We start from the raw sequence: 51,034 nt of genomic DNA on the forward strand, positions 1-51,034 counted from the left end.
ATTGTTTTTCCATTCAAGAATTTCATTATATATTTTCCTTTTAAAGACTGTTGTCTCCATATACACCACCTCACCATAATGATTTTACCTCAAATCCCCGTTTATGCAAAGCGTAATATACCTTAAATCCCCGTTTGAATATTTTTAAATATTCCCCAAATCCCCATTCGTAAGTCATGTTTTTGTAACATCTGCCTTTCAAAAAAGACACCGGGATTTCTTAAGCTTTAGTTATTGGAATCCAAAGTTCCATTTTATAGTCTTTGTTACCTATATCACCTTCATAGTAATATTCAAAATCAGGGCTTCCCGAATGAACATAACCATATTCAGGGAAGAATACTTCCATAGCATATTTCCACCCATTATGAATACACTCCGGAACACTTCCTGTTAATTCCACAATGGCATATTCTGCTTCTTCAACTTCCAGAATATCTAAGCCCATATTTTCTACTTTATTAGCATCTTTAACGATATAACCTGCCATATAATTGATAGTGCCTGGACTTTCTATATCGTGACAAACACCTACACATTGTCCCTCTCCCAGACTTGCTAATTCATCATGACTATATTTTCCATATAGTTTATCCCAAACGCTCGGACATAATGATGAATTGATACTTTGTTCATTTATGCCTGCAACTATAAACGCTTTTTCTTTTGAATTGTAATTTTCATACTTCTTCCTCCTCTGACACTTAGTGCTAACTGCACCCGGGAAACTAGTTTGAAGGGTTTCCCGTTTCTAACTTCTGAAGGAGTATATCCATGAATGTTTTTAAAAGCAGTTGTAAAAGAATCAGGTGACTCATAACCATAATTCATAGCAATATCAATAATTTTTTTATCTGTCTCTCTAAGTAATATAGCCGCTTCGGATAATCTTCTATTTCTAATATATTCGCTTAGGGTCATATCGGTCAAAATTGAGAATAAACGACTAAACATTGCAAAAGAATAACCCGATAAATAAGCAATTTGTTTCTCATCTATTTCATCATTTAAAACCCTTTCAATATAATCGATTGTATCATTGAAAGGTTTAATGAGATTCATGCAGACGCTCCCTTCATTGAAATAATAGCATCTTCCGGAAGAACTAATGAACATACTCTGTAAAAGCTTATTTTTTTAATTCTACTCTTTGAACAGCCAATAGTCCCTAATTCAGTTCTTTAATATCGATCATAATTATATCCTTTCATAATTGATGGATAGTTCTCTAAATTCATTATCCCATCTTGCAATCTCTTCCAGTGTTTTAGCTAATTCTTTATAGTCTTCTCCAACAGAGTTTATATGAGCTTGTCCAAAAAGAATTGCTAATTTCTCTTTTATTTTTGATCGTCTCAAATCATATTTTTCTAAGAATTTACATAAATACAAGTTCCTAACCGATGCCAGTTTAAAACTAAAATATTGGTGCAACTTTTTCTGCTCATCATTCAGTCCATTTTCTGCTACTACTTTCGCATAATTTGAGATAACCCCTTCCTCACCAAATTCATATCGTTTTTTGATAACAAGAGAAGTCTCATGATAAATCTCTTCATCTGTTGGAAATCTTAGTTTTCTAAAGTTCCCCCACATAGAATATGAGCCTCTTTTATATGCTATACTTTCAGCTTTCCAAGCTTTCAGAAATTCTGCAAAATTTACCTTCAAACAAGTAAAGCCTGCCGGATCGTGAAGATAGATATCATTATCTGCCAAATCATAAACTGACACAAAATGATCTACCCCATGCAAGCCCTGGCAATTGGGGTTATAAGTTAAATATCCCATATCTAGCGGTCCGACAATGACAGAGCCAAAAGCTAATAATCTCTCTAGCTGCGCTTTAATAACATCAGAATTAATCCTACCTGAGTCTTCTAGGTAGTAGTCATCATATTCGAATCCAAGAATTCTCAAACAATTACTAATAGATCGGTCAGGTGATCCATTATCGAAAAAAACTAATGGATGCTTTTCATCCTCATGAGCAACATTTGCACCATTTCCCATAACCATTATTGCTTCTAAAAACTCTGGCCGATATTCAAATCCATAAGAATCAAGTGTCATAGCTAGAGAATTCGTATAACAAATTGATACTTCACCAAAATATTGATCCAATTTGTACCTCCTTTGCATTTATATCTACAGCATAGAGGCCAATTAAAATGTGTTCCCTATAGTTCTTGTACAAATATTATAGGGTTTATCTCTGCAAATTCTAATTTCTCTGTCTCTACAAACTGAAGCTGGTCTGTCTCATTTAGCTTTCTTGGGTTTCTTTTCGGGCAGTTCTGCATACATACCTTCCAGTAGTTCAGTAATCAAATCTGTATCCTCAAATCTGTCAAATACATGCATCAGTGTCTTTGAACCCTCATACGGATAACGCAATTCTGAGTCAGCAAGAAGTTTGTCAGATGTCGGCGTTCTCTTTAAAAACAGTTCATTATTGCAAATGTCACCTATCAGCTTACCGTTAAAATATATAAGGTATCCACCCATCATGGATTTTATGACAATATCACCTGCTGCGGAAAAAATCTCACGAACAAATGCATTAAATTCATTCACTATGATTACCTCCTTCAATTTTAAATATTCCTTACGTTATGGTAACTCTTTCCCTATTTATCCTCAAAATTTCAGCAATCCATTTTCATCAAATTGAAAATTGGGTCCCCATGAAACTTCCCAGTAGTATCCATCTAAATCCGAAAAATACGCATGATATCCACCCCAGAAAACTTCCTGTGGCTCTTTTACAATTTTCCCACCTGCTTTTCTTACCAATTCAATTACAGTATCTACATCTTCTTTATGTTCAACATTGTAGGCTAATGTAATTCCTGAAAATCCATTTCCTTTTGGTGGATTATTTTCATCAATATCTTTTGCTAATTGTTCCAAAGGAAATAGTTCGAACTTTGTTCCCGGAGTATCAAAAAAGCATACCGGCGGATTATTTTCTCTGCAATCAGTCTTATATCCTAAACCATCTCTATAAAACTTGATTGACCTTTCCATATCTTGAACACCTAAACAAATACAAGTAATCTTGTTCATCGTTACCTCCGCAAATTCTAATTTGTCACCCACTATTTCCACAAAAGCCTCCCACCAGAATGATGGAAGGCTTTCTATTATTTCCTACCTTATTGCCCTTTGGGCAATAAGTATCACTTGTAAAACTCGCTCAATTCGACAACTCCCTTTAGAACCTATTTTTTCTTGCTTTTCGTATCAAAACAGTATCACTCGAGAGTTTTTTGCTCTTACAAAACGCTGTATCACTGTATTTTCAACAGTTTTTTAGCAGAAGCATATTTGTTACTCTATTCGAACTCGGGTGTGGATAGCTTGAACTGATTGTTTTTCTATGATTTTTAATGAATTTATTATCCATATTTTTTAAAAATCGCTCTCGTTTTTATGCCACTCCAAATTTTCAGAGCCAAAATGGAGCCAAAGATACTCTGTAATATTGCACTCACATATCAAAAATACTAAGCTGTGCTTGTTTTAATGATTCAACTTTTCTAATCGATATTTTGTCATCTTCTTGAACTTGACTACATAGAATTGGTGACAACGGATCATATTTGGCAGCATTTGTTTCTACGCTTTTTGAACTATAATTAGCATAACAATATGCACATCCATTTTTACATGTATTATAAGTACCTATTTCAACACTTTCAACACATCCGCATTCTATCCGCTGATTTTTATCTTTGGAAACATTGATTTTACATCCAATAATTTTTTCAATCAATTCTCTATCTATGCAACAATTATGAACTATACGACAATCGTCCAAATTTATTTTTTCTGCACAACTTCCAATTTTAATATTATTATTCGCTGCTATTTTGCTTAATTCCTTAGCAAATTCTCTCAGTTCATTATCATTTAATTCATAACTTGACAAGCCTTCCATATTTTTTTTATTTTTAGGATATATATCAGCAAAACTAATCACACACTTTTCTGTATATCCATTTAAAGCCTCTGCAATACTTTTAAATGCCTTCAAATGATATTCTTTCGTATATCTATCAGAAAAAAATATAGGATCGTATCTCCAAATCACTTTTTGTTTACCAATTTTCTCAGATAACTCTTGAAATACCGGTATCATTTTTGTTTTTTTATTTGGCAAATTAGCCTCAACATCATTTCCGTATCCAGTTAATGTAAATTGAAAATAATAATTATAATCTTTTATCTCGTCTATTCTCTTTATCATTGGCAACGGATTCTTTGTCCAAAACACTATGCAATCTACAACATCTGGAGTGATTTTTATTTCACTTATCTGATGAACATTCATAGGATTACGAACATATAAAAATCCTTCTTTTATTCTATTATAGAACCATTCAGAATAATAATTAGGAATATCCGTTCTTCTACTTACACTTAATATCATCTAATCTACCCTTTCAAACATAATTACCTGATATCTAATATGCCCTACTTTTAAAATGGGCCATCTCCTTAAATATTTCTGACAATCAGATTGGCAATTCATTTTTTGAATCTTATAATTCGCACATTCTATATTTAGATTTTTCACAAATTCCAATGCATCTGGTGGATACTGAAACTCATTATCTAATGTGACAATGCCATTATCACAATCAAAATCTTTATATTGAGTATAAGGCCATTTTATTTTAAACCCATTCTTACCTATCGCTTCAATTAAGCATTTTGTTTTTTGTATATCTCTATCCATACTTCCCTGATCTTCCCTAAGTGATATACAAACAAAAAATCTATCTTTCTGTATCGTCTTTGATGAAAAGCTATTTACCATAACATTCAGTTCACTATCAGAGAACTCACTAATTGACTTCGGGAAAAAATACACATCGGAAATAAATTGACTATTATTTGTGAAAAAATCAGCCGCATTTCCAATTAAATAATGTAATTCATCATTTTTTCTTTGACGAATTTTGTATTTCCAGTCAATTTTATCTATTCCAACATATCTTATACTACAATCTATTTTACGCTTCATTTCTAATGCATGTACCAATGACCAATAATCTATCATCGAACCACATCCTACTGATGTTACCGAAATATTATTAACATCATCCATCTGAGCTAATACATCCAGATACATTCTGCTATATTCAAACGCATAAGCAAATGCATATCTTAATAAATATAACTGTTGAATATTTATATCTTTATAATCAGGAAGTGAGCCTGCCTCAAAATTTAATTTTTTAAACTTACATAAGCGTACATCATTATCAACATATTTTTGCAGATTATCATATACTTCTTGTAAATATTGTGTTATTCCAATCATAAAACTTCCTCCTCAACTCCATGCGATAACGTAAAATAAATTTTGCAAATTGTACAAGATATTATTATTCTTGATTGATCCTATTCATAATTACGTTTATCCCATCGGCTGTAACAGTCTCCTCTACCTCTTCCATTGCCTCTGCCTCAGCAACCTTCTCGTTTCCTTCCCTGTCCAACTGCTTGAGCTGGTAATTTCCCGCACCATAGCGCTCTGCCAGCTGCCATTTGATCTTCCCCTATGATTCCGGCATACACCAGACCCTCTTATGTCCTATCAATCACGCTTTCCTTTCCATCATAGCAGATTACCGCCAGTCCATCAGAGGGCACTCTGTATTTTCATTCCCAGTGATAATAAAGTTTCCATGTCGCTTGAACTGCTTGTTCCAAAGGGATTGAACGATGAAAATCCGGTAACTGCTCTATATTCTTTTGGTCTGGCTCGAAAGGATATTTGACCAGCATCAGAAGATATATCTATTCTGATCAACTTGTCATGGATGGCATTCATTCTGCAATGCAAAATTGGTCCGGATACAACGCGTCTTCCATTCTCCCAAATTTGAATATTGGAACCGACGAGTTCAACTACATAGTCTTTTACCAGGTGATTTCGAATTCTTTTCATAAGAAAACAAGTCACAAATAATCCCGGCAAAAACGCAATAAGCCCTGACAGTCTGTATTCCGAAAATACCTTCCCTCTTGTGTAAAACAATAAGAGATATGTTATCAAAGCCGGCATCCCAACGATTGCCGGAAGCCCTAATCCCATGATCAGGTCAGATTTTGATGTTCCTGATTTAAATTGATACGTTAACACGATCGACCTCTATCTCAACAAATCAAACTTTTCTTCACAGGACGAATGATGCCATTCCGCCCGTGACATCCATACTACCGTCTCCACATGCGTTGTCATCGGAAACTGGTCTACGGGACACACCCCCCGCAGGGCATAGCCCCCGTCTGCCAGAACCCTCAGATCTCTCGCCAGGGTGGCCGGATCACAGGAGACATAGACAATGCGATTCGGCCGCATCTTGAGCATGGTCTGAAGGCAGAGCTCATCGCAGCCCTTGCGGGGAGGATCGACCACAATCACATCGGGATGGCGGGCTTCCCGTTCGGCAGGGCCCCCGTCGAGCTTTATCTTTCCCTCATAGAAGTCCGGCAGGACCTCTTCGGCTCGGCCCACGAAGAAGTGCGCGTTCCCGATCCCATTCCGCCTGGCATTGGCCCTGGCATCCTCGATGGCCTCGGGAATAACCTCCACCCCGAAGACCTGTCCCGCCTTCCCGGCCAGGAAGAGGGAGATGGTCCCGATCCCGCAGTAGAGGTCCCAGACGCACTCGTCCCCCTTTAGGTCCGCATAGGAGAGCGCCTTCTCGTAGAGCCGCTTGGTCTGGTATGGATTGACCTGGTAGAAGGACCGGGGACTGATCGCAAAGGAGACCTCCCCGATATAATCAAGGATCCGGTCCTCTCCCCAGATACAGCAGGTCTCATCGCCCATGATGACATTGGTCTTCCTGCAATTGATATTCAAGGAAATCGAGGTCATCCCCTCGATTCTTCTGAGCTCGCGGATCAGGTCCTGCTGCCGGGGGAGGGTGCGTCCATTGATCACCAGGCAGACCATGATCTGCCCGGTCGCAAAGGCCTTGCGGATCAAGACATGGCGGATCAGTCCCAGACCGTCGGCTTCATGATAGGGCTTGACCCCGCAGCGCCTCATATAGTCCTTGATGATCGTCAGGATCTCCTGATTCTCGGCGGCTCCCAGCAGGCAGTCTGCGACAGGGACGATTCGGTGGCTCCTCGCCGCGTAGAAGCCGGAAATCATCCGCCCCTCCTTGTCCTCTCCCAGGGGGAACTGGGCCTTGTTGCGATAGCGGAAGGGATCTTCCATTCCCAGGATCGGCTCCGTAATGCCTTCGATATAATCCGGATCAAAGGCCCCGATGCGGACCAGATCTCCCTTCACCCGCTCCTCCTTCCATCGCTTCTGCCGGTCATAGGAGAGAGCCTGGAGCTGGCAGCCCCCGCACCGGCGTGCGATGGGGCAGGCCTCCGGAACACGGTAGTCAGACGGCGCAAGGATCTCCTCCAGCCGGGCATATCCATAGGACTTCTTGAGCTTGGTCGCCCTCGCCAGGACCTGATCTCCAAGGACCGCTCCGGAGACGAAGAAGGTCATCCCCCCCTCGTGGCCGATCCCCTGACCGCCCACTGCCATATCTTCAATTGTCAGAGGAAAGACATCATTCTTCTTCATAGCCGGCACACAATCTTATTCCTCCTCCGGACTGGTCTTTCGGATATTGGAATCAAGCAGGCGGTTGAAGCCCTGCCATTTCAAGTTGCCGGGAGCCAGATCTCCCAGGGCTTCCTTCATCGTCTCCAGCTTGGCATCCGCATTGTCCGCAAAAGACAGGGCCAGGGCCTCCGCAATGGCCGGCTTCTTGGGCGAACCGTAGGTCAGCTCTCCGTGATGGGCCAGGATGCAGTGGATCAGCTCCGCTGACTTGGTCGCCGGGAAGCCCGGAATCTTCATGATCCGGTTCTGCACGATCTGGGCTCCGATCATGATGTGGCCCAGGAGCTGCCCCGCATCCGTGTAATCGTTCTTCGGATAGGGAGAGAGCTCATAGAGCTTGCCGATATCGTGGAAGATCGCAGCGGTCAGAAGAAGACTCCGGTCCAGGAAGGGGTAGTGGGCCGCATAGAAGTCGCAAATCTGCGCGACGCTCAGGGTGTGCTCCAGGAGACCGCCCACGTAACCGTGGTGCACGCTCTTGGCTGCGGAGTGGAACTTGAACTTGTCCGCGAAGCCCTCCTGTTCGACGAAGAAGGAATCCAGGAGCCTGCGCATATAGGGCATCTTGACGGAGGCGATCAGGTCCAGAAGTTCCCTGTACATCTCATCCGGATCCCGCTCCGAGCAGGGGAGGTAGTCTGCCGGCTTATACTCATCCTCTCTGGCAACCCGCAGCCGCTTGATGTTGAGCTGGCGGTTGCCGTTGAAGAGGGTGACTTCACCCATCACCTGAATATAATCCTGCTCCTCGTATTCCTCGATTCCAAGAGAGCCCGGATCCCAGATCTTGCCGTCAAGGCTGCCTGTCTTGTCCTGGAGTGTGAGAGACTCATAGGGCTTGCCGTTCTTGGCCGTCGCCTGCGTCTTCTTGCGGCAGAGATAGATCTCGTTGACGCGATCCCCCTCGACCAACTCCTTGATGTACTTCATTCCCACTCCATTCTAAGCGCCCTTAGCGCAGACCATATTGATTACACTATTATAGCAGAGAATCCCCCATATATCGTATAATCCCCTTATGAATAAGAAAGTCTACAAAACACTGGAATACGATAAAATCCTGACTCTGCTGGAGGCCCGCGCCGGCTCTGACCGGGGCAAGGATCTCTGCCGCCGGCTCAGGCCCATGACCCAACTGTCTGAGATCCGTTTTGCCCAGCGGCAGACAGCAGATGCCCTGGGAAGGATTCTGGCAAATGGTTCCTTCTCCTTCGGCAACAGCTCAGATCCCACCCTACTCGGCAAGCGGCTTGCCATCGGCGGTCTTGCCAATGCCCATGAACTCCTGGGAATTGCCTCCCTTTTGACTGCCACCAAGAGAGCGGCCGTCTATGGGGAGAAGAAGAGGGACAGCCGGCCTGACGACAGCCTGACGACCGATTTTGCGGCCCTCGACCCCCTCCCGGACCTGACCCGGGAGATTCAGCGCTGCATCCTCTCCGAGGACAGCTTCTCTGACGACGCCTCCTCCGGCCTGCGACAGGTCCGCCGGTCCATGGCCTTAGTCAATGACCGGATCCGAAGCCAGCTCAACCGCATGCTCTCCTCTTCTTCCAGAGACTATCTCCAGGATGGGGTCATCACCATGCGGGATGGGCGCTACTGTCTGCCGGTCCGGGCAGAGTACAAGAACTACGTGCCCGGCATGGTCCACGACGCCTCTTCCTCCGGCGCCACCCTCTTCATAGAACCCATGTCGGTTGTCAACCTCAACAATGACCTCCGGGAATTGGAGCGGAAGGAGGAGGAGGAAATCACCCTGATCCTCCGCGCGCTCTCAGACCTGGTCCTGGAGAAGATCGAGACCATTGAAAGCAACTTCGACCACCTGACCCGACTGGACTTCATCTTCGCCAAGGGCCAGCTGGCCGTCGATATGGCCGCAAGTCAGCCGGGCTTCAATGAGGAGGGAATCATTCACTTAAAGGCGGCCCGTCACCCCCTCCTGGATCAAGACCGGGTTGTCCCCGTCGACATCGCACTGGGCCGGGATTACGACCTCTTGATCGTAACCGGCCCCAACACGGGAGGGAAGACCGTCTCCCTCAAGACCTGCGGCCTGCTGACTCTGATGGGGCAGGCAGGCCTCCACATCCCCGCAAGGGACCACAGCTGCCTGGCCGTCTTCGACAATGTCTACGCCGACATCGGGGATGAGCAGAGCATTGAGCAGTCCCTGTCCACCTTCTCCTCCCATATGACCAATATCGTCCGCATTTTGGATGGTGTGGACGCAGTCCTTGCCAATGGACGCGATGCCCTGGTCCTCTTTGATGAACTCTGCGCCGGCACAGATCCGGCTGAAGGGGCGGCTCTGGCCACGGCCATCCTGGAACGCCTGCACCGCAGGCGGGTCCGGGTCATGGCGACCACCCATTACTCCGAGCTCAAGGTCTACGCCCTGTCGACCGAAGGCGTGGAGAACGCCTCCTGTGAATTCTCCCTGGAGACCCTCTCCCCCACCTATCGCCTCTTAATCGGCGTCCCAGGCAAGTCCAATGCCTTCGCCATTTCCTCCAAGCTGGGCCTGTCCGAAGAGATCATCCAAGACGCCCGGGGCCGGGTCGACGCGGAGAGCGTCTCCTTCGAGGACCTGCTGGCGGATCTTGAGCGCCGCCGCCTGTCGATTGAGCGCGCCCAGTTGGAAGCTGAGACCGCAAGAGCCTCCATCGACAAGACCCGGGCCCAGCTCGACCAGCGCCTGGCCCGGCTCAACGCTTCCAGGGACAAGATCCTTCAGTCCGCCAATCAGGAAGCCGCCCGAATCCTCAAGGAGGCCAAGGATACAGCGGACCGGACCATCCGCGACTTCCGCAAGTACGGCAAGGACAGCGGCGCGGATATGGCACAAATGGAAGCCAAGCGGAGGGCTCTGGGCGAGAAGCTCAAGGACCGGCGAAATCAGTCCGGAGCGCCTTCTGATCCTGACCAAAACCCCGCCGGGACCCGGCCGCTAAAGCCCGGAGACCTTCATATCGGAGACAAGGTCAAGGTCCTCTCCATGGGCGTTCTCGCCACGGTCCACTCCCTCCCCGACAAGACGGGCCGGCTGCAGGTCCAGATGGGAATCATCCGAAGCCGGGTCAATCTGAGTGATCTCGCCCTGGTCCGGGACCAGGAATCCACCAGCTTCAACGGCCGGCAAATTCCCGGAACCGGAAGACGGGGGACTCCCCCCTCCGATCCCTCCCACTCCGCCTCCTTCAATAAGTCCGCCTATATCTCTCCCGAGATCAAGCTCCTCGGCATGAGCGGAGATGAGGCCATTGCCGCCCTGGATAAATACATGGATGACGCCGCCCTCTCCCACCTGAAGGAGATCCGCATCGTCCACGGCAAGGGAACGGGGGTTCTTAGGAGGCGTGTCCACGACTATCTGAACGCCAATCCCCATGTCAAGTCCTACGATCTGGCCGGCTTCGGACAGGGCGATGCGGGAGTCACCTTAGTCAAGCTCTATGACTAGGACTCCCATGAGGCAGATCCCTCCGGCGCCAATCACCGCAAAAGCAATCACAAAAATCCCCCTCGGCATTTCAAACCGAGGGGGGATTTTATTCACGATCTTGCTTTGGAAAGAATAGGCTTAAACCAACTCCAGAACAACTTCCATTGCGCCGTCGCCCTTGCGCTGACCGATCTTGATGATTCTGGTGAAGCCGCCGTTGCGACCTGCATACTTGGGGCCGATCTCATCGAAGAGCTTGGCCACAAGGTCTACCTTCTTGGTCTCGCGCTTCTTGGCGCCCACCTCCGTGATGGGGTAGAGCACCTTGAGCATCTGGCGTCTTGCGTGAAGACGGCTGGCCTGGTCCTTCTTGATGGTCTTCTCGACGGTCTCATAGACCGTAACCTTCTTGCCGTCTACCACTTCCTTCTTGCGCTTGCCGTTCACGTCCTTGACGGGCACCTTAGCCTGGACAGTGACCTCGTCAAAGTTGTCCTTCTCCTTAACTGCCAGAGCGATCAGGCCCTCGGCAATCTTGGCGGCCTCCTTAGCCTTGGCCTCGGTGGTCACGATACGGCCCTTGTAGAGCAGGTTGGTGACCTGGTTGCGAAGGAGGGCCTTGCGCTGTGATGAAGTTCTGCTTAATTTACGATACTTAGCCATGAAATATACCTCCTGACCGGTGGGGGCGGCAGGCCTGCTTCTTTGGACTTATGGCCCATCGCCCATCTGCTGATCGGTGCACGACATACCGTATCGAACACCTTATGCCACTTCGGGATTCTGAGAATCGGGCGCCCTTTGGACTTATCCCCATTCTCACGAGGCGAACAATCCGTCCGCCTCCTGCGATCTTACAACTCCTCAGTCTGTCTGAGAGAGAGACCCATCTCCTGCAGCTTCTGGAGAACCTCCTCCAGAGACTTGCGTCCCAGATTGCGGACCTTCATCATATCCTCGGGAGTCTTGTTGACAAGCTCCTCGACGGTGTTGATCCCGGCCCTCTTCAGGCAGTTGTAAGAGCGGACAGATAATTCGAGCTCATCAATGTTCATCATCTTCATGCTCGCCGTATCTGCGGACGGCTTCTCTACCATAACCTCTGTATTCTTCGTGCTCTCGGAGAGATCGATAAAGAGGTTCAAGTGCTCGGAGAGCACCTTGGCGGCAAGGCTTGCCGCCTCATCCGGGCCTATGGTTCCGTTGGTCCAGACTTCCAGGGTCAGCTTGTCATAATCTGTCACCTGGCCGACACGCGTATTCTCGACCTTCATGTTGACGCGCTCTACAGGGGTGTAGATAGAATCGACAGCGATCACGCCGATGGGGGTATCCTCTGTCTTGTTCTTGTCAGAAGAGACATAGCCCCTTCCCTTGTTGATGGTCAGTTCCATGTAGAGCTTGCAGTCAGAGCCGCCGTTCAAATGTGCGATCACCAGATCCGGATTCACGATTTCAATATCGGAATCCACCTGAATATCCGCCGCGGTGACGGTTCCCTCGCCCTCATACTCGATGTATGCGACCTTGGCCTCATCCGTCTGGCTGTTGCTTCTGATGGCCAGCTGCTTGATGTTCAGGATAATCTCAGTGACATCTTCCTTCACTCCAGGGATCGAGCTAAATTCGTGCAGAACGCCCTCAATCTTGATCTGCGTTACCGCAACGCCGGGCATAGAACTGAGCATAATTCTGCGCAGAGAATTGCCAAGGGTGATTCCGTAACCTCTCTCCAGGGGTTCTACGACGAACTTGCCATACTTCTTATCATCAGAAATCTCGGCGATCTCAATGTTTGGTTTTTTGAAATCCAGCATTTACATGCCCTCCCTATCGATTGTGCAAGGTCTTGCTACAGCATCTAATTACTTAGAATACAACTCGACGATCTGCATCTCATCGACTGGAACATCGATCTGATCTCTGGTCGGAAGCTCCTTGATGCTAGCCTTGAAGTTCTCCTTGTCATCCTCGATCCAATCGGGAACAAGGCGGCCGCCGGTAACCTCGACGATATCCTTCATGCGCTGGATGGTCTTCTTCTTCTCTACGATCTCGACAATATCGCCGGCCTTGACCAGGTAAGAGGGAATGTTGACCTTCTTGCCGTTGACGGCAACAAACTTGTGATCGACGATCTGTCTTGCCTCGCGGCGGGTGCGGGCCCATCCGAGGCGGAATACGACATTATCCAGGCGGGACTCGAGAATGATCATCAGGTTCTCACCGGTCTGCCCCTTCTTGACATCGGCCAGCTTATAATAATTGCGGAAGGGCTTCTCCAGAACGCCGTAGATGAACTTGGCCTTCTGCTTCTCCTTCAGCTGCTTCCCGTACTCAGAGACCTTGCGGCGAGAGTTGCGGGGCTGCCTCTTGGACTTCTTGTCTACGCCTAAGAATACCGGGTCCAAACCAAGGGACCTGCATCTCTTAAGGACTGGTGTTTTATCAATAGCCATCTTCGATGAACCTCCTAATTAAACTCTTCTACGCTTGGGGGGACGGCAGCCGTTATGGGGAACGGGAGTCACATCCTTGATGCTCTGTACGGTCAATCCGGCGGCAGCAAGTGCGCGGATTGCAGCCTCGCGGCCTGATCCGGGTCCCTTGACAAAGACATCCACTGTCTTTAAGCCATGGGGGAGAGCCGCCTTGGTGGCAGTCTCAGCCGCCATCTGTGCAGCATAGGGAGTAGATTTCCTTGAACCTCTGAATCCGAGACCGCCGGCACTGGCCCATGAGAGAGCATTCCCTTGCGCATCCGTCAGAGTAACAATGGTGTTATTGAAAGATGCCTGGATATGTGCCTGTCCGTGTTCAACGTTTTTCTTTACGCGCTTCTTCGTAACTTTTCTTGTCACTTTAGCCATAATGTCTAACTAACCTACTTTCTCGTTATGCGATTACTTCTTCTTGTTAGCAACGGTCTTCTTGGGGCCCTTGCGGGTTCTGGCGTTGGTCTTGGTCTTCTGACCGCGGACGGGCAGGCCCTGACGATGGCGCTTGCCCCGATAGCAGCCGATCTCCTGCAGTCTCTTGATATCAAGAGCGGTCTGCCTTCTGAGATCACCCTCGACTGTGAGAGTCTCCTCAATCGCGTTGCTGATTCTCTTAACTTCCTCATCGGTCAGATCCTTGACGCGAGTATCCGGATCCACATTTGCGGACGCAAGCACTGCGCCTGAGCTAGCTCTGCCGATTCCGTAAATGTAAGTTAAACCAGCTTCAATTCGCTTTTCTCTTGGTAAATCTACACCTGCGATACGAGCCATGTGTATTGAACCTCCATAAAAAACTGGATACATCCGTATCCGTTATCAGTATAAGCAGTCTCTGCTCCATACAGCTCCGGTCGCCCGGCCTGAAATGTGTGTATGTCACAGGTCCTGCATTTCGCTCTCGCGATATTCTCCCGGACACTCGGTATGGTATGCCCGGAACTCTTGATCAGCCGGTCCGTTCTATCACCGGTCGGCTGCAGCCGCACTTAAAAATGTAGGGAATCTTCGATTATCCCTGTCTCTGGTTGTGCTTAGGGTTCTCGCAGATGATTCTGATCCGACCCTTTCTCTTAATGACTTTGCACTTCTCGCAAATCGGCTTGACAGACGATCTTACCTTCACAGATTCTTCCTCCTCTCGTTGGTTTTACGCCGATTCAGGGCTTTTTAAGGCATGGGTTAGTTGCTGATTTTCCCTGAAAAAGGGCGCACTTAGAGCCTTCTTTCCAAAAGCGCCTAAGGGCTATGATACCATCCCGCCCCCCGTATGTCAACGAGAAACCGCGTAAAATAGGCCTTTGGGGCATATGGGGGATCAGAACCCGATCCCGCCCTCCTCTCTACAAGATCTAGTATCCGTGCTATACTATAGAATCAGTACCGGATAGAATTCATCATCTCATCATTGTTTCTTCAGGAGATATCATCATGCAAACGACAGCTCGCGGACGTATTCTGGGCCTGGACGGGCTCCGTGCCCTGGCAATCACGGGCATTGTCCTCTATCACCTTCTTCCGCAGTCGGTTCCCGGCGGCTACCTCGGCGTCACCCTCTTCTTCACCCTCATGGGCTACCTGAGCCTGGTCAGGAACCCGGGCGCCGTCCGGGGAGAGGCCTTTGATTTCCGCACTTATTATAAGAAGAAGGTCCTCCGCCTCTATCCCTCCCTCCTTGCGGTCATCCTCTTGTCATGCCTGGCCCTGATCCTCCTCTACCCCTCTTATCCGAAGCGGATCCTGCCAGAGATCGGTAGCATCCTCCTCGGCATCAATAACTGGTGGCAGATCTCCCAGAACTCCAGCTACTTCGCCCGCCTGGCTAACAGCTCCCCCTTCACCCATCTGTGGTTCCTGGGCCTGACCATCCAGTACTATCTCCTCTGGCCCCTCCTCCTGGTCCTGCTGGGCCGCATCCGTTCCCGCATCAAGCGCTTCGGCCTGCGCAGGGTCTGTTTCTGGTCCCTGCTTCTTCTGGCCATCCTCTCTATGCTGGAGGCCGGCCTCCTCTACCGGCCCGACCGGGACCCCTCCCGCATCTATTACGGGACCGATACCCGCGCCTTCTCCTTCTTCCTGGGGATGGCCGCGGCCTTCCTCCCCGTTCGGAAGCCCCGCGCCTTCCTGAAGGTCTATCCCGCGGCCGGATATGTGGTCTCGTCCCTCTCCTTCCTGGGCCTCCTCTGCCTCTGCCTGACCCTGGACGGGTCCTCTGCCGCCAACTACCGCGGCCTCATGCAGCTGGCAAGTATCCTCTTTGCCGTCCTCATGCTCATGGTGGTCTGGATGCCCTCCTCCCTGGGACGCCTTCTCGAACTTCCTCCCCTTTCGGCCATCGGTCGGGCCAGCTACCTGATCTACCTGGTCATGTATCCGGTCCTCTTCTTTGTCAACCACTGCAGCAAGGACTCTCACAGCCCTCTCTGGCCTTTGCTCAGTCTCTGCGTCATCGGCCTCCTCTCCGCCCTACTCTATCTCTTGGAGCAGAAGTTCCTCAAGCTCTTTGCGGGGGAGAGGCCCCGGCGGATGGCCGGAAGGGCTGTCCTTCTCGCCCTTCTTGCCCTCTGCATCCTCGTCGGCGCCTATCAGTGGCGGCTTAGCAGCCGGGCCATTGCCGCTCTTGAGGCAGACCAAAAGCAGCTGGAGGAGAATCTGAAGAAGCAGGAGGCGCTGCAGGCACAGAGAAATGCCAACGCCCAAAAAGGGGCCTCCAAAGGCCAGTCATCCGAATCCAATCACCCCTCCTCGGATTCCCAATCCAAGGCCGGATCTGTGACCGCCATCGGCGACTCCGTCATGCTGGATGCCTCCGGCGCCCTTGCCGCCCAGATCCCGGGCATCTACATCGACGGGAAGATCTCCCGCCAGGTCCGGGCCGCCGACGAAGTCGTCCGCTCCCTCCAAGAGAAAAACCTCCTGGGCGATACCGTCATCCTCCACCTGGGCACCAACGGATCCTTCCGCCAGAATGTCGGTCAGGAGCTCATCGACCGGCTTGGCTCCGACCGCAAGATCTACTGGGTCAATGTCTACGCTCCGAGCGCTCCCTGGACAGGCCAGTGCAATGCCACCATCAAAGCCCTGGCAGAGGCCAATGCCAATGTCAGCCTGGTCGACTGGGCCTCCTATGCCAAGGGCCATACCGACTGGTTCTACTCCGATGGGATTCATCTGAAGCCAGACGGCCAGAAAGCCTACGCCGCCTTCCTCAAGTCCGCCTGCGGGCTCTGAGGTCAAGTCCGCCCGCGGGCTCTAAGGCCCTATGGGATCGCAGACGCCACGGTGCTTTCCCTGCCGCCGGGCGCGTCAAGACAAAGAAGACCTTGCCCCTCCTCTCAAAGAGGAAGTGCAAGGTCTTTTCTTGAGTCCTTTTTTCTTAGGTCTTCTTATCTCGGGTCTTCGTTCGCTTCGTCCTATGCGATTCTTCCGATCACTTGTCTCTCCAGATGATTCTGCCCTTGGTCAGGTCATAGGGTGACATCTCGACCGTCACCCTATCGCCGGGGAGGATTCGGATATAGTTCATCCTGAGCTTTCCGCTGATATGGGCCAGGATCTGATGCCCGTTCTCCAGCTCCACAGAAAACATGGCGTTGGGAAGCTTCTCTAAGATCTTGCCCTCAACCTCAATCACATCTGCTTTCGACATTCTATACCTCCAATTCGTCGCCGAGAATCGCCTTGATCTGCGCAAAAACCTCTTCCATGGGCCGCGTTCCGTCCACGGTCTTGAGAATCCCCTCTTCCTCATAGAAGTCGATCAGGGGCTGGGTCTGTTCGTGATAGACCCGGAGGCGGTTGGCCACGGTCTCCTCGCTGTCATCCGCTCTCTGGATCAGCTCCGAACCGCAGTCATCGCAGATCCCCGTCTGCTTGGGCGGCAGTGAGACCAGATGATAGCTTGCGCCGCAAGCGGGGCAGACCCGTCTTCCGGACATGCGCCTTACGATATTCTCATCCGGGACATCGACATTGATCGCGAAGTCCATGTGTTCTCCCCCGTCGACCAGAGCCTGTCTTAGGGCCTGCGCCTGGGGAATGGTCCTTGGGAACCCGTCCAGGATAAATCCCTTCTTGCAGTCCTCCTGCCGGATCCGATCCATCACCAGATCGCAGGTCAGCTCATCCGGGACCAGGTTTCCGGCGTCCATGTAGGCCTTGGCTTTTTGGCCCAGAGCGGTCTTATTCTTGATGTTGGCGCGGAAGATATCTCCCGTAGAGATATGCGGAATTCCATAGGCCGAAGCGATCTGCTTGGCCTGCGTTCCCTTGCCCGCGCCGGGTGCCCCCAGCATAATGATCTTCATCGATATATTCTCCCATTTCCCGCAATCGAGCAGGCACAGACTGCCGGCAATCGACTGCTGTGAATAAAAAGCATGGAGATACGATCTTGCGACCATATCTCCATCCGGACATCAGTTGTTCAGGAAACCCTTGTAGTTGCGAACCATCATCTGTGATTCGACCTGCTTGAGGGTCTCGATGACAACGCCGACAATAATAATCAAAGACGTACCGCCGAATGATACATTGGCGTTGAACAGTCCGTTGAAAATAATCGGAAGCATAGTGACAATGGTCAGGCCGATCGCGCCGATCAGAATGATCGAGCGAAGAATTCTGCTGAGATAGTCACTGGTCGGCTTGCCGGGACGAATACCCGGAATGAAGCCGCCCTGCTTCTTGATGTTGTCCGCGATCTCCAGCGGATTGAAGGTGATCGTCGTATAGAAATACGCAAAAGCGATGATCAGGACAACGTAAATCGCCGCGCCGATGGTGTAGATCCACTCACTCGTGTTGAACCAGTGGGACTGGGACAGGAGCTTTAAGATCTTGGACCCGATGCCGTTGCCGTTTCCCTTGCCAAAGAGGGCAGCGAGGATGACCGGCGTCTGCATCAGAGACTGGGCGAAGATGACGGGAATGACACCGCCCGTGTTTACCTTGAGCGGGATGTGGCTGGTCGTCCCGCCCACGCTTCTCCGTCCGGCGATCTTTCTGGAATACTGAACCGGAATCTTCCGCTCTGCATCCTGCAGATATACTGTCATGACAACGACTGCCAGGATAATCAGGACAATGAGCAGGCCGGCGAAGACCGCATTGGCCATTGCCTTTCCGCTGATGAACTGCTTGAAGAGTTTCTGGAGATCCGTCGGAATCCGGGAGATGATATTGATGACGAGGACAATGGAGATTCCATTGCCGACGCCCCGATCCGTGATTCGCTCTCCCAGCCACATGAGGATCGTTGAGCCGGCCGTCAGAGCGGCAACGACTTCAAACACATACAGGGCATTGTACTGGACCAGATAACCGCCCCGGCCAAATCCGATCGCCATGGCCAGAGACTCTCCCAGGGCCAGGCCAACGGTCAGGTAGCGCGTAATGCGGGTCATTTTCTTCCGGCCCTGTTCTCCATCCCTCTGCATCTCCTCCAAAGCCGGGAAGGCAATGGTCAGAAGCTGCATAATGATGGATGATGTGATATACGGCGTGATGTTTAAGGCGAAGATCGACATCTGACTGAGCGATCCGCCCGTGATTGCATCCAGGAAATCAGATGCTCCCCCCGTAGAAGAGAACAAATTATTGAATACATCTCCCTTAACGCCGGGCAGATGAATCATGGAGCCCATCCTGACAACCACCAGGATCATCAGAGTGAACCAGATCCGCCTGCGAATATCCTTGATTTTAAACGCGTTGTGGAGTGTCTTCAACATATCAGATCACCTCTGCCTTACCGCCAAGTGCCTCGATCTTCTCCTTGGCGGATGCGGAGAACGCATTCACCCGGACCTCGAGCTTCTTGGTCAGATCGCCGGTACCGAGAATCTTGACTCCGTCAAGCTCCTTCTTGATGATTCCGGCTTCCTTGAGGCTTGCTACGGTTACGACAGCGTCGTTATCAAACACCTCAAGGGCAGATACGTTAATCGCTACGATCTGCTTGCTGTTGCGGTTCTTGAAGCCTCTCTTGGGAAGTCTTCTGAAAATGGGCATCTGGCCGCCCTCAAAGCCGGGTCTCGGGGCGCCGCTTCTGGCCTTCTGTCCCTTATGGCCCTTACCTGCCGTCTTGCCGTTGCCTGAACCGTGTCCGCGGCCTCTTCTGCCCGCATCACTGAAGGTTGCGCCCTCCGCAGGTCTTAAAGTGGATAAATCCATTTCTGCCACCTCCTATTATGCTTCCTCTACCTTGACCAGATGGGCTACGTGACGAACCATGCCGCGAACGGCCGCATTGTCAGGGAGCTCAACTGTCTGATGCATCTTGTGAAGTCCAAGTGCCTCAACCGTCTTTCTGTTCTTGGGAACACTGCCGATGGGGGACTTTACAAGTGTAACCTTTAACATATTCGCCATCTTCCTATCCCTCCTTAACCGACAATCTCTTCAACGGACTTGCCGCGGAGCTTAGCGACCTCTTCGGGACTCTTCAGCTGGCTCAGTGCATTGATCGTTGCCAGGACTACATTCTGCTTGTTGGATGAACCCAGGGACTTGGTACGGATGTTCGCGATTCCCGCAAGCTCACAGACCGCACGCGCGGGGCCGCCTGCGATGATACCGGTTCCGTCGGGAGCCTTCTTGAGCAGGACGGAAGCACCGGTGTGCTTACCCGTAATATCATGGGTAATGGACTTGTTCTCATCCAGCTTTACTTCAATGAGGTTCTTGGTTGCATCCTCTTTGCCCTTGCGGATGGCGTCGGGAATTTCAGTCGCCTTGCCAAGACCTGCGCCAACATGGCCGTTGCCGTCTCCGACAACCACCAGAGCTGCGAAGCGCATGTTACGTCCACCCTTAACAACCTTGGTGACACGCTTGATCGCAACTACGTTCTCGTTCAACTCCATCTGACTGGGGTCAATAATCGTACGCTTCATGTGTTATCTCCTCTTAGAATTCCAGACCAGCTTCTCTTGCAGCATCAGCCAATGCCGCTACCTTACCTGCATAGATGAAGCCTCCTCTGTCAAAGATGACTTCCTTGACACCAGCGTCGATTGCCCTCTTGGCAATTACGGTTCCAAGCTTTGCAGCTGCTTCTACATTGTTCGTCTTCTCGAGGTCAGCCTTGACATCTGCGTCAAGCGTCGATGCGGAGACAAGGGTCTTGCCCGCCTCATCGTCAATCACCTGCGCATACATATGATTATTGCTCCTGAATACGGCCAGACGCGGTCTTGCGGCGGTTCCGGAAAGAGTGTTGCGTATTCTTCTGTGCTTCTTGACACGGACTTCCGTCCTGGATTTCTTCGTAATCATTGTGCTTCACTCCTTTACTTATTTCTTACCGGCCTTGCCGACCTTACGACGAATCGTCTCATCAGCATACTTGATACCCTTGCCCTTATATGGCTCTGGAGCTCTCTTGGATCTGATCTCGGCTGCATACTGACCGACCGCCTCCTTGTCAATTCCGGAGACCTTGATCTTGTTGTCCTCAAGGCTTGTCTCAAGCCCGTCGGGGTCAACCATCACAACCGGATGAGAGTAACCAAGGTGGAGTGTCAGCTCCTTGCCCTTCTTAACGGCCCTGTAACCTACGCCGTTGACCTCAAGTACCTTGGTAAAGCCGTCCTTGACGCCCAGAACCATGTTGTTGAGCAGGGATCTGGTCAGACCATGGAGGGCCTTCATCTTCTTCAAATCGTTGGGTCTTGAAACCTTCAGCTCCGATCCCTCCAGCGCAATGGTCATCTCTGCCGGCAGATCTCTCTCAAGCGTTCCCTTGGGACCCTTCACCGTCACATGATTATTTTCTGCAATCTCTACGGTTACACCGTCAGGAATTGCGATTGGCATTCTTCCAATACGTGACATGCCCGTACCTCCTAAAATTATACTGGCTTACGCCATTGTCATAGATCTCTTCTTGTCTGATTACCAAACAAAGGCGAGAACCTCGCCGCCGACCTGCTCCTTGCGGGCCTGCTTGTCGGTCAGGATGCCCTTGTTGGTACTTAAAATAGCGATTCCGAGGCCGCCCAGTACATAGGGGATCTCCTCCTTGCCGGCGTAAATGCGCAGGCCCGGCTTAGAGATTCTCTTAATGCCGGTGATGATCTTCTCGGTCTTGTTCGCATTGTACTTCATCGTGATGTGGATGTTCTTGCCGGCGCCGTTCTCAACCAGATCGTATTTGGCGATGTATCCCTCGTCAACCAAGATGCCGGCGATTGCGACCTTCAGCTTGGATGCCGGAACGTCAACCGTGTCGTGCTTTGCAGTGTTCGCGTTACGAATTCTCGTAAGCATATCTGCGATAGGATCGCTCATAGTCATGATTCAAATTCCTCCTTCTGCTTACCAGGATGCCTTCTTAACGCCGGGAATCTCGCCCTTGTATGCCAGCTCGCGGAAGCAAACTCTGCAGATGCCATACTTCTTGAGATACGCGTGAGGACGACCGCAGATCCTGCAGCGGGAGTATTCTCTGGTGGAGAACTTGGGCTCGCGCTGCTGCTTAACCTTCATAGATGTCTTAGCCATGTAATATATTCCTCCTGAATTACTTCGCGAAAGGCATGCCGAAGAGCCTCAGGAGCTCGCGTGCCTCTTCATCCGTCTTTGCAGTTGTAACGAATACGATGTCCATGCCGCGGACCTTGTCCACCTGGTCGTACTCAATCTCAGGGAAGATAATCTGCTCCTTGATCCCAAGGGCATAGTTCCCTCTGCCGTCGAAGGAATCGGGGTTGACCCCGCGGAAGTCACGCACACGGGGAAGTGCCAGATTCACCAGCCGGTCCATGAAGTCATACATCTTCTCGCCGCGAAGCGTCGTCATGCAGCCGATTGCCTGGCCCTCACGGAGCTTGAAGTTTGCGACGGACTTCTTGGCCTTGGTGGTGACCGCATGCTGGCCCGTGATGGTCTCCATGTCCTTCACCGCGCTCTCAAGAACCTTGGCGTTCTCCTTGGCTTCGCCGACGCCCATATTCAGGACGATTTTAGAGAGCTTGGGGACTTCCATTTTATTCTTGTACTCGAACTTCTTGATCATCGCCTCGATGATCTCGTTCTGATACTGATCCTTTAATCTACTCAACGAAATGGCCTCCTTCTTTATTTGATCACTTCGCCGGTTGCCTTGGCAACGCGAACCTTCTTGCCATCTTCTACCTTGAAGCCGACGCGAGTCGCCTTGCCGCCAACCAAGAGCATTACATTGCTGATGTCGATCGGGGCCTCCTCCTCGATGATGCCGCCGGCCTGATTGGTCATGCTGGGCTTGGTGTGCTTCTTGATGATGTTGATTCCCTCGACGACGATCCGCCCCTTCTTGGGATCCACGGAGAGGACCTTGCCCTCATTGTTCTTATCCGCACCGGCGATCACGCGAACCATATCGCCTTTCTTAATCTTCATTGTAGCCATCGTAATCCTCCTTACAGCACTTCGGGAGCCAGAGACACGATCTTCATGAATTTCTTGTCACGAAGCTCTCTTGCTACGGGTCCGAAAATACGGGTTCCTACGGGAGTCTTGTCATCCTTGATGATCACGGCAGCATTCTCATCAAAGCGGATGTAGGAGCCATCCTTGCGGCGCATGCCCTTGACGGAGCGAACAACGACCGCCTTCACAACGTCGCCCTTCTTGACAACTCCACCGGGTGTTGCGCCTTTGACGGAAGCAACGATGATGTCACCGACATTTGCATATCTTCTTGTAGAGCCGCCCAGAACACGGATGCAAAGCAGTTCCTTCGCACCGGTATTGTCGGCTACTTTTAATCTAGTTTCCTGCTGTACCATAATGTAGCCTCCTATATTACTTCGCGCGCTCTACGATCTCCGTAAGTCTCCACCTCTTGTCCTTGGACAGGGGCCTGGTCTCCATTACGCGAACGGTATCGCCCTCACGGGCCTCGTTGTTCTCATCATGCGCCTTGAGCTTGTAGGTCTTCTTCACGATCTTGCCATACAGAGGATGCTTTACATTATCCTTGATCGCAACTGTGATCGTCTTATCCATCTTATCGCTGACAACAACGCCCTGGCGTGTCTTTCTAAGATTTCTTTCTTCCACGATTGTTCTCCTCTCTCAATCTAAGATCGAATCTTACTGATTCTTCCTGGCTTCAGTGATCACAGTCTGGATGCGGGCGATGTTCTTGCGAACCTCCTTGATGCGACTGGTATTCTCAAGCTGATTGGTTGCGTTCTGGAATCTCAGATTGAAAAGTTCCTTCTTAGCATCCTCAAGCTGGGCATTGAGCTCAACAAGAGACTTGGATTTTAATTCTGTAACAAATGTATTCGTCTTCATTCGTTCTCACCGCCTTCTAAGTCTGCCTTGGAAAGGATCTTGCACTTGCAGGGCAGCTTGTGCATTGCAAGACGAAGAGCCTCCTTGGCGGTCTCCTCAGGTACACCGGAGATCTCGAACATTACTCGACCCGGCTTGACAACAGCAACCCAGTACTCCAGGGCGCCCTTACCGGAACCCATTCGAGTCTCGGCGGGCTTGGCCGTAACGGGCTTGTCGGGGAAGATCTTGATCCAGATCTTACCGCCACGCTTTACGTAACGGGTCATGGCGACACGGGCCGCCTCGATCTGGTTGGACTTGATCCAGCAGGGCTCGATAGCCACAAGACCATACTCACCGTTTGTAATCTTATTACCGCGCGTTGCCTTTCCGGCCATACTGCCGCGGAACTGCTTGCGATGCTTTACTCTCTTAGGCATTAACATAATTAGCGAGCGCCTCCTTCTGCTTTATTCTTGGAGGGAAGAACCTCTCCCTTGTAGATCCATACCTTGACGCCGACCTTGCCGTAAGTCGTATCCGCCTCAGCAAAGCCATAATCAATATCCGCGCGCAGGGTCTGAAGGGGAATGGTGCCCTCGTTGTAGGACTCGCTGCGGGCGATATCAGCGCCGCCCAGACGGCCGGAGCACATGGTCTTGATCCCCTTGATCCCGGTCTTCATGGACCGGCTCATGGTGGACTTCATGGCGCGGCGGAAGGAGACACGGTTCTCAAGCTGCTGCGCGATGTTCTCTGCGACGAGCTGGGCGTCCTTGTCCGGTCTCTTCACTTCCTTGATGTCAATCAGGAGCTTCTTCTTGGTCAGCTTCTGAGCCTCAGCCTTGATCTTCTCGATTTCGGCGCCGCCCTTGCCGATCACAACACCGGGCTTGGCCGTATATACAATTGCCTTAACGCGGTCAGAGGATCTCTCGATCTCGACCTTGGAAATCCCGGCGCCGTAGAGCTTCTTCTTGAGGAAATCGCGGATGGTGTGGTCCTCAACGAGGAAGTCAGCGAACTCCTTCTCCGCATACCATCTGGAATCCCAGTCCTTGATAATGCCGACTCTCAAGCCGTGGGGATTAACTTTCTGTCCCATGTCATTCCTCCTTCTTACTTCTCGTCCAGTACCAGGGTGATGTTACACATGCGCTTCTCGATGCAATAAGCTCTGCCCTGTGCTCTGGGTCTGATACGCTTCATGATGGGGCCCTGGTTGGCATAGGCCTCAGCGACATAGAGGTCATTGACATTTAAGCCGTTATTATTCTCCGCATTGGCGATTGCGCTCTTCAAGAGCTTCGCGACAACGCCGGAAGCATATCTGGGGTTATACGTCACAACGCCGAGAGCGGTCTGTACGTCGAGGCCGCGGATGGCGTCTAATACGAAGCAAGCCTTCTGGACGGAAATTCTGGCATAGGAAAGCTTAGCTGAAGGTCTTGTATCTTTCTGTTCGTTTCTATCACGCTTGATCTGGGATCTATGTCCTCTTGCCATGGTGTGGAAACCTCCTTTCGAATATTACGCTTATCTGGCACCGGTCTTCTTCTCGTTGCCCTTGTGGCCGCGGAAGGTTCTGGTGGCTACGAACTCGCCAAGCTTATGTCCTACCATATCCTCGGTTACATATACGGGAACATGCTTGCGGCCATCGTAGACTGCGAATGTATGTCCCACGAAGCTCGGGAAGATGGTGGAACGGCGAGACCAGGTCTTGATCACAGCCTTGTCGCCGGAAGCGTTCATCGCGTCAACCTTCTTCAATAAGCTCTCGTCAGCAAATGGTCCCTTCTTTAATGAACGTGCCATTGTATCCTCCTTACTTGATTGCCTTACCGTCGCGTCTTCTTACGATAAGCTTGTTCGACTTTGCGTTCTTCTTTCTGGTCTTCAGGCCCAGAGCAGGCTTGCCCCAAGGCGTTGAAGGCGCGGGACGTCCGACGGGAGCCTTACCCTCACCACCACCATGGGGATGGTCGTTGGGGTTCATGACAGAACCGCGGACAGTCGGGCGGATACCCATATGGCGCTTACGTCCGGCCTTACCGATCTTGATCAGGGAGTGGTCTCCGTTGCCGACTACGCCGATGGTAGCACGACATTCCAGGCGGACCATCCGCATCTCACCGGAGGGGAGACGAAGGGTTGCGAAGCCGTTCTCCTTGGCCATCAGCTGGGCTGCGTTGCCGGCAGACCGAACCAGCTGCCCACCCTTGCCGGGATAGAGCTCAATATTGTGGATCATGGTACCTACAGGGATCTTCTCCAGGGGGAGGCAGTTGCCCAGACGGATCTCGGCATTCGCGCCGTTCATAACGGTCATGCCGTCGGTCAGGCCGGCGGGAGCCAGGATATAGGCCTTCTGGCCGTCCGCGTAGACGATCAGGGCGATGTTGGCCGTGCGGTTGGGGTCATACTCGATGCCGATGACCTTGGCGGGCACATCATCCTTGAATCTCTTGAAGTCGATGATCCTGTACTTGCGTCTGTTGCCGCCGCCGTGATGACGAACGGTGATCTTACCCTGGTTGTTTCTTCCTGCATGCTTCTTCAGAGAGGAGGTCAGGCTCTTCTCCGGAGTGCTCTTGGTGATTTCAGCGAAATCAGAGCCGGTCATGTTTCTTCTGGAAGGTGTATATGGGTTATAAGTCTTAATTCCCACGAAAAACTCCTTTCACATTGCTGTGTTTATTCGCGTGCTTCACTGCACATACTTGCGGAACCATGGTTCCGGTTTCTCTATTACAGGCCGGTGAATACCTCGATATCCTTGCTGTCCTCTGTAAGCTTGACGATTGCCTTCTTGGACTTGGCCGTCTTGCCGAGAGGGCCCCTGCCCTGTCTCTTGGTCTTGCCGTCATAGTTGATGGTGTTGACTCTGGCGACCTTCACGCCGTCAAACATCTTCTCGACCGCTTCCTTGATCATGGTCTTGTTGGCCTCGGGGTGTACCAGAAAGGTGTACTCCTTATTTGCCATGCCGCTCATAGACTTCTCTGTTAAGAGAGGCTTGAGGATTACGTCATAGAACTGTACGTTAGCCATTATGCATATACCTCCTCGATCGACTGAACAGCCTCCTTGGTGACAACAAGGGTGTTGTACTTGAGGATGTCGTAAACATTGATGCTGTTGGTCTGCGCCGTCTTGACGTCGGGAATGTTCCTTGCGGAGGCGATTGCCTTGTCATCATCCTGGCCCAGAACTACAAGTGCCTTCTCTACGTTCAGGTTCTTGAGCATCTCTGCGAACTTCTTGGTCTTGATCTCGTCAAAAGCAAGCTCGTCAACAACAATGAGCTTCTGCTCCTGCAGGCGGCTGGTCAGGGCTGACAAGAGAGCCGCTCTCTTCTCCTTCTTGTTGAGCTTGAAGGAATAGTCCCGGGGCGTGGGGGCGAACACAACGCCGCCGCCGGTCCACTGGGGAGACCTGGTAGAACCCTGTCTGGCATGACCGGTTCCCTTCTGTCTCCAGGGCTTGCGGCCGCCGCCGCGCACCTCGGACCTGGTCTTGGCCTTCTGCGTGCCCTGGCGCAGGTTGGCCAGCTGCTGCAGAACAGCCATGTGTACTAAGTGTTCATTTACTTCTACACCGAATACGGAATCCGCAAGCTCAATCTGCTCGACCTCCTTGCCCTCCATATTGAATACGGATACTTTAGCCATCGTTAAAGCTCTCCTTTCCTCTCTTACTTACTTGCTAACCTTGGTGCTTTCCTTAATGGTAACTAAGGACTGCTTCGGTCCGGGAACAGCACCCTTGATCAGGAGCAGGTTGTTCTCAGCATCGACCTTAACAACCTCAAGGTTCTGGATGGTCACCTTAACGCTACCCATGTGGCCGGGCATACCCTTGCCCTTGAATACCTTAGAGGGATCGGACGCAGCGCCGTTGGAACCCTGGTGGCGGTGGAACTTGGAGCCGTGAGCCATGGGGCCTCTGTGCTGTCCCAGCCTCTTAATGGCGCCCTGGAATCCCTTACCCTTGGAGATGGCGGTTGCGTCAACCTTGTCGCCCGCCGCGAAGATGTCCGCCTTGATCTCGTCGCCCGGCTTGTACTCGGACGCATTCTCGAAACGGAACTCACGGACATATCTCTTTCCTGACAGGCCCGCCTTCTCGAAATGGCCCTTGAGCGGCTTGTTCACCCCATGTCTGTGGTGGATTTCCTTCTTGCCGGAGGCATCCTTGGTGTTGATCTTGTCCTTCTTATCCACGAAGCCGACCTGGACAGCCTCATAGCCGTCATTCTCGATGGTCTTGACCTGGGTGACGGGGCAGGGGCCTGCCTGAAGTACGGTAACCGGAATCAGGATCCCCTCTTCGTCGAAGATCTGGGTCATCCCGATCTTGGTAGCTAAGATTGCTTTATTCATTGTTAACCTCCTGTCATCTACAGCGGAATACGGCAGCTGCCGTATTCATCCTAGAACAGTCGTCTGTTCTCATTACTTGTTCTTCATCTTGATATCGATGTAGACACCGGCCGGCATCTCAAGACGTGACAGTGAATCAACCGTCTTCTGGGTCGGGGTCAGGATATCGATGAGTCTCTTGTGCGTTCTCTGCTCGAACTGCTCTCTGGAATCCTTGTACTTGTGTACGGCGCGCAGAATCGTAATTACTTCCTTCTTGGTCGGAAGGGGTACGGGTCCGCTCACCTCTGCTCCGTTCTTCTTCACAGTATCGATGATCTTCTTGGCTGATGAATCAACCAGCTCATGATCATACGCCTTCAGAGTGATTCTCATTACCTGTGCTGCCATAAAAAAAGTCGCCTCCTTCGCACTTCTTCAGTACGACAAGCGGTGACTGTACACATTTCCGTGCGTGTCCTATTGAAAACACACGTGGTTTCTGCCCGCGGCAGACCTTTGATTGTGATACAGTGACTTGTCGCCAGTTTCCTAACTTGACATTCGCTCCACGGAAAACCTGCCACAAAGGGCAGCAACCTCACGCTTCAACGCTATCAATGTCACAGCAAGAGTAACTATACATGAATTTCGACCGAATGACAAGCAAGAGTGAATAAGTTTTGTTTTTTTTGAAGAACATTCTATGTCCGGGCTTTCACCGCTCACCTGTGCTATACTCATAGCCGTCTCGGAAACGAAAGAGCATTTTGGGAAACAAAAAGCATTTTTATAGAAGAATCATATAAATAGGAACGAAAGACCGCTCATTTCGAAGAGTGAGAACCCGCTTGTATCAGAGGAAAGGGACTGGCTATGTGGCTGGCAGATCGCTGGGAAGACTACGAAGTATATGACTGCTCCGGGGGAGAGAAGCTCGAGCGCTGGGGGGACTACACCCTCCTCCGCCCCGACCCCCAGGTCATCTGGGACACGGCCCGCAGGGACCCCCACTGGAGCCGGCTCAACGCCCACTACCACCGGTCCAAGAAGGGGGGCGGCGAGTGGGAGTTCTTCGACCTGCCCCGGGAATGGCAGATCTCCTATACGCTTCCTGCTGCCGGACGGCTGACCTTTCATCTCAAGCCCTTCTCCTTCAAACACACCGGGCTCTTCCCGGAGCAGGCCGCCAACTGGGACTGGTTCTCCGAGCTCATCCGAGCCCGCAAAAAGGCCAGGCCCGACGCGGAGATCCGGGTCCTGAACCTCTTCGCCTACACCGGCGGTGCCAGCTTGGCCGCAGCCAAGGCAGGAGCCGCTGTCACCCATGTGGACGCCTCCAAGGGCATGGTGACCTGGGCGAGAGAGAATGCCGCCGCCTCCGGCCTGGACCAGGCTCCGATCCGCTGGCTGGTGGACGACTGCACCAAATTCGTCGAGCGGGAAATCCGCCGGGGCAGGCGCTATGACGCCGTCATCATGGACCCTCCTTCTTATGGGAGGGGCCCCAAGGGAGAGATCTGGAAGATTGAAGACCAGATCTACCCCCTGATCTGCCTTGCGGCAAAGATCTTAAAGGACGACCCCCTCTTCTTCCTGGTCAATTCCTACACAACCGGCCTGCAGCCGGCAGTCTTGCACTATATGATCGCAAGCGCCCTGGCCTCCTTTGACGGCCGGGTCCGGGCAGAGGAGATCGGCCTTCCTGTCTCCTCCAGCGGGCTTGTCCTTCCCTGCGGCGCCAGCGGCCGCTTTACAGCATCTTCTTGCGATGAAGCAGCCATGCGATCAGGACAGAAATGACCATGGTGATCAGGATAATCACCGTAAAGCCATGCGGCGCGTGGGACAGAGGCATCCACCTGTCATCCACGTTCATCCCGTAGATCCCCGATACAATGGTCGGAATCGCCAGGATCAGGGTGACCGAGGTCAGAATCTTCATGACATCATTCAGGCGGTTGTTGATCACCGTAGAGACCAGCTCCCTCGTCCCGTTGATGATATCCCGGTAGATTCCGGTCATCTCGATCGCCTGCCGGTTCTCAATGATGACATCCTCCAGCAACTCCCGGTCCTCCGGGAACTGCTGGAGGCGGCCGTAGCGGGTCAGCCGGTCTAAGACCATGGAGTTGGCCCGAAGGGACGTCGCGAAGTAGACCAGGTTGGACTCCAGCTCATGCAGGTCGAAGAGGTCGGCATTGCCCGTGGAGTCGTTGATCCGCCCCTCAATCTCCGTCCGCTTGCGGTCAATGGTCCGCAGGAGGGACTGGTAGACGATATTGGAATTGTAGAGGATCTGATAGACAAACCGCATCCGTTTCTTCGTTGAGAACACCTTCATGCGCTGGTCGATGAAGGTCCGGAGAACTGCGGTCTCCTCGGCGCAGACCGTGATGACCACGTCCTCCCTGAGCAGGATGCCAAGGGGGATGGTCTTATAGGAGGGCCTTTTATTGCGGATCTCCGCCGTCGGGATGTCCACCAGGATCAGGGTGTAGCCATCTTCCAGACTGATTCTCGACGACTCCTCATCATCCAGAGCCGCCCGGACATCCGCCACATCCATCTGAAAGCGGTCTGCGATCTCCAGACACTCATCGGCACTGGGGTCGGTCAGCTTGACCCAGGCCCCCTCGTCGTAGGTCTTAAGTTCCCGAATGATGCTGTCATCCGTTCGATAGTAATTGATCATCTCATCCGCCCATTCTCTTCTACGGCCTTCTCTTCTGCCGCATTTTCTTCTACCGCATTTTCTTCTGCCTCTGTCCCTGCTTCGGACGTACCTTGCGGTCCACCTGCGTCACCATCCGTCCGGGTGGTCAGTCGTAAGCCAACCGGATGGTCAATCGTAATCCATCCGGATGATCAGTCGTAATCCACCTGCATCAGGCAGAGCCCTCTTGCCGGGGCAGTGGGACCGGCAAGACGCCGGTCCTTAGCCTCCAGAATCCGGGCCATCTCTTCCGGCCGCAAGCGGCCCCGGCCGACTTCCATCAGAGTTCCCACCAGGATGCGGACCATATTCTGAAGGAAGCCGTTCCCGTGGAAGATGAAATAGACATATCCCTTGCTTCTGCGAATCTCGATCCGATCCACGACGCGAACCGTGGATTTCTTCATCCTGGAGTTGCCACAGAAGGACTTGAAGTCGTGCTCCCCCACCAGACCGTCTGCCGCCGCCTGCATGGCGCCGACATCAAGGACCTGGTCCAGGGGCGTATAGTACCTTCGGTTGAAGACCGGTTTGACCCTGCCGTCGAAGGCAGTGTAGCGATAGGTCTTGCCGGTCGCCTTATAGCGGGCGTGGAAGCGGGGCGCCGCCTCTTTCCAGTCGACAACGGAGATATCGTCCGGCAGGTAATGGTTAAGATAGTCCTGCATCTCCCGGCAGGTCATCTTCCGATCCGACGGGGCCTCTCCGCCGGTCATCTTCCGATCCGGCGGGGCCTCTCCGCCGGTCATCTTCCGATCCGACGAGGCCTCTCCGCCGGTCATCCGGATCCGCAGAAGCTCTGTCCTCTCCTCCTCTCGGTACTCCCAGGGACCCGGGTGATAGGGGGGTGCCTCGAGGACAAGTGAGGCGACCATGCCCCGGGCATGCACCCCGGCATCGGTCCGACCCGCCCCGATCAGCTTGATGGGCGCATCCGGCCCCATGAAGTCCTCCGCGCTTGCTTTAAGACCACACATGCGGGCCAGGGCCTGTTCGATCTTCCCCTGGATGGTCTCTCGCCCGGGCTGATGCTCCCAGCCCAGATAGCGGGTTCCGTCATATGCGATTTTCAGTCGGTAGTTCTGCATCGGATCTCTCGCTTTCTTCCCGCCCTCGATATGCCCATGGCATTCACTGTCTTACTATAGCACGAAAAATGTCGGTGACGCGATCATTGGTGCTATGAAAAAGAGTTCCAAAAATGAAAAAGAGTTCTCCGCAGGAGGTCATCCCCGGAGAACCCAAGCTTTCTGTATCCGATTCTGATTTCTATCTTCTGATAGCTTCTGATAACTCTTGCATTTCGATTCCCGCCCTCGACAAGCGATCGCGTCCCGGAGGCGGGGCGGAGCTCAGACCGCGCTCTTTCTCTCGGCGTCCTCCCGGGCGGCAACCTCTTTCTTGCGGCAGGCCTCGCAGATTCCCTGCAGGACCACGTTCTCGACCTTGAAGGAATCTCCGGCCAGAAGCGCAAGCTCCTCCGGAATCACCAGGCGCTCCACAATGGATCCGCACCGGCTGCAGCAGAGATGAATGTGCGGCGTATTGCGGCCGTCGAAATGCTCCTTGCCATTGACAACAAAGCTGATCGCCTCGCCGCAGGCCGTCATATCCTTCAGATTCCGATAGACGGTTCCCAGAGAGATCTTGGGCACCTGCCGACGCACAGACGCATAGACCATGTCGGCGGATGGATGATCGGTGCGGTTTTTCAGATCTCTCGCGATTACTTCGCGCTGCTTGGAATATCTCAGTGCCATGTATACCTCAGACCCCCTGCTCCTGTCCTATCAGAGAAAGAACCGTATATTTTCAGATAACAATACTGATTCCTATCTATAGGTATACTATGTTTTGCACCAAAGATCAAGACATAACCATCGGCCCCGCCGGCCCTGCCTGCACCTGCGCCGGACTAATCTGCGTACTCACAGCCGACATGGGCGGCCTCAATCTCATCGACCAGCTCCCATTTCCAGTCCTTCTTTAAGGATTTCCGATAGAGCTTGATGCTGCCGCAGCCCTCGCTCCCCTGCCAGAAGTCCCGGTAACCGCTCCGGCCGTCCGGCGCCTCCAGGCGGATGGAAACCATATCCTTCCTGGCGCAGCGGATATCTGTGTACATCTTGGACAGGGGCGTCTCCTGGATGACCCTCCAGCGGATATACTCCTTGCCCAGCTTGACCTTGTACTGGGTCTTGGTCAGGGTCCATACATGAGAGAAGTTGAACTGATAGGGTTCTCCCTCGTACCAGATCGCACCGAAGAGACCGTTCTCCAGCGCAAGCTTGCCGACCCTTGATCTTCCGCCTCCGATATCAAAGGCAGAGTCCTTCAGCTTATCCTTGCTGACCGCGGAAGTCAGGTCATTGGAGGCGAGCCGGATCCAGGGCCTTATGAAGGCACTGCCCCATCTCTTGTCCGCATAGCCGAAAGAGGTCTCCGGCCGGACCATATAGACCTGCCCATTGTAGACCACCCTCCCCTCATAGGCGGTCTTCATGCCCTCAGCGTGCCAGAAGGACTTGATCGCCTCTTGGTCCCGCATAGGCTTTCCCGCGCCGTAACCGATATTAAAGGCAATCTTCTTGTCAATATTCAGGTCCCAGATCAGGTCACCGGCATCGGTCATCCACTCCGGATGAGCCTCTGCATCCTCCGGGCGCAGGCTGATCCTCCCCAGACTCCTGGTCTCGCTGAGGAAGCAGTTGTCCGCACTGATCGAGAAGGGTGCCTCCTCATTGATGCTGACTTCTCTCCAGGGGAAGAAACGGTTGAGCTGCCTGCCACCCTCGCCCAGGACACCGGCCTTGACCATGAGATAGGAGGGCTTGCCCCCCTGCTTTTGGACATCTTCACCCGGTCCAAAGACCACGGCGTCCGTCCCCAGCGCCGGATTGACCGCGAAGAAGCAGATGAAGAAATCCTTCTCCTCGCCGGTCGACGCATTATGGCCGCTGAAGGACTGCCACCAGCAGTCATATCCCTCTTCTGCCAGTTTCCCGCGGAGCATAAAGCGGTCTCTCTGCAGGTCCGACCTGTTGAAACCGGTCTCCATGAGGTCGCTCCCCACTTCACCGGCGGCGTCCATGGCGTTTCGTCCCAGTTCCACGGCCCGACCGGCCAGAGGATATTTCCTCGCCATCTCCTCCACGACATGTCCCACAGACTTGGCTGCGGAGGCGGCCGCCTCGTCCAGCTTGTACTTTCTGGCAATCTGACCGGCCTTATTGACTGCCCCGTCCGTGGCCTGGATTGCGCCGCTGGCCGCCTTCTTGGCGACCTCGAGGGCTGCATCGGCATTATCGCCCGCCGCATCAATGGCCCGGGAAATATTGGTCTCGATCTCTTCTAAAACACCCATGTCCGTTCCTCCTTCTCGGGAAGCTTCATCAATTCTATTTTGGTCCATCCGCACGCATTTGTAAACCGAAACCACAGCAAGCCGCCGGCTGCCTCCTGGGCGGATGCGGGCAGCTGGCCCGCCGACTTTAGCCGACTTTAACCGACCAACAGATGTCTCCTCCTAGAGCATGGGGGCAAGCAGTTTGAGGACGGCGCCAAAGGCGCGGTCCAGACGATTGCGGATTCCCCCGCCCCGGGTGTCCTCTAAGGAAATCTGCTGACACCGGTCCAGGGTCATCCGGAAGTCCGACGCGATCCGGTCAATCACCCGGTTCCCGTCTATATAGAGGCCTACCTCAAAATGATGGTAGAGAGACCGGTAGTCCAGGTTAATCGACCCCACCGTCGCCCGGCAGCCGTCACCCAGGAAGACCTTGGCGTGCACGAAGCCCGGTGTATACTCATAGATCGATATGCCGGCCGCCAGGAGCTTTGGGTAGTGGCTCTTGGCCAGGGCGAAGGCATAACGCTTGTCCGGGATATGGGGCAGGATGATTCTCACATCCACCCCCCGCTTGGCCGCATAGGTCATGGCATTGACCATGGTCTCGTCCAGAATCAGATAAGGGGTCATGATGTAGACATAGTCGGACGCCGTCTGCAGGATATCCAGGTATACCTGCTCTCCCATCCGCTCCCCGTCCAGGGGATTGTCCGCATAGGGAATGATAAAGCCGTCCTGAATGGTCCGCCGTCCCCCCTCCGTCCGTCTGAGCCCGTAGCGGGCAGAGGCCTCGATATAGCAGTTCTCACTGGGTATGGGCCGGTCGGCCCGGTAGTTCCAGGACTCCAGGAAGAGGCGGGTGAAAGTGGCGACCCCGTCCCCATGTGTCCGAATGGCCACATCTTTCCAGTGGCCGAAGGGATGCGTCACATTGATATACTCATCGGACAGGTTCAGTCCCCCGGTATAGGCGATTTTCCCGTCAATCACCGCGATCTTGCGGTGGTCTCGGTAGTTGTATTCGGTGGAGACGAAGGGGGTGACCGGGTCGAAGATCCGGCAGGCAATCCCCAGCCCCTTCAGCATCTCCGGATACGAGTGGGGCAGGTTGGTGAATTCATTGGTTCCGTCATAGATGAGACGGACCTCCACCCCCTCCCTGGCTTTCTCCGAGAGAATGTAGAGAATTTTCCCCCACATCTGCCCCTCGGTGACGATGAAGTACTCCAGGAAGATGAAGTCCTCGGCCGAGGCCAGGTCCTCCAGGAAATCCGGCAGGAAGTCCTCGCCCAAGGGATAGTATTTGAGATCAGAGGCGGGATAGGGGTGATAGCCGCAGACATCGTTCAGATAGTGGACGAAGGGAGCCCGCTCGGGCCTGCGCCCCTCAATCGCCTCCATGACAAGAGGGGTCTCGGGCTGGGCCCGGCTCGTGTACTTTAAGATCCGGGACATCTGCTTCTTGAGCCGGCGGTGCCCCGCATCGCTTCGGACATAGACATAGAAGAGGGCTCCGAAGGGACTGCCGACCGCGACGAAGAGGAGCCAGGAGAGCTTGACACTGGGGTCACTGTCACTGTTGAAGATGTAGAGGACCGTCACGACCGTAACCGCCATCGAGGCCATGTACATATACGGGCCATAGCGGTTCAGGGTCCCCACCAGGGCCGCCACAAAGAGGACCTGCAGGATGATCAGGGTCGACATGATAAGGGTCCTGCCATAGACCAGCTTGATCAGGCGTCTGCGCCCCCGCCTTAAGAGGTGCATCTCCCGAATGTCGTTCAGTGAGTTGATTTTGCGCATCTGTCACCTCGGTTTTACCGCTTGCCTCTGAGCCACAATCGTCCCCGCGGAGACCAGGGCCAAAGAGGCCAGGACCAGGGGCCAGCCCGCCGCCTGCCTCTCTTGGAGGAATACTGCGGAGAAGACTACTCCGAAGACCGGGGTCATGAAGCCGAAGACCGCCACCCGGGAGACAGGATTGTACTTGAGCAGCTGGCCCCAGAGGGAGTAGGCCACCGCGGAGATCCCCGCCAGAAGGAGCAGGATCCCAAGACCCGGTCCCCGCGCCTGTCCCAGAATCTCTCTTGCCCTGCAGCCGAGCAGGCAGGCAATCAGGCAGAGAATCAAGCCGCCCAGAATGAACTGATAGCCACTCAAGGTGAAGGGAAGCTCCTCTCTGGAGTACTCCTTTAAGAAGACGGAGGAGAAGGCGTACATGACGGTCGATAGGAAGATCAGGGCCTGCCCTCCCAGAGCAGATATTCCGCCCGGCCCCCCGGCCGCCTGCCAGCCCTCTCCCGCAAGGAGGGCCGCAATCAGTCCCCCCAGGTTGAGCAGGAGGACGCCCGAGAAGGCGAGAACGCTTCCGGTCAGCTTGCGGCGGGTCATCTGCTCCTGGTGGAAGATGAAGACCGCTACCAGGAGGGCGACAAAGACACTGGTCGCCTGAACAATCGACGCCAGGACCCCGCTGCAGTGAGCCAGACCCGTGTAGAAGAAGAAGTACTGGCCCACCGTCTGCAGGAGGCAGAGCTTTGCGATTCTGCCCCACATTCCCCTCTTTGGGACCAGCGGCCTGCGATAGAGGAAGCTTCCGATGATCAGGGCGAGGGCCCCCGCCAGGATGAAGCGAAGACCTGCGAACAAGATCTGGTCGCCCGTCGCCCCGGCCTTGATGTCATAGAGGCGGTAGCCGATCTTGATCGCCGGGAAGGCGCCTCCCCACAGGGCGCAGGAGATCAGCGCTCCGGCCCAGACCACCGGTGTCTTCGATAAGAGATTCTGTCCGGACATATGCCTCCCCTCACAGATCTGCCGCAACTTACAGGTCGATCGCAACCCTCCGCCCCGATGGCAGATAGGGTCGGAAGGCAACGCCGGCCGCCTTGAGCATCCGCTTGGAGGCGATCACAGAGGGCGTGTCCGCGTACTTGTCTGTCTTGAAAATGACCTCCTTGATTCCCGCCTGGATGATGGCCTTGGCGCACTCATTGCAGGGAAAGAGCGTCACATACATCTTGGTCCCCTCCAGACTTCCGCCCCGATAGTTCAGGATGGCGTTTAGCTCACTGTGTGTCGTGTAGAAGTACTTGCTCTCCAGGGGCGTCCCCTCCCGCTTCCAGGGGAAGTCGTCGTCGGAGCAGCCGATGGGCAGGCCATTGTAGCCCATGGATAGGATCTTGTTCTGCCGGCTCACAATACAGGCCCCCACCTGGGTGTTGGGATCCTTGGACCGCATACCCGCCAGGGTTGCCACTCCCATGAAGTACTCATCCCAGCTGATGTAATCTGTGCGTTTCTCGCTCATCGTTCTTTCCCTGCCTTTGCCCTCTTGGCCTGTGATCAGGCATTCATCTCATTTAGTCTTGCCGCCAGCTTCTCTACAATCCGATGGACCAGCTCGAAGCAGAGACCGTACTGCTGCAGATTGCCCCCGTAGGGATTCAAGATGTCCAGTTCGTCCCCCACGTAGTAGGAGAGGACATAGGTATTGTCCTCTCCGGCATGGGGGAAGCTCCGGATGATCTCCGCCCTCTGGCCGGCATCCATGGTGAAGACCAGGGTCGTGTCCGTGATCTCCTCATCCTTCAGTCCCTCGGACCGAAAATCCGGCGCCTCGATCCCATTCCCCTGCAGGACCGCCTCCATCTTCTGATTGATCGGTTCCGAGAAGAGCACCCGTCTTCCTCTGGCCAGGATCTCCGGCTTCCCGTCAAGCGGCTGCCTGCGCAGGAGTTCTGCTGCCAGGGGGGCCCGGCAGACCCCGCGGCCGGAGACGAAGATCACCCGGGTCACCTGCCTCCTCGCCTCAATCACCTGGTGGGCCGCCGCCTTGATCAGACGGTTCATAATCGCCGTTCCCATCCGGGGCGTATCGAAGGCCTCTGAGTAGATCAGGTCGATCCCCTCGTCGTCAAACCGGCGCAAGAGACCAAAGAGGTGGCGGGCGATCGCCTCCTCATCGCTTCTGGCACCGATCTCTTCCACCCTGCCCCGGGGGTAGCGGTCCCTGGTCTCGCTGGCCGCAATGATGCCTACCTTCCTGCCGGCCGCAAGAGCCTCCTCCGTCAAGCGGTTGATGGTCGAAATCACATCTTCCGTGGCCCCTCTGACAATCTTTAAGTCTCCCCTGGGGGCATAGTGCTTATAGCGCATCCCGGGGGCCTTGGGCCGTCTTCCGACATCCTCCCGCATGAGGCCCGGGTCCATGCGCACCCGCCCCTTTCCCAGGACCTCCTCCAGCATCTCAAGGCTGATATAGCCGGGGCGAAGCACTGTTGGAAGACCCTCCGACAGGTCCACAATGGTTGACTCCAGGCCTATCTCGACCGGGCCTCCGTCGATGATTGCATCAATCTTGCCCATCAGGTCGTCTTCCACATGCTCGGCCCTGGTCGGCGAGGGCCGGCCGGACCGGTTGGCACTTGGCGCTGCGATCATACAGCCGCTGGAGAGAATCAGCTGGCGGGCCACCGGATGCGACGGCATGCGGACGGCCACCGTGTCCAGACCGCCGGTCGTCTCCGGCGGAATCCGGTCGTTCTTTCGGACAATCATCGTCAGAGGCCCCGGCCAGAAAGCGTCCGCCAGAATTCCGGCCTCCGACACCGGGGACCGGGCGATCTCCTCAAGCTGCGAGAAGTCTGCGATATGCACGATCAAGGGGTTGTCGGAGGGACGGCCCTTGGCCGCATAGATCTTCCTGGAGGAGGCGGCGTTCTCGGCATCTCCCCCCAGACCATAGACCGTCTCTGTGGGAAATGCCACCAGGCCGCCCTCTCTCAGAATCCTCCCCGGCTCCTTCAGAATCTCTGCCAGGTCATCCCCCGGCATAACCTTATATCGTCTTGTCTCCAATGAGATCCTCTCTCTCTGCTGTCCCGACAGGCTCCTCTTGGGGAAGCACCTTTACACACGCTGACGATTTGCCCATATTTACTATTTGCCTGCGCTGACGGTCTGCCAGATGGAGGCTGGCTCCATACCCAGCTTCCAGAAAGCGACCCCGGCCAGCTGGTTGGACTGGTAGACTTCCATCTTCTTGGCCATGGAGTCTGCATTCTCCAACCAAATCTCTACCTTGTTGCCCCCGGCATCTTTCCAGGAGGCGGTGCTCTGTCCCAGCTCCTCGTTCCACTCGGCAACCGCCTTATTCTGGGCCAGAAGGGCATCCTGATCCTTCATGGCGACAGCCTGGCTGGAGACAGACCCATCGGTCTTCGTTGTCCATACCCTGGTGTAGAGGGGCAGGCCCAGAATCACCTGGTTGGCAGGTGTCGTCTCCAGTGTGGCTGCAACCGCCTTCTTGACATAGCCAATGGAGGAATTGCTTCCTGCGGTCTTGTCCGTCGCCCAGTGCTCATCATAAGCCATGATCACGTTGTAGTCGGCGTAGTTGGCCTGTTCCGCCCGGTTGTAGTGAATACTTGAGGCGCTTGGCGTGTAGTTGTCGACCGAGACCACCAGATTGTTGGCGTGGGCCTTCAGAGACAGCTCTCGGATGAACTGGATATAGCCGTCTGCCGCCTCGGTCGGCAGGGACTCGATATCGACGTTGATGCCGTCCAGATTGTAGCGGATTGCCGCGGCGATCAAGCTGTTGACCAGATTGTCTCTGGCGGAGGTCGTGCTTAAGACGGCCTTGGTGTCAACGCCCTTGGTTGTCAGGTTGCTGACCAGGCCCCACACGGCGATATTGGCGCCGTGCGCCTTGGACACATAGTCGCTGCTTCCCAGGTCATTGATATTCCCCGCATTGTCCTTGAGCGAGAACCAGGTGGGAGAGATCACATTGATCCCGGTCGTATTGGCCAGAAGGGCGGACATATTGGCGTTCCCCGCCGTCGAGGTCACCTGGTGCCAGGCCAGCTGGATCTTATAATCAAGGATCCTGTGACTGTAGCTGCGCTCCGGCAGGCTTGCCGCAATCTTGCTCTCCTTGACACCGCTTACCTTGCTCTTACGGACACACCCGATCACATTGTCCCGGCTTACCACCTGGTACCAGCCGTCCAACTCCGCCACAATGGTGAGGGCGTCCCCGCTCTTGCCATCCTCTAAGATCTGACTCTTGATTCCCGCCTTGCGGCGGATTCCCTCCGCCCCGTTTAAGCTCCCTGTCTTCACGGCGGTTCCCGCCGTCCAGATCGCCAGCCGGTTGGGCTTGTCCGAAATCGTGTAGGTCAGGTCCGTAAACTGCTTGACGAAGTCCAGGGCCACATAGGTCTTGTTGTCTGCGATGCGGACGATGGGGGCTGACCAGGTCTTCACGTCCTTATCTTCCATATAATTCGCATCCGACAGGTTGACGCTGATCAGGCTCTTGTCCGTGGCATAGCGCAAGATCCCCTCGGTGGAGTCGTACACCCAGCCGTCATCGATGTGATCGTGGAGGACACTCCACCGGATATAGGTCGTCCCCTGGATCAGCTTGGCGGCTGCGATCTTATCCTCTTGACTGACCAAGGTCCCGTTGGCAATCACAGCACCGTCATCTTCCTTATCGATCCCGAAGAAGCTGTTCAGACTCATGTGCTCCGTGCCTGGACGATAGCGCAGGGTGAGTCCGGCGGCGACTCCAACCACGGCAATCAGAACGAACAAAATCAAGGCCAGGGGCATTCTCTTCTTTTTCTTCATCTCACACCTCAGAGGGAATAAAGCTAACACATGGACGAAATACTGCTAACAAATTGACTAGATTATAACACAAGAGAGATACCCCGTAGATAGTCGGGATACCTCTCGGAATGCCTTTCGTGACAGATATGGATTTTCTCTCCGGCCGGTCGGTCCTCCCTGACCTCCGGCGTGTTCTTGCAGGCTCCGCGAGATGACGCACCGGGCGCCTGTCTGATTTACAGTTGCTGTTATAACTTCCCTTTTTCCTCCCCCGCGCCCCCTCTCCCCGAATTGTCTTCGGCGCCTTGTGCCCGGCGGTCCGCTCCAAGGTCTCCCATGACCACGGATTCCCGCCTGTCTTGCCCACTTGTTCGCTGCATGGACGTCTGCGAGAGCGGTTCCCTTCCTGCAGGCCTGTGGTATATGTGTAATGTTGTCTGCAGGACTTTGCGATATGTCTTCTCCGCCGGGCTTCTTCCTATGCCTATAGGGATAACATGCCGGCAGGCACCCCGCAAGGGCCCGGACACCGCTTCACGCAATCGCGATCAAAGCCCCTTTGCTCCTGCTAAGCGAATGATGGGAATCCTGCACAATTGCGATTTCTTCAAAATCTCACTATAATGAATTGCACTCAGGGGCAAGAGGAGGTTGCATGAAGATCGAGAAGCTCAGCGACAAACAGATTCGCTTTCATATCTCCCGCAGCGACTTAGACCGCAGGGGGATCAAGATGTCGGAATTCGCCTATGGGAGCGACCGGGCCAAGTCTCTCTTTCGCGAGCTCATGCTCTGGGCCGAGTACAAGCTCAACTTCGTCGCCCATGACATGCCCTTGATGATCGAGGCCGTTCCCTCGGATACGGATGCCATCGCGCTCATCGTCACCAAGCTCGATCCGCAGGAGGCCGAAGCCTACCAGAAGATCGGCCGGTCGTCTGCCTCTCTTCCCGGTCATGGCGGCGGAGATGATTCGAATCCCCCGAGCACCATCCGCCAATTCCTTCCTCCCGGCCTCCCGGCCGAAGAGACCGCCCTCTTCGCCTTCGACCGCCTGGAAGACCTCCTGTCTTTCGCCGCCAAGGTCCCTGATCCGGATCAGGTCTCCTCTTCTCTCTACCGAGACTCCGAGCGCCGGGTCCTCTATCTCATACTCGGAGAGAAGGCCTCCGCCCGGGAGGCCTTCTCTCCCATCCTGGCCCTTGCGGGCGAATACGGAAGCCTCCTTCATGTGCCCAAGCTCGGCATCTATTATATGGAAGAGCGGTTCGAGTGCACGCTGGCAGAGGACGCCCTGCGCAAGCTCAGGGAAACAGGCTGATCAAACACAATCCTGTAAGAAATAGGCCGATACAAATAGGCCGATAAGAAAGAGACTGATACAAAAAGACTCCCGGCCACCAGTGTATGGTACACCGTGACCGGGAGTCTTCTCTCTTGATGTCCGCTCTTGCTTTCGCCTGACTCAGGCCTCTGCGGGAGCGCCTACGGGGCAAACCGCTGCGCAGGAACCGCAGGAGATGCAGGTATCCTCATCGATAACGTACTTGGAATCGCCGGCGCTGATTGCAGATACGGGGCACTCGGGCTCGCAAGAACCGCAGCTGATGCAATCGTCAGAAATAACGTATGCCATTTGAAAACCTCCTGTAACTAAGCTCTTAAATCTACCATCCTGTTGGTATGCCCATTATAGTATCGAGAAATGTTCTTGACAAGTACTAATTTGTGTACACAATAGTTAGCCGGCCCTAGCAAACAGGCCCTTTCCCATGCTTAGATAGCGCACAAGCAAATTTTGCCAGCTTGTGTTGTAATTACAACGGAACAAGGATGTCAATCCGCTAAGATAGGCTTACAAGTTGCCCCACAGAAGGGCGAATGGTATGATTGAGGGCAAGTTTATCTTGTCGATCGAAAGAAAACAAGGCTTGATTCGGAGGTAGAAGCATGGAAGAGACCAAAGCACCTGTAGTAAATAAAGACACCATGATCGGAGAGCTCATGCAGCTTGACCCGGAGCTGGCTCCCATTCTGATGAGCATCGGCATGCACTGCCTTGGCTGTCCTTCCTCTCAGATGGAGACGATTGCGGAGGCGGCTATGGTCCACGGCTATGACGCCGATGACCTGGTCGATGAGATCAACTCCTATCTTGCCGCTAAGGCCGCGGCCCGGCCGGCTCAGGACTGACGCAAAGAGCAAGGGATCCGATGATCCTTGGAATCACAGAGGGATCCGATCCCGGGTGACTGTAAGACAGCCGCTCGGAGTCGGATCCCTCTTTCAAATCTCGAATCTCGGATCAAGGGGTGCCGCCGCAAGACCCAAGTCAGGGTCCGCTGACCGGTCCCCTGTCATGCTCCTTATTGGCGAACTTGGTGTACTCAGGCAACCATACCAGTTCCACTGTGCCGATGGGGCCGTTTCTCTGCTTGGCAATGATGATCTCGGAGATATTCTTGAGCTCTGTATCGTGGTTGTAATAGTCGTCGCGGTAGATGAACATCACCACATCCGCGTCCTGCTCAATGGCCCCGGACTCACGCAGGTCTGACAACATGGGCCTGTGATCCGGTCTCTGCTCCACAGCCCGGGAGAGCTGGGAGAGGGCGATGACCGGGACATTCAGCTCCCTGGCCACGGCCTTGAGCGATCGGGAGATCTCGGAGATCTCCTGCTGCCTGGACTCGGAACGACCGCCCCCTGTCCCGCTCATCAGCTGCAGATAGTCGATGATGATGACGTCCAGTCCCTTCTCCAGCTTGAACTTGCGGCACTTGGTCCGAAGCTCGGAGATGCTAATCCCGGGGGTGTCATCAATGATCAGCTTGGAATTACCCACAACGCCGGCTCCCTCGATCAGCTGCTCCCACTCGAAGTCCTGCAGGCTGCCGGTGCGGAGCTTCTGGGCATCGATTCTGGCCTCCAGAGAGAAGAGACGGTTGACCAGCTGCTCCTTGCTCATCTCCAGGGAGAAGATGGCCGCCGTCTTCCCCTCATGAAAGCAGATGTGCTGGGCGATATTCAGGACAAATGCCGTCTTGCCCATGGAGGGACGGGCGGCAATCAGGATCAGGTCCGAGGGCTGGAGGCCGGCCGTCTTATAGTCCAGGTCATAAAAGCCGGTGGGGATCCCCGTGACGATCCCCTTCTGTCTCGCCGCCGCCTCGATCCGGTCCAGGGCCTGCAGGACGACCCGGTCGATGGGGACATAGTCGCTCCCGCCCCGGTTCTGCAGGAGCTGGAAGATGTCGTGCTCCGTGCGGTCCATGATCGTCGCCGCATCCTCCCTGTCCTCGTAGCAGGCGTTCTCAATCTCCTGGTTGACCCGGATGATGCTGCGGAGCATGGCCTTATCCTTGACAATTCTGGCATAGTCTCCCACATTGGTGGAGGTGGGAACCGCGTAGGACAGATCGCTCACATATTCTGTACTGGCTACTTCCGGAGGGACGTCCTTCTGCCTGGCCTTGTTCTGAATGGTGACAATATCGACCGACGCCCCCGCATTGTAGAGTTCCACAATGCACTCAAAGAGGACCCCATACTGCTCATGATAGAAGTCCTCCCTGGTCAGAATCCCCATGGCAGAGACAATGGCCTCCCGATCCATAATCATCGACGCGATGACGGCCTGCTCCGACTCCAGAGAATTGGGCATCATTCGCTTGGTCTGTATCTCATCCATAGCTTATACTTCTCCGGTTTATACTTCTCCGACATGCACCCGAAGGGTCGCCGTCACCTGGGGATGGAGCCTGACCCTGATCTCATGCATGCCCAGCGACCGAATGGGCTCTTCCAGGACGATCTTCTTCTTGTCAATCACCTGCCCGTACTGCTTCTTGACCTCCTCCGCAATCTCCTTGGAGGAGACGGAACCGAAGGCCCTGCCCTTCTCCCCGGTCCGAATCCTGGTCTCGATCGTCCACGCCTTCATGGCCTCGGCCATCTCCTGCGCCGCAGCCAGCTGGTCTGCGGCGACTTTAGCGTCATTCTTGGCCCGCAGCTTCAGGTCATTCAGATTCTTGGGGGTCGCCTCCAGCCCCCACTTCTTGGCAATCAGGACATTTCTCGCGTAGCCGTCGCTGACATTGACAACATCGCCCTTCTTCCCCTGGCCTGCCACATTCTGTAATAAGACAACTTTCATCACAAATCTCCTCTATCCACATATTCATCAATCAACGCAACCAGCCGGTCTTTGACCTCCTCTGCGCTCGCGCCCGGGATCTGCGCGCCGGCGATATTGAGATGGCCGCCGCCGCCCAACTGCTCCATCAGCTTCTGGACATCCACCTCGTCGATGGACCTGGCCGAGATATAGACCTTGCCCCGGTAATCCGTAATGACAAAAGAGGCCTTGATACCCACGATGTTGAGCAGTTCATTGGCCGCCTGGGCCCCAACAATCGTGGGAGACTCCACCTCCAGGTTCCCGCAGACCGACACCGCATAGTGGTCATGATAGACCTCCGCGGCCCGGACCACTTGGGCCCTGGCCTTATAGGTCGCCATATCCTCGCGGAGCATCTTGCGCACCCGAATGACGTCAGCGCCGTTCCTTCTTAGGTAGGCGGCCGCCTCAAAGGTCCTGACGCCCACTTTGGCGGCGAAATTGTCCGTGTCGATCAGGATGCCCGCATAGATGCAGTCCGCTTCTGCCGGCCGAATCTGCACCTTCTCGGAGAAATACTGCAGGACCTCCGCAATCATCTCACAGGCGGACGAGGCATAGGGCTCGATATAGCTTAGGACCGGGTTCTGAACGACCTCCTCCCCCTGCCTGTGGTGGTCGAAGACCACAATGTGGCGGGTCCGGTGGAGCAGGTCCGGGGCCACCGTGTAGCTGGGCCGGTTGGTGTCCACAACCACGACCAGGGAATGTCTGTCCACCAGCTGCAGGGCCTCCTCCGGGCGGATGATCATATGATCCGGGTATCCGCTGTCCGGCGTGAAGAGGGAGACCAGGGGCCTGAGGGATGAGGTCACCGTATCGACCACAATTCTTGCCTCTTTGCCGAGCTCCCTGGCCGCCACATAGACCCCGACCGCCGCCCCGAAGGCGTCAATATCTGTAATCTTATGGCCCATGACAAGAATGGTCTCGCGGGAAGTCATAATCTCCCGCAGGGCCTGAGCCTTGACCCGGGCCTTGACCCGGGTGTTCCTCTCGATTTCCCTGCCCCGCATGCCATAGTAGCGGATCTCATCACCGGACTTGATGGCCGCCTGGGAGCCGCCCCTGCCCAGGGCCAGGTCCATGGCGGCTCTGGCATACTCGGCATTCTGGCTATAGCTGGCACCGCCCAGGCCGATCCCGATGGAGAGTGTGATCTCATTCTCATTGCCGGCCTTGGTATTCTTAATCTCTTCTAAGATAGAGAACTTGTCCCTCTCCATCTTGGCCAGATACCTCCGCTGGAAGAGGACGATGTACTTGTCCCTGTCATTCTTGCGGATGATGGCGTCGGAATTCTGAAAGTACTTGTTGACCTTGCGGTCAATCAGGGCGACCAACAGCGCTCTGCGGACGGCCTCAACGGCCTCAACCGTCTCCTCATAGTTGTCGATGCTGACCTGGGCCACCACCAGTTCCTGGTCAATATTCTTCTGGCGCAGCTTCACGAGCTTGGTCTCATCGAAGAGCATGAAGGCGATGACCTTATCCCTCCCCAGATTGAGGTCTCCGGCACCCTCTTCCGCCTCTCCGAAATGGTCAATGGTCAGCTGCTGCAGGGTCGCCCGGTAGGAGCGGTGATCGCTCTTTAAGCGCAGGATCAGGGGTTCCTCGCCGATTGCGGCAATCCGATCCCGGTTGATCAGGCCGAAGTGCGAGGTGACAGATTTCTGGAAATCGGAGTCCTCTCCCGCCAGGCGAAAGAAGGCCTCGTTGCGCCAGAGGAAACGCCCGTTGCTGTCCAGGAGGGCATAGGGGATCTCCAGCTTGCCCAGGAGTTCCTTCTGGACCGTCCCGTAGCGGGTCGCGAAATTAATAATCTCCCGGTTCAGCTTCTCCCGGTTCCACCGGTAGAAGAGCCAGATGACCAGGGCATAGACCAGGATGCAGGGCACCGCCAGGAGGGCCAGCTTCAGATTGAGAAAGAAGAGGGCAATGTCACCGAGCACAAACAGGACGATGACATAGAGCGGGGCCTTGAAATAGAGGTCCAGCTTACCCGTATATGTCAAAGTATTCACTCTTTCATCTCCTTCTTGTCCGCTCCTACCTCCGGTCTGCGGGGACTTTCACCGCATCATAGCGGACAGGGCGACAGATATAGTATATCATTTGCCCTCCACTCTGGCTATAAGAGCCCCCGACTTGCCCTATGGCCGGCGCTTCCGCCGCCCCGTCATGTTCCTCAATGACCCTCCTGATTCAATAGGGTCCTTGTGCGGCCCTGTCACCCCTTGTAAACCTGCCCAAAAGAGCCCGTAATTTTCGACAGCTTGCCCATAGGATAACCGGCGGATGTTCTCTATAATAGGTGTCAGGTTATGGAACTCGAATCGGCAGCTGTCGGTTCGCATGAAGAAGGAGAACACTATGTCAGAAGTAATACTGAAAGATGTCTGCAAGGTCTATCCCAACGGATTCCAGGCAGTCAAGGATTTCAACCTGGAGATCCAGGATAAGGAATTCATCATCTTCGTCGGCCCCTCCGGATGCGGTAAGTCCACCACCCTCCGCATGGTTGCCGGTCTGGAAGAGATCTCCACCGGAGACCTCCTCATCGATGGCAAGCGCATGAACGATGTCGAGCCCAAGGATCGCGATATCGCCATGGTCTTCCAGAACTACGCCCTCTACCCGCATATGACGGTATACGACAACATGGCCTTCGGTCTCAAGCTCCGCAAAGTTCCCAAGGATGAGATCGACAAGAAGGTGCGCGAGGCCGCTAAGATCCTGGATCTGGAAGCTCTCTTGGACCGCAAGCCCGCAGCCCTGTCCGGTGGACAGAGACAGCGTGTCGCTATGGGACGTGCCATCGTCCGTAAGCCCAAGGTCTTCCTCATGGATGAGCCCCTGTCCAACCTGGACGCCAAGCTCCGTGTACAGATGAGAATCGAGATCGCCAAGCTCCACGAGAGACTGGGCGCAACCATCATCTACGTAACGCATGACCAGACAGAGGCCATGACGCTTGGAACCAGGATCGTCGTTATGAGCGCCGGTGTTGTTCAGCAGACGGATACCCCCGAGAACCTCTACAACCACCCCGCCAACCTCTTCGTTGCAACCTTCATCGGCTCTCCCCAGATGAACATCATGGACATCAAGCTGGAAGACAAGGCCGGCACCCTGGTTGCCAAGACTCTGGTCGGCGATCATGAGCTCACCGTTCCCGCCAGCAAGCAGGAGGCCCTCAAGCCCTATGCCGGCAAGCAGGTCAAGATGGGAATCCGCCCCGAGGATATCTACGATGCCAACTACGCTGAGGGCGTCAACCGGGATGATATCATCAAGGCAAGCATCCGTGTCTACGAGCTTCTGGGCGCTGAGGTATTCCTCTACTTCGACTTCGGCGGCGTGCAGATGACCGCCCGTGTCAACCCCAACACCAGCATTCGCCAGGGCCAGGAGGCAACCTTCGCTCTGGATATGGAGAAGGCTCACTTCTTCGATCTCGAGACAGAGAACACCATCTGCGACTGACTTATAAACTGACAGAAGCCAGCGTCAGAGCAAGCGGCGACAGCAAAAGCCCCGCGACGGAATTTCGTCGCGGGGCTTTTTATTGCGCCTAATACGGCAGACCGCAGCCTAGAGCGCAGAAAGATCCGGAACAGGGTCGTCAGAACTCTCCTCTCTTGAGAGAGAATTTCCGGTAGCACATCAGCTGCTTTTCCAAAAAAAACTTGACTGATAATTCCTCGGCTTTCTTCATCTCCGGCATCCCCTGATAAACGATCGGCCCAGCATTTAAATAGTTAATATGGAATGCCGTTTCCTTTCGATCCAAAAGCTCATGTCCATGCAGCCATTCCAATCGAACACAGGCATTTATCTGGTCGTCCACAGCCCTCCCTCTCGCATATTTTCTTCTCGGATATGCGTCGGAGAACGAAATACTAATATCCCTATCGTGAAGAGAACACCTATCAACAAACAAGCCATTGTTGTAATACAGATCGGTATTGATGACCCGGATGCGAGACTTCCAGTAGTAAAACAGTCTATTACTCTTATCCTTGAGCAGATTAAGAAGCGTTGTTTGTTCTTCTGCATTGCGACAGACAATCCAAGCTAAAGAATTCTCAATTTGATATCTATCGGGATATAGGATTTCTGACTGTCTCAGAGATTTCTCTCGCTTTTTGTCCTCCGCTTCCTGAGATAAGAATGGCCCGTTTCCGTAGATCATCCCAAAATCCAACCCAGAAAACGCTTCCTCTCCGTGTAATACAGGACATCCTCCATCAGCCTCCGAGCCCTCTGAAAAACAAGTATTCGGATCAGATAATAGCTTATCAATCTGGAAGAAGAAAAATACCGGAACCGGAACATTAGCATTTGGATCCCTATCATACCGCAGATTATAGGGTTTAAACCCTTCATTATGATATTGTGTGGGGGTTAAAGGTCTGAAATAAAACCGCACATAAGAAGTGATCTTTTGCGCCGTCATATCTATTACCTGCCGGCTGGCATTATCATTCTGCATGACATGAAGTCCTTCTGCCTGCATCCGGCTAAAAAGCATCCCGCATTCCAGGATGCTGACCGCATTCCGGATATCTGTATAATGATATGCATAACGGGGCCACCATCGAACCGGTGAGTATTCTTCATTTTTCAGAATCATTTCTCTATAGCCCATCCGCTTGTCCTTTCATATCATATACCCGACCCTCTCCGGCATTTATCTGATAGCCCTCATTCATTTCCTCTGCCCTCCCATCTGTAATCCTGATTCTAGAAACATAGCCCAGAGAGAGTAAAAGATCCAAGACAAGTCGTCTAGGTGCATTTGCTTCTCCCCGTATGGCAATCCCACTGTTTCGAAGCTTTGACCAGATTTCAAAAAATGTGCCTTCATCTACCTTGATCACGGTATCAGGACTCTGTCTTTGGAAAACAAGTCCATCCTTCCAGAGCACCGACCAGCCTGTCTGATTAGAAGAGAAAGGATACGGAACAATGGAACAGTTATACCGGATGTCATCTTCAAGCCCCTGAAAAGACATGTCTTTTGCGTTTTGCCTCAGCCAATCAACCGTTTTTTCCTGGTTCCTATGCTCTGGAACCGGATCTTCGCCAGGCCCGAGATAGATAAAAATATCAATCGGCAGGTCCTGCAGATATTTTTCCATAATAGGCCGGACCTCCGACCAATCCAATTCACCATTTCCACATCCTAGTCTTGGAAATGCCACCGATGTAATCCCTTTTTCCGCATAGGTTCTGCAAAATTTGGCCAGACCTGCCTCGATATATTCAAGCCGAGAAGGATTTCTCCAGTGCTCTTTGGTCGGGAAAAGAAGGACCCAATGATCCGGCTCATAGCAAAGCATCAATGATCCTATTTTTAATTTCCTCTTGTCACAAATATCTCTATAGGCCTGAAACATATCCGGATAGCATTTTTTAAATTCAAGCGCTATCCCCTTTCCCATAACGCCTACCGTATTTACCGTGTTGACAAGAACTTGAGCAGGACTTTTAAAGATATTGCCTTCGATATACCGGATCATTTCCCTCCTCCAATCTCGATTCGATCACCATTTGGCAACACAAAAGCGCACTCAAAGCAACTGCCGGTCACCAAAGCAATCTCCTGCAAGTCATCCAGCGAGAAAGTACCTCGCTTTATTTTCTGACTAAACGCCTGCGGAGATTTATCCATTCTACGCCCCATCTCCGTTAAGGTCATATCTGTTTTCACCGCCAAAATTTTCAATTCATGATCAATTCGCATTTGTCCTATCTCCTTATACCATAAGTATAAATCGAGTAGTTGATTCTATCAATATTTACGTTTAGTTTTGTGGTGGCATTGAGAACTTTAGGAATAAACAAAGGGGGCTGTGAAAAAACTCCCCCAATGAAAAGAGCGTTCTCGTGCACCAAAGGTGCAACGGGGACGCTCTTTTTGGTA

Annotated in this window: 60 protein-coding genes and 1 pseudogene; 6 read left to right on the forward strand and 55 right to left on the reverse strand. The window is 53.2% G+C overall.

Translation table 11 applies throughout. From position 1 onward, the window contains the following. Positions 1-220 precede the first annotated feature (220 nt). The 9 genes and pseudogenes from ACO5R6_RS04115 to ACO5R6_RS04155 form a co-directional block, all read right to left on the reverse strand. Positions 221-1,062: pseudogene (locus ACO5R6_RS04115) on the reverse strand (AraC family transcriptional regulator). 135 nt (positions 1,063-1,197) lie between these two features. Then, the gene (locus ACO5R6_RS04120; RefSeq protein WP_485625920.1) at positions 1,198-2,124 is read right to left on the reverse strand and encodes a DNA repair protein RadC; all 927 of its coding nucleotides are present in this window, start codon (positions 2,122-2,124) and stop codon (positions 1,198-1,200) included. 138 nt (positions 2,125-2,262) lie between these two features. After that, entirely contained in the window at positions 2,263-2,577 is a 315-nt protein-coding gene (locus ACO5R6_RS04125; RefSeq protein ID WP_485625921.1) for a TfoX/Sxy family protein, read from the reverse strand. A 63-nt stretch (positions 2,578-2,640) separates the two neighbouring features. Next, positions 2,641-3,069: a VOC family protein gene (locus ACO5R6_RS04130; protein WP_485625977.1), complete on the reverse strand. Its 429-nt coding sequence runs from the start codon at positions 3,067-3,069 to the stop codon at positions 2,641-2,643. A gap of 424 nt (positions 3,070-3,493) precedes the next feature. After that, complete coding sequence (locus tag ACO5R6_RS04135; RefSeq protein ID WP_485625922.1) at positions 3,494-4,435, reverse strand: DUF1848 domain-containing protein; 942 nt, start codon at positions 4,433-4,435, stop codon at positions 3,494-3,496. Next, on the reverse strand, positions 4,436-5,332 hold the full coding sequence (locus tag ACO5R6_RS04140; RefSeq protein ID WP_485625923.1) for a hypothetical protein: 897 nt from the start codon (positions 5,330-5,332) through the stop codon (positions 4,436-4,438). Positions 5,333-5,653: 321 nt separating this feature from the next. Continuing rightward, on the reverse strand, positions 5,654-6,157 hold the full coding sequence (locus ACO5R6_RS04145; RefSeq protein ID WP_485625924.1) for a hypothetical protein: 504 nt from the start codon (positions 6,155-6,157) through the stop codon (positions 5,654-5,656). Between the two features lie 9 nt (positions 6,158-6,166). After that, positions 6,167-7,612: a 23S rRNA (uracil(1939)-C(5))-methyltransferase RlmD gene (gene rlmD, locus ACO5R6_RS04150; RefSeq protein ID WP_485625978.1), complete on the reverse strand. Its 1,446-nt coding sequence runs from the start codon at positions 7,610-7,612 to the stop codon at positions 6,167-6,169. Between the two features lie 15 nt (positions 7,613-7,627). Beyond that, positions 7,628-8,584, reverse strand: coding sequence for a 3'-5' exoribonuclease YhaM family protein (locus ACO5R6_RS04155; protein ID WP_485625925.1), 957 nt, complete (start codon positions 8,582-8,584; stop codon positions 7,628-7,630). Between the two features lie 88 nt (positions 8,585-8,672). Between ACO5R6_RS04155 and ACO5R6_RS04160 the strand changes: the two genes are divergently transcribed. After that, entirely contained in the window at positions 8,673-11,120 is a 2,448-nt protein-coding gene (locus tag ACO5R6_RS04160; RefSeq protein ID WP_485625926.1) for an endonuclease MutS2, read from the forward strand. 120 nt (positions 11,121-11,240) lie between these two features. On the opposite strand, the gene ACO5R6_RS04165 is transcribed toward ACO5R6_RS04160, so the two are convergent. The 6 genes from ACO5R6_RS04165 to rpmJ form a co-directional block, all read right to left on the reverse strand. Then, positions 11,241-11,765: a bL17 family ribosomal protein gene (locus tag ACO5R6_RS04165; RefSeq protein ID WP_485625927.1), complete on the reverse strand. Its 525-nt coding sequence runs from the start codon at positions 11,763-11,765 to the stop codon at positions 11,241-11,243. Positions 11,766-11,956: 191 nt separating this feature from the next. After that, complete coding sequence (locus tag ACO5R6_RS04170; RefSeq protein WP_485625928.1) at positions 11,957-12,919, reverse strand: DNA-directed RNA polymerase subunit alpha; 963 nt, start codon at positions 12,917-12,919, stop codon at positions 11,957-11,959. Between the two features lie 48 nt (positions 12,920-12,967). Next, on the reverse strand, positions 12,968-13,561 hold the full coding sequence (gene rpsD / locus ACO5R6_RS04175) for a 30S ribosomal protein S4 (RefSeq protein WP_485625929.1): 594 nt from the start codon (positions 13,559-13,561) through the stop codon (positions 12,968-12,970). 18 nt (positions 13,562-13,579) lie between these two features. Beyond that, positions 13,580-13,972: a 30S ribosomal protein S11 gene (rpsK, locus tag ACO5R6_RS04180; RefSeq protein WP_006906488.1), complete on the reverse strand. Its 393-nt coding sequence runs from the start codon at positions 13,970-13,972 to the stop codon at positions 13,580-13,582. 33 nt (positions 13,973-14,005) lie between these two features. Then, the gene (gene rpsM, locus ACO5R6_RS04185) at positions 14,006-14,374 is read right to left on the reverse strand and encodes a 30S ribosomal protein S13 (protein ID WP_485625930.1); all 369 of its coding nucleotides are present in this window, start codon (positions 14,372-14,374) and stop codon (positions 14,006-14,008) included. Positions 14,375-14,612: 238 nt separating this feature from the next. Beyond that, positions 14,613-14,726: a 50S ribosomal protein L36 gene (gene rpmJ, locus ACO5R6_RS04190; RefSeq protein ID WP_485625931.1), complete on the reverse strand. Its 114-nt coding sequence runs from the start codon at positions 14,724-14,726 to the stop codon at positions 14,613-14,615. 305 nt (positions 14,727-15,031) lie between these two features. Between rpmJ and ACO5R6_RS04195 the strand changes: the two genes are divergently transcribed. Then, the gene (locus ACO5R6_RS04195; RefSeq protein ID WP_485625932.1) at positions 15,032-16,831 is read left to right on the forward strand and encodes an acyltransferase family protein; all 1,800 of its coding nucleotides are present in this window, start codon (positions 15,032-15,034) and stop codon (positions 16,829-16,831) included. A gap of 199 nt (positions 16,832-17,030) precedes the next feature. On the opposite strand, the gene infA is transcribed toward ACO5R6_RS04195, so the two are convergent. The 24 genes from infA to rpsJ all read right to left on the reverse strand — a co-directional run bounded on the left by infA (position 17,031) and on the right by rpsJ (position 28,644). Continuing rightward, positions 17,031-17,249 (reverse strand): translation initiation factor IF-1, encoded by a 219-nt coding sequence (infA, locus tag ACO5R6_RS04200; protein WP_485625933.1) that lies wholly within the window; start codon positions 17,247-17,249, stop codon positions 17,031-17,033. A gap of 1 nt (position 17,250) precedes the next feature. Further along, on the reverse strand, positions 17,251-17,907 hold the full coding sequence (locus ACO5R6_RS04205; RefSeq protein ID WP_485625934.1) for an adenylate kinase: 657 nt from the start codon (positions 17,905-17,907) through the stop codon (positions 17,251-17,253). Between the two features lie 111 nt (positions 17,908-18,018). Further along, a complete protein-coding gene (gene secY, locus ACO5R6_RS04210) occupies positions 18,019-19,332 on the reverse strand; it encodes a preprotein translocase subunit SecY (protein WP_485625935.1) in 1,314 nt (437 codons plus the stop codon). Between the two features lies 1 nt (position 19,333). Further along, complete coding sequence (rplO, locus tag ACO5R6_RS04215; RefSeq protein ID WP_485625936.1) at positions 19,334-19,774, reverse strand: 50S ribosomal protein L15; 441 nt, start codon at positions 19,772-19,774, stop codon at positions 19,334-19,336. 15 nt (positions 19,775-19,789) lie between these two features. Continuing rightward, entirely contained in the window at positions 19,790-19,972 is a 183-nt protein-coding gene (gene rpmD / locus ACO5R6_RS04220) for a 50S ribosomal protein L30 (RefSeq protein WP_485625937.1), read from the reverse strand. Positions 19,973-19,986: 14 nt separating this feature from the next. Further along, positions 19,987-20,496: a 30S ribosomal protein S5 gene (gene rpsE, locus ACO5R6_RS04225; protein ID WP_485625938.1), complete on the reverse strand. Its 510-nt coding sequence runs from the start codon at positions 20,494-20,496 to the stop codon at positions 19,987-19,989. Positions 20,497-20,509: 13 nt separating this feature from the next. Further along, complete coding sequence (gene rplR / locus ACO5R6_RS04230; protein WP_485625939.1) at positions 20,510-20,878, reverse strand: 50S ribosomal protein L18; 369 nt, start codon at positions 20,876-20,878, stop codon at positions 20,510-20,512. Positions 20,879-20,896: 18 nt separating this feature from the next. Then, on the reverse strand, positions 20,897-21,436 hold the full coding sequence (rplF, locus tag ACO5R6_RS04235) for a 50S ribosomal protein L6 (protein WP_485625940.1): 540 nt from the start codon (positions 21,434-21,436) through the stop codon (positions 20,897-20,899). 60 nt (positions 21,437-21,496) lie between these two features. Next, on the reverse strand, positions 21,497-21,898 hold the full coding sequence (gene rpsH / locus ACO5R6_RS04240; RefSeq protein WP_485625941.1) for a 30S ribosomal protein S8: 402 nt from the start codon (positions 21,896-21,898) through the stop codon (positions 21,497-21,499). Positions 21,899-21,919: 21 nt separating this feature from the next. Next, positions 21,920-22,105 (reverse strand): type Z 30S ribosomal protein S14, encoded by a 186-nt coding sequence (locus tag ACO5R6_RS04245; RefSeq protein WP_485625942.1) that lies wholly within the window; start codon positions 22,103-22,105, stop codon positions 21,920-21,922. Between the two features lie 19 nt (positions 22,106-22,124). After that, positions 22,125-22,664 carry a 50S ribosomal protein L5 gene (rplE, locus tag ACO5R6_RS04250; RefSeq protein ID WP_485625943.1) on the reverse strand — a complete coding sequence of 180 codons (540 nt, stop codon included), beginning with the start codon at positions 22,662-22,664 and terminating at the stop codon, positions 22,125-22,127. A 17-nt stretch (positions 22,665-22,681) separates the two neighbouring features. Continuing rightward, positions 22,682-22,993, reverse strand: a complete 312-nt coding sequence (rplX, locus tag ACO5R6_RS04255; RefSeq protein ID WP_485625944.1) for a 50S ribosomal protein L24 — start codon at positions 22,991-22,993, stop codon at positions 22,682-22,684. 11 nt (positions 22,994-23,004) lie between these two features. Next, a complete protein-coding gene (gene rplN / locus ACO5R6_RS04260; protein WP_485625945.1) occupies positions 23,005-23,373 on the reverse strand; it encodes a 50S ribosomal protein L14 in 369 nt (122 codons plus the stop codon). A 16-nt stretch (positions 23,374-23,389) separates the two neighbouring features. After that, positions 23,390-23,647: a 30S ribosomal protein S17 gene (gene rpsQ, locus ACO5R6_RS04265; RefSeq protein ID WP_485625946.1), complete on the reverse strand. Its 258-nt coding sequence runs from the start codon at positions 23,645-23,647 to the stop codon at positions 23,390-23,392. A 33-nt stretch (positions 23,648-23,680) separates the two neighbouring features. Then, positions 23,681-23,887: a 50S ribosomal protein L29 gene (rpmC, locus tag ACO5R6_RS04270; protein ID WP_485625947.1), complete on the reverse strand. Its 207-nt coding sequence runs from the start codon at positions 23,885-23,887 to the stop codon at positions 23,681-23,683. After that, positions 23,884-24,315, reverse strand: a complete 432-nt coding sequence (gene rplP, locus ACO5R6_RS04275; protein ID WP_485625948.1) for a 50S ribosomal protein L16 — start codon at positions 24,313-24,315, stop codon at positions 23,884-23,886. Before rplP ends, rpmC begins: the two co-directional genes overlap by 4 nt. Positions 24,316-24,317: 2 nt before the next feature. Further along, the gene (gene rpsC, locus ACO5R6_RS04280) at positions 24,318-24,974 is read right to left on the reverse strand and encodes a 30S ribosomal protein S3 (RefSeq protein WP_485625949.1); all 657 of its coding nucleotides are present in this window, start codon (positions 24,972-24,974) and stop codon (positions 24,318-24,320) included. Positions 24,975-24,988: 14 nt separating this feature from the next. Continuing rightward, positions 24,989-25,375 (reverse strand): 50S ribosomal protein L22, encoded by a 387-nt coding sequence (gene rplV / locus ACO5R6_RS04285; protein ID WP_485625950.1) that lies wholly within the window; start codon positions 25,373-25,375, stop codon positions 24,989-24,991. A gap of 30 nt (positions 25,376-25,405) precedes the next feature. Next, positions 25,406-25,687, reverse strand: a complete 282-nt coding sequence (rpsS, locus tag ACO5R6_RS04290) for a 30S ribosomal protein S19 (RefSeq protein ID WP_485625951.1) — start codon at positions 25,685-25,687, stop codon at positions 25,406-25,408. 10 nt (positions 25,688-25,697) lie between these two features. Beyond that, positions 25,698-26,540 (reverse strand): 50S ribosomal protein L2, encoded by an 843-nt coding sequence (gene rplB, locus ACO5R6_RS04295; protein WP_485625952.1) that lies wholly within the window; start codon positions 26,538-26,540, stop codon positions 25,698-25,700. 80 nt (positions 26,541-26,620) lie between these two features. Continuing rightward, positions 26,621-26,923: a 50S ribosomal protein L23 gene (rplW, locus tag ACO5R6_RS04300; protein WP_485625953.1), complete on the reverse strand. Its 303-nt coding sequence runs from the start codon at positions 26,921-26,923 to the stop codon at positions 26,621-26,623. Continuing rightward, a complete protein-coding gene (rplD, locus tag ACO5R6_RS04305) occupies positions 26,923-27,543 on the reverse strand; it encodes a 50S ribosomal protein L4 (RefSeq protein ID WP_485625954.1) in 621 nt (206 codons plus the stop codon). Before rplD ends, rplW begins: the two co-directional genes overlap by 1 nt. Positions 27,544-27,570: 27 nt before the next feature. Then, positions 27,571-28,254, reverse strand: coding sequence for a 50S ribosomal protein L3 (gene rplC / locus ACO5R6_RS04310; protein WP_485625955.1), 684 nt, complete (start codon positions 28,252-28,254; stop codon positions 27,571-27,573). Positions 28,255-28,326: 72 nt separating this feature from the next. After that, positions 28,327-28,644 carry a 30S ribosomal protein S10 gene (gene rpsJ, locus ACO5R6_RS04315; RefSeq protein WP_485625956.1) on the reverse strand — a complete coding sequence of 106 codons (318 nt, stop codon included), beginning with the start codon at positions 28,642-28,644 and terminating at the stop codon, positions 28,327-28,329. Between the two features lie 465 nt (positions 28,645-29,109). On the opposite strand from rpsJ, the gene ACO5R6_RS04320 reads away from it, so the two are divergent. Further along, positions 29,110-30,036, forward strand: a complete 927-nt coding sequence (locus ACO5R6_RS04320; protein ID WP_485625957.1) for a class I SAM-dependent methyltransferase — start codon at positions 29,110-29,112, stop codon at positions 30,034-30,036. On the opposite strand, the gene ACO5R6_RS04325 is transcribed toward ACO5R6_RS04320, so the two are convergent. The 9 genes from ACO5R6_RS04325 to ACO5R6_RS04365 all read right to left on the reverse strand — a co-directional run bounded on the left by ACO5R6_RS04325 (position 29,987) and on the right by ACO5R6_RS04365 (position 40,943). Continuing rightward, on the reverse strand, positions 29,987-30,928 hold the full coding sequence (locus tag ACO5R6_RS04325; RefSeq protein WP_485625958.1) for a magnesium transporter CorA family protein: 942 nt from the start codon (positions 30,926-30,928) through the stop codon (positions 29,987-29,989). The two genes, ACO5R6_RS04320 and ACO5R6_RS04325, sit on opposite strands and share 50 nt — an antisense overlap. A 173-nt stretch (positions 30,929-31,101) precedes the next feature. After that, on the reverse strand, positions 31,102-32,037 hold the full coding sequence (locus tag ACO5R6_RS04330) for a tRNA pseudouridine synthase A (protein WP_485625959.1): 936 nt from the start codon (positions 32,035-32,037) through the stop codon (positions 31,102-31,104). A 264-nt stretch (positions 32,038-32,301) separates the two neighbouring features. Next, positions 32,302-32,709 (reverse strand): Fur family transcriptional regulator, encoded by a 408-nt coding sequence (locus ACO5R6_RS04335; RefSeq protein WP_485625960.1) that lies wholly within the window; start codon positions 32,707-32,709, stop codon positions 32,302-32,304. Positions 32,710-32,864: 155 nt separating this feature from the next. After that, entirely contained in the window at positions 32,865-34,313 is a 1,449-nt protein-coding gene (locus tag ACO5R6_RS04340; RefSeq protein WP_485625961.1) for a tocopherol cyclase family protein, read from the reverse strand. 162 nt (positions 34,314-34,475) lie between these two features. Beyond that, complete coding sequence (locus ACO5R6_RS04345; RefSeq protein WP_485625962.1) at positions 34,476-36,104, reverse strand: phospholipase D-like domain-containing protein; 1,629 nt, start codon at positions 36,102-36,104, stop codon at positions 34,476-34,478. Positions 36,105-36,107: 3 nt separating this feature from the next. Then, the gene (locus ACO5R6_RS04350) at positions 36,108-37,097 is read right to left on the reverse strand and encodes a DMT family transporter (RefSeq protein WP_485625963.1); all 990 of its coding nucleotides are present in this window, start codon (positions 37,095-37,097) and stop codon (positions 36,108-36,110) included. A 28-nt stretch (positions 37,098-37,125) separates the two neighbouring features. Beyond that, positions 37,126-37,611: a deoxycytidylate deaminase gene (locus ACO5R6_RS04355; RefSeq protein WP_485625964.1), complete on the reverse strand. Its 486-nt coding sequence runs from the start codon at positions 37,609-37,611 to the stop codon at positions 37,126-37,128. A gap of 35 nt (positions 37,612-37,646) precedes the next feature. Then, positions 37,647-39,161 (reverse strand): L-threonylcarbamoyladenylate synthase, encoded by a 1,515-nt coding sequence (locus tag ACO5R6_RS04360; RefSeq protein WP_485625965.1) that lies wholly within the window; start codon positions 39,159-39,161, stop codon positions 37,647-37,649. An 81-nt stretch (positions 39,162-39,242) separates the two neighbouring features. Further along, positions 39,243-40,943, reverse strand: a complete 1,701-nt coding sequence (locus tag ACO5R6_RS04365) for a glycosyl hydrolase family 18 protein (protein WP_485625966.1) — start codon at positions 40,941-40,943, stop codon at positions 39,243-39,245. Positions 40,944-41,580: 637 nt separating this feature from the next. Between ACO5R6_RS04365 and ACO5R6_RS04370 the strand changes: the two genes are divergently transcribed. Further along, complete coding sequence (locus tag ACO5R6_RS04370) at positions 41,581-42,246, forward strand: adaptor protein MecA (RefSeq protein ID WP_485625967.1); 666 nt, start codon at positions 41,581-41,583, stop codon at positions 42,244-42,246. 144 nt (positions 42,247-42,390) lie between these two features. Here the strand turns inward: ACO5R6_RS04370 and ACO5R6_RS04375 are convergent, their stop codons facing one another. Further along, positions 42,391-42,561 carry a DUF362 domain-containing protein gene (locus tag ACO5R6_RS04375; RefSeq protein WP_485625968.1) on the reverse strand — a complete coding sequence of 57 codons (171 nt, stop codon included), beginning with the start codon at positions 42,559-42,561 and terminating at the stop codon, positions 42,391-42,393. 314 nt (positions 42,562-42,875) lie between these two features. Here ACO5R6_RS04375 and ACO5R6_RS04380 point away from each other — a divergent pair, with 314 nt between their 5' ends. Then, a complete protein-coding gene (locus tag ACO5R6_RS04380) occupies positions 42,876-43,118 on the forward strand; it encodes a DUF1858 domain-containing protein (protein ID WP_485625969.1) in 243 nt (80 codons plus the stop codon). 139 nt (positions 43,119-43,257) lie between these two features. Here ACO5R6_RS04380 and dnaB read toward each other — a convergent pair whose 3' ends face one another. From dnaB to ACO5R6_RS04395, 3 genes are read right to left on the reverse strand one after another with little or no spacing between them, the layout of a single operon-like run. After that, on the reverse strand, positions 43,258-44,616 hold the full coding sequence (gene dnaB / locus ACO5R6_RS04385; RefSeq protein WP_485625970.1) for a replicative DNA helicase: 1,359 nt from the start codon (positions 44,614-44,616) through the stop codon (positions 43,258-43,260). Between the two features lie 18 nt (positions 44,617-44,634). Next, positions 44,635-45,081 (reverse strand): 50S ribosomal protein L9, encoded by a 447-nt coding sequence (gene rplI, locus ACO5R6_RS04390; protein WP_485625971.1) that lies wholly within the window; start codon positions 45,079-45,081, stop codon positions 44,635-44,637. Continuing rightward, positions 45,081-47,129, reverse strand: coding sequence for a GGDEF domain-containing protein (locus tag ACO5R6_RS04395; RefSeq protein WP_485625972.1), 2,049 nt, complete (start codon positions 47,127-47,129; stop codon positions 45,081-45,083). The genes rplI and ACO5R6_RS04395 overlap by 1 nt, the downstream gene beginning before the upstream one ends. 349 nt (positions 47,130-47,478) lie before the next feature. Between ACO5R6_RS04395 and ACO5R6_RS04400 the strand changes: the two genes are divergently transcribed. Then, complete coding sequence (locus ACO5R6_RS04400; protein WP_485625973.1) at positions 47,479-48,591, forward strand: ABC transporter ATP-binding protein; 1,113 nt, start codon at positions 47,479-47,481, stop codon at positions 48,589-48,591. 139 nt (positions 48,592-48,730) lie between these two features. Here ACO5R6_RS04400 and ACO5R6_RS04405 read toward each other — a convergent pair whose 3' ends face one another. From ACO5R6_RS04405 to ACO5R6_RS04415, 3 genes are read right to left on the reverse strand one after another with little or no spacing between them, the layout of a single operon-like run. Continuing rightward, a complete protein-coding gene (locus tag ACO5R6_RS04405; RefSeq protein ID WP_485625974.1) occupies positions 48,731-49,756 on the reverse strand; it encodes a DUF4433 domain-containing protein in 1,026 nt (341 codons plus the stop codon). Then, entirely contained in the window at positions 49,746-50,630 is an 885-nt protein-coding gene (locus ACO5R6_RS04410; protein WP_485625975.1) for a macro domain-containing protein, read from the reverse strand. Before ACO5R6_RS04410 ends, ACO5R6_RS04405 begins: the two co-directional genes overlap by 11 nt. Beyond that, a complete protein-coding gene (locus tag ACO5R6_RS04415; protein WP_485625976.1) occupies positions 50,627-50,854 on the reverse strand; it encodes an XRE family transcriptional regulator in 228 nt (75 codons plus the stop codon). Before ACO5R6_RS04415 ends, ACO5R6_RS04410 begins: the two co-directional genes overlap by 4 nt. Between the last annotated feature and the right edge of the window lie 180 nt (positions 50,855-51,034).

The sequence above is a fragment of the Shuttleworthella sp. genome (assembly GCF_057251025.1).

What these genes read in the sequence shown, in the direction of transcription:
- ACO5R6_RS04195 (WP_485625932.1), top strand. Translation starts at nt 15,032, where the DNA reads ATGCAAACGACAGCTCGCGGACGTATTCTGGGCCTGGACGGGCTCCGT.
- rplI (WP_485625971.1), bottom strand. Translation starts at nt 45,081, where the DNA reads ATGAAAGTTGTCTTATTACAGAATGTGGCAGGCCAGGGGAAGAAGGGC.
- rplW (WP_485625953.1), bottom strand. Translation starts at nt 26,923, where the DNA reads ATGGCTAACGTACAGTTCTATGACGTAATCCTCAAGCCTCTCTTAACA.
- rpsE (WP_485625938.1), bottom strand. Translation starts at nt 20,496, where the DNA reads ATGAAGCGTACGATTATTGACCCCAGTCAGATGGAGTTGAACGAGAAC.
- rplX (WP_485625944.1), bottom strand. Translation starts at nt 22,993, where the DNA reads ATGGCTACAATGAAGATTAAGAAAGGCGATATGGTTCGCGTGATCGCC.
- rplR (WP_485625939.1), bottom strand. Translation starts at nt 20,878, where the DNA reads ATGATTACGAAGAAATCCAGGACGGAAGTCCGTGTCAAGAAGCACAGA.
- ACO5R6_RS04375 (WP_485625968.1), bottom strand. Translation starts at nt 42,561, where the DNA reads ATGGCATACGTTATTTCTGACGATTGCATCAGCTGCGGTTCTTGCGAG.
- ACO5R6_RS04205 (WP_485625934.1), bottom strand. Translation starts at nt 17,907, where the DNA reads ATGAAGATCATTATGCTGGGGGCACCCGGCGCGGGCAAGGGAACGCAG.
- rpsD (WP_485625929.1), bottom strand. Translation starts at nt 13,561, where the DNA reads ATGGCTATTGATAAAACACCAGTCCTTAAGAGATGCAGGTCCCTTGGT.
- ACO5R6_RS04380 (WP_485625969.1), top strand. Translation starts at nt 42,876, where the DNA reads ATGGAAGAGACCAAAGCACCTGTAGTAAATAAAGACACCATGATCGGA.
- ACO5R6_RS04400 (WP_485625973.1), top strand. Translation starts at nt 47,479, where the DNA reads ATGTCAGAAGTAATACTGAAAGATGTCTGCAAGGTCTATCCCAACGGA.
- ACO5R6_RS04350 (WP_485625963.1), bottom strand. Translation starts at nt 37,097, where the DNA reads ATGTCCGGACAGAATCTCTTATCGAAGACACCGGTGGTCTGGGCCGGA.
- rpmC (WP_485625947.1), bottom strand. Translation starts at nt 23,887, where the DNA reads ATGAAGACGAATACATTTGTTACAGAATTAAAATCCAAGTCTCTTGTT.
- ACO5R6_RS04340 (WP_485625961.1), bottom strand. Translation starts at nt 34,313, where the DNA reads ATGGGTGTTTTAGAAGAGATCGAGACCAATATTTCCCGGGCCATTGAT.
- dnaB (WP_485625970.1), bottom strand. Translation starts at nt 44,616, where the DNA reads ATGGATGAGATACAGACCAAGCGAATGATGCCCAATTCTCTGGAGTCG.
- ACO5R6_RS04140 (WP_485625923.1), bottom strand. Translation starts at nt 5,332, where the DNA reads ATGATTGGAATAACACAATATTTACAAGAAGTATATGATAATCTGCAA.
- rplP (WP_485625948.1), bottom strand. Translation starts at nt 24,315, where the DNA reads ATGTTAATGCCTAAGAGAGTAAAGCATCGCAAGCAGTTCCGCGGCAGT.
- rpsH (WP_485625941.1), bottom strand. Translation starts at nt 21,898, where the DNA reads ATGACTATGAGCGATCCTATCGCAGATATGCTTACGAGAATTCGTAAC.
- rpsJ (WP_485625956.1), bottom strand. Translation starts at nt 28,644, where the DNA reads ATGGCAGCACAGGTAATGAGAATCACTCTGAAGGCGTATGATCATGAG.
- ACO5R6_RS04170 (WP_485625928.1), bottom strand. Translation starts at nt 12,919, where the DNA reads ATGCTGGATTTCAAAAAACCAAACATTGAGATCGCCGAGATTTCTGAT.
- ACO5R6_RS04330 (WP_485625959.1), bottom strand. Translation starts at nt 32,037, where the DNA reads ATGCAGAACTACCGACTGAAAATCGCATATGACGGAACCCGCTATCTG.
- ACO5R6_RS04135 (WP_485625922.1), bottom strand. Translation starts at nt 4,435, where the DNA reads ATGATATTAAGTGTAAGTAGAAGAACGGATATTCCTAATTATTATTCT.
- rplC (WP_485625955.1), bottom strand. Translation starts at nt 28,254, where the DNA reads ATGAATAAAGCAATCTTAGCTACCAAGATCGGGATGACCCAGATCTTC.
- ACO5R6_RS04405 (WP_485625974.1), bottom strand. Translation starts at nt 49,756, where the DNA reads ATGGGCTATAGAGAAATGATTCTGAAAAATGAAGAATACTCACCGGTT.
- rplF (WP_485625940.1), bottom strand. Translation starts at nt 21,436, where the DNA reads ATGTCACGTATTGGAAGAATGCCAATCGCAATTCCTGACGGTGTAACC.
- ACO5R6_RS04355 (WP_485625964.1), bottom strand. Translation starts at nt 37,611, where the DNA reads ATGAGCGAGAAACGCACAGATTACATCAGCTGGGATGAGTACTTCATG.
- ACO5R6_RS04415 (WP_485625976.1), bottom strand. Translation starts at nt 50,854, where the DNA reads ATGCGAATTGATCATGAATTGAAAATTTTGGCGGTGAAAACAGATATG.
- ACO5R6_RS04165 (WP_485625927.1), bottom strand. Translation starts at nt 11,765, where the DNA reads ATGGCTAAGTATCGTAAATTAAGCAGAACTTCATCACAGCGCAAGGCC.
- ACO5R6_RS04325 (WP_485625958.1), bottom strand. Translation starts at nt 30,928, where the DNA reads ATGATCAATTACTATCGAACGGATGACAGCATCATTCGGGAACTTAAG.
- rpsM (WP_485625930.1), bottom strand. Translation starts at nt 14,374, where the DNA reads ATGGCTCGTATCGCAGGTGTAGATTTACCAAGAGAAAAGCGAATTGAA.
- secY (WP_485625935.1), bottom strand. Translation starts at nt 19,332, where the DNA reads ATGTTGAAGACACTCCACAACGCGTTTAAAATCAAGGATATTCGCAGG.
- ACO5R6_RS04335 (WP_485625960.1), bottom strand. Translation starts at nt 32,709, where the DNA reads ATGGCACTGAGATATTCCAAGCAGCGCGAAGTAATCGCGAGAGATCTG.
- rplN (WP_485625945.1), bottom strand. Translation starts at nt 23,373, where the DNA reads ATGGTACAGCAGGAAACTAGATTAAAAGTAGCCGACAATACCGGTGCG.
- ACO5R6_RS04320 (WP_485625957.1), top strand. Translation starts at nt 29,110, where the DNA reads ATGTGGCTGGCAGATCGCTGGGAAGACTACGAAGTATATGACTGCTCC.
- ACO5R6_RS04130 (WP_485625977.1), bottom strand. Translation starts at nt 3,069, where the DNA reads ATGAACAAGATTACTTGTATTTGTTTAGGTGTTCAAGATATGGAAAGG.
- ACO5R6_RS04365 (WP_485625966.1), bottom strand. Translation starts at nt 40,943, where the DNA reads ATGAAGAAAAAGAAGAGAATGCCCCTGGCCTTGATTTTGTTCGTTCTG.
- rpsK (WP_006906488.1), bottom strand. Translation starts at nt 13,972, where the DNA reads ATGGCTAAAGTGACAAGAAAAGTTACGAAGAAGCGCGTAAAGAAAAAC.
- ACO5R6_RS04410 (WP_485625975.1), bottom strand. Translation starts at nt 50,630, where the DNA reads ATGATCCGGTATATCGAAGGCAATATCTTTAAAAGTCCTGCTCAAGTT.
- ACO5R6_RS04160 (WP_485625926.1), top strand. Translation starts at nt 8,673, where the DNA reads ATGAATAAGAAAGTCTACAAAACACTGGAATACGATAAAATCCTGACT.
- ACO5R6_RS04370 (WP_485625967.1), top strand. Translation starts at nt 41,581, where the DNA reads ATGAAGATCGAGAAGCTCAGCGACAAACAGATTCGCTTTCATATCTCC.
- rpsC (WP_485625949.1), bottom strand. Translation starts at nt 24,974, where the DNA reads ATGGGACAGAAAGTTAATCCCCACGGCTTGAGAGTCGGCATTATCAAG.
- ACO5R6_RS04155 (WP_485625925.1), bottom strand. Translation starts at nt 8,584, where the DNA reads ATGAAGTACATCAAGGAGTTGGTCGAGGGGGATCGCGTCAACGAGATC.
- ACO5R6_RS04245 (WP_485625942.1), bottom strand. Translation starts at nt 22,105, where the DNA reads ATGGCTAAGACATCTATGAAGGTTAAGCAGCAGCGCGAGCCCAAGTTC.
- rplD (WP_485625954.1), bottom strand. Translation starts at nt 27,543, where the DNA reads ATGGCTAAAGTATCCGTATTCAATATGGAGGGCAAGGAGGTCGAGCAG.
- rlmD (WP_485625978.1), bottom strand. Translation starts at nt 7,612, where the DNA reads ATGAAGAAGAATGATGTCTTTCCTCTGACAATTGAAGATATGGCAGTG.
- rpsS (WP_485625951.1), bottom strand. Translation starts at nt 25,687, where the DNA reads ATGGCACGTTCATTAAAGAAGGGACCATTTGCTGACGAGAGCTTATTG.
- rplO (WP_485625936.1), bottom strand. Translation starts at nt 19,774, where the DNA reads ATGGATTTATCCACTTTAAGACCTGCGGAGGGCGCAACCTTCAGTGAT.
- rplV (WP_485625950.1), bottom strand. Translation starts at nt 25,375, where the DNA reads ATGGCAAGAGGACATAGATCCCAGATCAAGCGTGATAGAAACGAACAG.
- ACO5R6_RS04345 (WP_485625962.1), bottom strand. Translation starts at nt 36,104, where the DNA reads ATGCGCAAAATCAACTCACTGAACGACATTCGGGAGATGCACCTCTTA.
- infA (WP_485625933.1), bottom strand. Translation starts at nt 17,249, where the DNA reads ATGTCGAAAGCAGATGTGATTGAGGTTGAGGGCAAGATCTTAGAGAAG.
- rpmD (WP_485625937.1), bottom strand. Translation starts at nt 19,972, where the DNA reads ATGGCGAATATGTTAAAGGTTACACTTGTAAAGTCCCCCATCGGCAGT.